General features: G+C 70.2%; 58 protein-coding genes and 1 tRNA gene (2 of these 59 cut by a window edge). 25 read left to right on the plus strand and 34 right to left on the minus strand.

Annotated elements, in window-relative coordinates; all coding sequences use genetic code 11:
* Together FXO23_RS00300 and FXO23_RS00305 are read left to right on the plus strand one after the other, a co-directional pair.
* Positions 1–708: the 3' portion of a globin domain-containing protein gene (locus FXO23_RS00300; protein WP_179956631.1), read on the plus strand. 471 nt of this gene lie to the left of the window's left edge; 708 of the gene's 1,179 nt are visible here — the last part of the coding sequence; the start codon falls outside the window, past its left edge; it ends in the stop codon at positions 706–708.
* Between the two features lie 30 nt (positions 709–738).
* Positions 739–1,437: a dienelactone hydrolase family protein gene (locus FXO23_RS00305; RefSeq protein WP_158879436.1), complete on the plus strand. Its 699-nt coding sequence runs from the start codon at positions 739–741 to the stop codon at positions 1,435–1,437.
* Between the two features lie 338 nt (positions 1,438–1,775).
* On the opposite strand, the gene FXO23_RS00310 is transcribed toward FXO23_RS00305, so the two are convergent.
* On the minus strand, positions 1,776–2,408 hold the full coding sequence (locus FXO23_RS00310) for a TetR/AcrR family transcriptional regulator (protein WP_158879437.1): 633 nt from the start codon (positions 2,406–2,408) through the stop codon (positions 1,776–1,778).
* A gap of 139 nt (positions 2,409–2,547) precedes the next feature.
* Between FXO23_RS00310 and FXO23_RS00315 the strand changes: the two genes are divergently transcribed.
* On the plus strand, positions 2,548–4,164 hold the full coding sequence (locus FXO23_RS00315) for an FAD-dependent oxidoreductase (protein ID WP_158879438.1): 1,617 nt from the start codon (positions 2,548–2,550) through the stop codon (positions 4,162–4,164).
* Here FXO23_RS00315 and FXO23_RS00320 read toward each other — a convergent pair.
* The 7 genes from FXO23_RS00320 to FXO23_RS00350 form a co-directional block, all read right to left on the minus strand.
* Positions 4,161–4,604, minus strand: a complete 444-nt coding sequence (locus tag FXO23_RS00320; RefSeq protein WP_158879439.1) for a heat shock protein transcriptional repressor HspR — start codon at positions 4,602–4,604, stop codon at positions 4,161–4,163. The two genes, FXO23_RS00315 and FXO23_RS00320, sit on opposite strands and share 4 nt — an antisense overlap.
* Positions 4,605–4,606: 2 nt before the next feature.
* A complete protein-coding gene (dnaJ, locus tag FXO23_RS00325) occupies positions 4,607–5,782 on the minus strand; it encodes a molecular chaperone DnaJ (protein WP_158879440.1) in 1,176 nt (391 codons plus the stop codon).
* A 21-nt stretch (positions 5,783–5,803) separates the two neighbouring features.
* A complete protein-coding gene (gene grpE, locus FXO23_RS00330) occupies positions 5,804–6,505 on the minus strand; it encodes a nucleotide exchange factor GrpE (protein ID WP_158879441.1) in 702 nt (233 codons plus the stop codon).
* On the minus strand, positions 6,502–8,379 hold the full coding sequence (gene dnaK, locus FXO23_RS00335; RefSeq protein WP_158879442.1) for a molecular chaperone DnaK: 1,878 nt from the start codon (positions 8,377–8,379) through the stop codon (positions 6,502–6,504). Before dnaK ends, grpE begins: the two co-directional genes overlap by 4 nt.
* A gap of 137 nt (positions 8,380–8,516) precedes the next feature.
* Complete coding sequence (locus FXO23_RS00340; protein ID WP_158879443.1) at positions 8,517–9,968, minus strand: alpha/beta fold hydrolase; 1,452 nt, start codon at positions 9,966–9,968, stop codon at positions 8,517–8,519.
* Complete coding sequence (locus FXO23_RS00345; protein ID WP_158879444.1) at positions 9,965–10,645, minus strand: DUF4097 family beta strand repeat-containing protein; 681 nt, start codon at positions 10,643–10,645, stop codon at positions 9,965–9,967. Before FXO23_RS00345 ends, FXO23_RS00340 begins: the two co-directional genes overlap by 4 nt.
* Before the next feature lie 28 nt (positions 10,646–10,673).
* On the minus strand, positions 10,674–11,444 hold the full coding sequence (locus tag FXO23_RS00350; RefSeq protein WP_158879445.1) for a DUF4097 family beta strand repeat-containing protein: 771 nt from the start codon (positions 11,442–11,444) through the stop codon (positions 10,674–10,676).
* A gap of 169 nt (positions 11,445–11,613) precedes the next feature.
* Between FXO23_RS00350 and FXO23_RS00355 the strand changes: the two genes are divergently transcribed.
* Together FXO23_RS00355 and FXO23_RS00360 are read left to right on the plus strand one after the other, a co-directional pair.
* Positions 11,614–12,153, plus strand: a complete 540-nt coding sequence (locus tag FXO23_RS00355; RefSeq protein ID WP_158879446.1) for a YbhB/YbcL family Raf kinase inhibitor-like protein — start codon at positions 11,614–11,616, stop codon at positions 12,151–12,153.
* A gap of 9 nt (positions 12,154–12,162) precedes the next feature.
* Positions 12,163–13,524: a purine-cytosine permease family protein gene (locus FXO23_RS00360; RefSeq protein WP_158879447.1), complete on the plus strand. Its 1,362-nt coding sequence runs from the start codon at positions 12,163–12,165 to the stop codon at positions 13,522–13,524.
* Here FXO23_RS00360 and FXO23_RS00365 read toward each other — a convergent pair.
* Positions 13,511–14,071, minus strand: a complete 561-nt coding sequence (locus FXO23_RS00365) for a TetR/AcrR family transcriptional regulator (protein ID WP_158879448.1) — start codon at positions 14,069–14,071, stop codon at positions 13,511–13,513. The genes FXO23_RS00360 and FXO23_RS00365 overlap by 14 nt on opposite strands.
* Complete coding sequence (locus tag FXO23_RS00370; protein ID WP_179956632.1) at positions 14,068–14,394, minus strand: DMT family transporter; 327 nt, start codon at positions 14,392–14,394, stop codon at positions 14,068–14,070. The genes FXO23_RS00365 and FXO23_RS00370 overlap by 4 nt, the downstream gene beginning before the upstream one ends.
* A 146-nt stretch (positions 14,395–14,540) precedes the next feature.
* Here FXO23_RS00370 and FXO23_RS00375 point away from each other — a divergent pair, with 146 nt between their 5' ends.
* Positions 14,541–16,787, plus strand: a complete 2,247-nt coding sequence (locus FXO23_RS00375) for a (Fe-S)-binding protein (RefSeq protein ID WP_158879449.1) — start codon at positions 14,541–14,543, stop codon at positions 16,785–16,787.
* Positions 16,788–16,838: 51 nt separating this feature from the next.
* On the opposite strand, the gene FXO23_RS00380 is transcribed toward FXO23_RS00375, so the two are convergent.
* The 3 genes from FXO23_RS00380 to FXO23_RS00390 are packed head-to-tail and all read right to left on the minus strand — an operon-like array spanning position 16,839 to position 19,526.
* Positions 16,839–17,219, minus strand: a complete 381-nt coding sequence (locus FXO23_RS00380) for an SgcJ/EcaC family oxidoreductase (protein WP_246256789.1) — start codon at positions 17,217–17,219, stop codon at positions 16,839–16,841.
* Positions 17,216–18,160, minus strand: coding sequence for an isopenicillin N synthase family dioxygenase (locus FXO23_RS00385; RefSeq protein WP_158879451.1), 945 nt, complete (start codon positions 18,158–18,160; stop codon positions 17,216–17,218). The genes FXO23_RS00380 and FXO23_RS00385 overlap by 4 nt, the downstream gene beginning before the upstream one ends.
* 13 nt (positions 18,161–18,173) lie before the next feature.
* Positions 18,174–19,526, minus strand: coding sequence for an MFS transporter (locus tag FXO23_RS00390; protein ID WP_158879452.1), 1,353 nt, complete (start codon positions 19,524–19,526; stop codon positions 18,174–18,176).
* Positions 19,527–19,669: 143 nt separating this feature from the next.
* On the opposite strand from FXO23_RS00390, the gene FXO23_RS00395 reads away from it, so the two are divergent.
* Complete coding sequence (locus FXO23_RS00395) at positions 19,670–20,329, plus strand: TetR/AcrR family transcriptional regulator C-terminal domain-containing protein (RefSeq protein WP_246256791.1); 660 nt, start codon at positions 19,670–19,672, stop codon at positions 20,327–20,329.
* Positions 20,330–20,347: 18 nt separating this feature from the next.
* Here FXO23_RS00395 and FXO23_RS00400 read toward each other — a convergent pair whose 3' ends face one another.
* Together FXO23_RS00400 and FXO23_RS00405 are read right to left on the minus strand one after the other, a co-directional pair.
* Positions 20,348–20,881, minus strand: a complete 534-nt coding sequence (locus tag FXO23_RS00400; protein ID WP_158879454.1) for a flavoprotein — start codon at positions 20,879–20,881, stop codon at positions 20,348–20,350.
* Positions 20,878–22,140, minus strand: a complete 1,263-nt coding sequence (locus FXO23_RS00405; RefSeq protein ID WP_158879455.1) for a helix-turn-helix domain-containing protein — start codon at positions 22,138–22,140, stop codon at positions 20,878–20,880. The genes FXO23_RS00400 and FXO23_RS00405 overlap by 4 nt, the downstream gene beginning before the upstream one ends.
* Before the next feature lie 116 nt (positions 22,141–22,256).
* Between FXO23_RS00405 and FXO23_RS00410 the strand changes: the two genes are divergently transcribed.
* The 5 genes from FXO23_RS00410 to FXO23_RS00430 all read left to right on the plus strand — a co-directional run bounded on the left by FXO23_RS00410 (position 22,257) and on the right by FXO23_RS00430 (position 26,686).
* Positions 22,257–22,445 carry a hypothetical protein gene (locus FXO23_RS00410; protein ID WP_158879456.1) on the plus strand — a complete coding sequence of 63 codons (189 nt, stop codon included), beginning with the start codon at positions 22,257–22,259 and terminating at the stop codon, positions 22,443–22,445.
* A gap of 148 nt (positions 22,446–22,593) precedes the next feature.
* On the plus strand, positions 22,594–22,974 hold the full coding sequence (locus FXO23_RS00415; RefSeq protein WP_158879457.1) for a helix-turn-helix domain-containing protein: 381 nt from the start codon (positions 22,594–22,596) through the stop codon (positions 22,972–22,974).
* Between the two features lie 55 nt (positions 22,975–23,029).
* Positions 23,030–24,700 carry an NPCBM/NEW2 domain-containing protein gene (locus FXO23_RS00420; RefSeq protein ID WP_158879458.1) on the plus strand — a complete coding sequence of 557 codons (1,671 nt, stop codon included), beginning with the start codon at positions 23,030–23,032 and terminating at the stop codon, positions 24,698–24,700.
* 250 nt (positions 24,701–24,950) lie between these two features.
* Positions 24,951–25,658: a DUF742 domain-containing protein gene (locus tag FXO23_RS00425; RefSeq protein WP_158879459.1), complete on the plus strand. Its 708-nt coding sequence runs from the start codon at positions 24,951–24,953 to the stop codon at positions 25,656–25,658.
* Between the two features lie 17 nt (positions 25,659–25,675).
* Positions 25,676–26,686, plus strand: a complete 1,011-nt coding sequence (locus FXO23_RS00430) for a cation diffusion facilitator family transporter (RefSeq protein WP_158879460.1) — start codon at positions 25,676–25,678, stop codon at positions 26,684–26,686.
* A gap of 74 nt (positions 26,687–26,760) precedes the next feature.
* Here FXO23_RS00430 and FXO23_RS00435 read toward each other — a convergent pair whose 3' ends face one another.
* A complete protein-coding gene (locus tag FXO23_RS00435; RefSeq protein ID WP_158879461.1) occupies positions 26,761–27,144 on the minus strand; it encodes a nitroreductase family deazaflavin-dependent oxidoreductase in 384 nt (127 codons plus the stop codon).
* Between the two features lie 63 nt (positions 27,145–27,207).
* On the opposite strand from FXO23_RS00435, the gene FXO23_RS00440 reads away from it, so the two are divergent.
* Genes FXO23_RS00440 through FXO23_RS00455 form a run of 4 tightly spaced genes read left to right on the plus strand, consistent with a single transcriptional unit; the run spans position 27,208 to position 31,043 of the window.
* Complete coding sequence (locus FXO23_RS00440; RefSeq protein ID WP_158879462.1) at positions 27,208–27,813, plus strand: TetR/AcrR family transcriptional regulator; 606 nt, start codon at positions 27,208–27,210, stop codon at positions 27,811–27,813.
* Positions 27,797–29,428: an acyl-CoA dehydrogenase family protein gene (locus tag FXO23_RS00445; protein ID WP_158879463.1), complete on the plus strand. Its 1,632-nt coding sequence runs from the start codon at positions 27,797–27,799 to the stop codon at positions 29,426–29,428. Before FXO23_RS00440 ends, FXO23_RS00445 begins: the two co-directional genes overlap by 17 nt.
* On the plus strand, positions 29,425–30,276 hold the full coding sequence (locus tag FXO23_RS00450; RefSeq protein ID WP_158879464.1) for a crotonase/enoyl-CoA hydratase family protein: 852 nt from the start codon (positions 29,425–29,427) through the stop codon (positions 30,274–30,276). The genes FXO23_RS00445 and FXO23_RS00450 overlap by 4 nt, the downstream gene beginning before the upstream one ends.
* Complete coding sequence (locus tag FXO23_RS00455; protein ID WP_158879465.1) at positions 30,276–31,043, plus strand: crotonase/enoyl-CoA hydratase family protein; 768 nt, start codon at positions 30,276–30,278, stop codon at positions 31,041–31,043. The genes FXO23_RS00450 and FXO23_RS00455 overlap by 1 nt, the downstream gene beginning before the upstream one ends.
* Here FXO23_RS00455 and FXO23_RS00460 read toward each other — a convergent pair.
* Positions 31,040–31,750, minus strand: a complete 711-nt coding sequence (locus FXO23_RS00460) for a CAP domain-containing protein (protein WP_246256792.1) — start codon at positions 31,748–31,750, stop codon at positions 31,040–31,042. The genes FXO23_RS00455 and FXO23_RS00460 overlap by 4 nt on opposite strands.
* 55 nt (positions 31,751–31,805) lie before the next feature.
* Positions 31,806–32,300, minus strand: a complete 495-nt coding sequence (locus tag FXO23_RS00465; RefSeq protein ID WP_158879466.1) for a MarR family winged helix-turn-helix transcriptional regulator — start codon at positions 32,298–32,300, stop codon at positions 31,806–31,808.
* A 72-nt stretch (positions 32,301–32,372) separates the two neighbouring features.
* Between FXO23_RS00465 and FXO23_RS00470 the strand changes: the two genes are divergently transcribed.
* Complete coding sequence (locus tag FXO23_RS00470; protein ID WP_158879467.1) at positions 32,373–33,566, plus strand: FAD-dependent oxidoreductase; 1,194 nt, start codon at positions 32,373–32,375, stop codon at positions 33,564–33,566.
* Here FXO23_RS00470 and FXO23_RS00475 read toward each other — a convergent pair.
* Positions 33,563–34,303 carry an AraC family transcriptional regulator gene (locus tag FXO23_RS00475; protein WP_158879468.1) on the minus strand — a complete coding sequence of 247 codons (741 nt, stop codon included), beginning with the start codon at positions 34,301–34,303 and terminating at the stop codon, positions 33,563–33,565. The two genes, FXO23_RS00470 and FXO23_RS00475, sit on opposite strands and share 4 nt — an antisense overlap.
* Positions 34,304–34,357: 54 nt before the next feature.
* Here FXO23_RS00475 and FXO23_RS00480 point away from each other — a divergent pair, with 54 nt between their 5' ends.
* Positions 34,358–35,569 carry an MFS transporter gene (locus FXO23_RS00480; RefSeq protein ID WP_158879469.1) on the plus strand — a complete coding sequence of 404 codons (1,212 nt, stop codon included), beginning with the start codon at positions 34,358–34,360 and terminating at the stop codon, positions 35,567–35,569.
* Here the strand turns inward: FXO23_RS00480 and dcd are convergent.
* Entirely contained in the window at positions 35,478–36,059 is a 582-nt protein-coding gene (gene dcd / locus FXO23_RS00485; RefSeq protein ID WP_158879470.1) for a dCTP deaminase, read from the minus strand. The genes FXO23_RS00480 and dcd overlap by 92 nt on opposite strands.
* 18 nt (positions 36,060–36,077) lie before the next feature.
* Positions 36,078–37,301 carry an oxygenase MpaB family protein gene (locus FXO23_RS00490; RefSeq protein ID WP_158879471.1) on the minus strand — a complete coding sequence of 408 codons (1,224 nt, stop codon included), beginning with the start codon at positions 37,299–37,301 and terminating at the stop codon, positions 36,078–36,080.
* Positions 37,302–37,427: 126 nt separating this feature from the next.
* On the opposite strand from FXO23_RS00490, the gene FXO23_RS00495 reads away from it, so the two are divergent.
* A tRNA-Gly gene (locus FXO23_RS00495) sits at positions 37,428–37,498 on the plus strand.
* A gap of 162 nt (positions 37,499–37,660) precedes the next feature.
* Here the strand turns inward: FXO23_RS00495 and FXO23_RS00500 are convergent.
* The 4 genes from FXO23_RS00500 to FXO23_RS00515 form a co-directional block, all read right to left on the minus strand.
* Positions 37,661–38,002 carry an MmcQ/YjbR family DNA-binding protein gene (locus FXO23_RS00500; RefSeq protein ID WP_158879472.1) on the minus strand — a complete coding sequence of 114 codons (342 nt, stop codon included), beginning with the start codon at positions 38,000–38,002 and terminating at the stop codon, positions 37,661–37,663.
* A gap of 42 nt (positions 38,003–38,044) precedes the next feature.
* Positions 38,045–39,733, minus strand: coding sequence for a bifunctional metallophosphatase/5'-nucleotidase (locus tag FXO23_RS00505; protein ID WP_158879473.1), 1,689 nt, complete (start codon positions 39,731–39,733; stop codon positions 38,045–38,047).
* Between the two features lie 64 nt (positions 39,734–39,797).
* The gene (locus tag FXO23_RS00510; protein ID WP_158879474.1) at positions 39,798–40,601 is read right to left on the minus strand and encodes an alpha/beta fold hydrolase; all 804 of its coding nucleotides are present in this window, start codon (positions 40,599–40,601) and stop codon (positions 39,798–39,800) included.
* A gap of 23 nt (positions 40,602–40,624) precedes the next feature.
* A complete protein-coding gene (locus FXO23_RS00515; protein ID WP_158879475.1) occupies positions 40,625–41,116 on the minus strand; it encodes a GNAT family N-acetyltransferase in 492 nt (163 codons plus the stop codon).
* 152 nt (positions 41,117–41,268) lie between these two features.
* Here FXO23_RS00515 and FXO23_RS00520 point away from each other — a divergent pair, with 152 nt between their 5' ends.
* The gene (locus tag FXO23_RS00520) at positions 41,269–41,919 is read left to right on the plus strand and encodes a VanZ family protein (RefSeq protein ID WP_158879476.1); all 651 of its coding nucleotides are present in this window, start codon (positions 41,269–41,271) and stop codon (positions 41,917–41,919) included.
* Between the two features lie 216 nt (positions 41,920–42,135).
* Here FXO23_RS00520 and FXO23_RS00525 read toward each other — a convergent pair whose 3' ends face one another.
* Complete coding sequence (locus tag FXO23_RS00525; protein ID WP_158879477.1) at positions 42,136–42,495, minus strand: VOC family protein; 360 nt, start codon at positions 42,493–42,495, stop codon at positions 42,136–42,138.
* Positions 42,496–42,538: 43 nt separating this feature from the next.
* Between FXO23_RS00525 and mug the strand changes: the two genes are divergently transcribed.
* The 3 genes from mug (at position 42,539) to FXO23_RS00540 (ending at position 46,144) form a co-directional block, all read left to right on the plus strand.
* Entirely contained in the window at positions 42,539–43,084 is a 546-nt protein-coding gene (gene mug, locus FXO23_RS00530) for a G/U mismatch-specific DNA glycosylase (RefSeq protein WP_246256793.1), read from the plus strand.
* A 279-nt stretch (positions 43,085–43,363) separates the two neighbouring features.
* The gene (locus FXO23_RS00535; protein ID WP_158879479.1) at positions 43,364–44,140 is read left to right on the plus strand and encodes a response regulator transcription factor; all 777 of its coding nucleotides are present in this window, start codon (positions 43,364–43,366) and stop codon (positions 44,138–44,140) included.
* 159 nt (positions 44,141–44,299) lie between these two features.
* Positions 44,300–46,144: an acyl-CoA dehydrogenase gene (locus tag FXO23_RS00540; RefSeq protein ID WP_158879480.1), complete on the plus strand. Its 1,845-nt coding sequence runs from the start codon at positions 44,300–44,302 to the stop codon at positions 46,142–46,144.
* Positions 46,145–46,219: 75 nt separating this feature from the next.
* Here the strand turns inward: FXO23_RS00540 and FXO23_RS00545 are convergent, their stop codons facing one another.
* Positions 46,220–46,513 (minus strand): ArsR/SmtB family transcription factor, encoded by a 294-nt coding sequence (locus FXO23_RS00545; protein WP_158879481.1) that lies wholly within the window; start codon positions 46,511–46,513, stop codon positions 46,220–46,222.
* A gap of 129 nt (positions 46,514–46,642) precedes the next feature.
* Between FXO23_RS00545 and FXO23_RS00550 the strand changes: the two genes are divergently transcribed.
* Positions 46,643–46,924, plus strand: coding sequence for a GlsB/YeaQ/YmgE family stress response membrane protein (locus FXO23_RS00550; RefSeq protein ID WP_158879482.1), 282 nt, complete (start codon positions 46,643–46,645; stop codon positions 46,922–46,924).
* A 65-nt stretch (positions 46,925–46,989) separates the two neighbouring features.
* On the opposite strand, the gene FXO23_RS00555 is transcribed toward FXO23_RS00550, so the two are convergent.
* The gene (locus tag FXO23_RS00555; protein ID WP_246256794.1) at positions 46,990–47,379 is read right to left on the minus strand and encodes a hypothetical protein; all 390 of its coding nucleotides are present in this window, start codon (positions 47,377–47,379) and stop codon (positions 46,990–46,992) included.
* An 89-nt stretch (positions 47,380–47,468) separates the two neighbouring features.
* Here FXO23_RS00555 and FXO23_RS00560 point away from each other — a divergent pair, with 89 nt between their 5' ends.
* Positions 47,469–48,254, plus strand: a complete 786-nt coding sequence (locus FXO23_RS00560) for a leucine-rich repeat domain-containing protein (RefSeq protein ID WP_158879483.1) — start codon at positions 47,469–47,471, stop codon at positions 48,252–48,254.
* On the opposite strand, the gene FXO23_RS00565 is transcribed toward FXO23_RS00560, so the two are convergent.
* The 6 genes from FXO23_RS00565 to FXO23_RS00590 form a co-directional block, all read right to left on the minus strand.
* Entirely contained in the window at positions 48,251–50,140 is a 1,890-nt protein-coding gene (locus FXO23_RS00565) for a VanW family protein (RefSeq protein WP_158879484.1), read from the minus strand. The two genes, FXO23_RS00560 and FXO23_RS00565, sit on opposite strands and share 4 nt — an antisense overlap.
* A 27-nt stretch (positions 50,141–50,167) precedes the next feature.
* On the minus strand, positions 50,168–50,461 hold the full coding sequence (locus FXO23_RS00570; protein ID WP_425484827.1) for a GroES family chaperonin: 294 nt from the start codon (positions 50,459–50,461) through the stop codon (positions 50,168–50,170).
* A gap of 127 nt (positions 50,462–50,588) precedes the next feature.
* Positions 50,589–52,427: an NHL domain-containing thioredoxin family protein gene (locus tag FXO23_RS00575; protein ID WP_158879486.1), complete on the minus strand. Its 1,839-nt coding sequence runs from the start codon at positions 52,425–52,427 to the stop codon at positions 50,589–50,591.
* Between the two features lie 73 nt (positions 52,428–52,500).
* Positions 52,501–52,713 (minus strand): hypothetical protein, encoded by a 213-nt coding sequence (locus tag FXO23_RS00580; protein WP_158879487.1) that lies wholly within the window; start codon positions 52,711–52,713, stop codon positions 52,501–52,503.
* A gap of 82 nt (positions 52,714–52,795) precedes the next feature.
* Positions 52,796–53,272 (minus strand): SRPBCC family protein, encoded by a 477-nt coding sequence (locus FXO23_RS00585; protein WP_158879488.1) that lies wholly within the window; start codon positions 53,270–53,272, stop codon positions 52,796–52,798.
* 62 nt (positions 53,273–53,334) lie between these two features.
* Positions 53,335–54,872 carry the 3' portion of a bactofilin family protein gene (locus FXO23_RS00590; RefSeq protein WP_158879489.1) on the minus strand. The gene runs 775 nt beyond the window's last position, so 1,538 of the gene's 2,313 nt are visible here — the last part of the coding sequence; the start codon falls outside the window, past its right edge; its stop codon occupies positions 53,335–53,337.

Below are 54,872 nucleotides of genomic sequence, written 5' to 3' on the forward strand. Positions count from 1 at the left end.
ACCAACCCGCCGTCGTGGACCGCGACCGTCGCCGAGCACCGGCGCCTGAGCTGGGACCTCGCGCTGGTCCGCCTGGAGCCCGAGCAGGCGATCCCCTTCCGCGCCGGGCAGTACCTCAGCGTGGAGGTCCCGCAGCGGCCGCGGCTGTGGCGGTACCTGTCCCCGGCGAACGCCCCGCGCGAGGACGGCTCGATGGAGTTCCACGTCCGCGCGGTCGAGGGCGGCTGGGTGTCCCGGGCGATCGTGAGCCATACCCAGGACGGGGACGTGTGGCGGTTCGGGCCGCCGCTGGGGCGGATGAGCGTGGACCGGGAGTCCGGCCGCGAGGTGCTGATGATCGCCGGGGGCACCGGGGTCGCGCCGCTGCAGTCGCTGCTGGACGAGCTGTCGCAGTGGGGGGAGAACCCCAAGGTGCGCCTGTTCTACGGCGGGCACACCCGCGAGGAGCTGTACAACCTGGAGAGCCTGCGCGCGCTCGCCTCGACGAATCCGTGGCTGACCGTGACCCCGGTGGTGGAACGCGGGCCCGGGCTGGCCGGATGCGAGCACGGCACGCTGGCCGAGGCGGTCACCCGGCACGGCGCCTGGCCCGGCCACGACGTGCTGGTCTCCGGTTCCCCGGCGATGATCCGGGCCACCGTCTCCCGGATGCTGGTCGCGGGGACCGCGCTGGACCAGATCAAGTACGACCCGTTCACCATCGACTAATCACGCTACCCGCGAGTAGTCTCCGCTGACATGGAGCTTCAGATCCCCGCACCCGCCGGTCCGGTCAAGGGGTACCTCGCCCAGCCCCAGCGCCAGGGGGACGGCCCGTGGCCGGGCGTCGTCGTGATCCACGACCTGGCCGGGATGAGCGCGGACACCCGCCGCATCACCGACCGGTTCGCCGAGTCGGGGTACCTGGCCGTCGCGCCGAACCTGTACTCCCGCGGGGGCTTCACCCGCTGCGTCAAGACCGTCTTCCGCGACCTGACCGCCGCCCGCGGCCGGTCGTTCGAGGACATCGACGCCACCCGCACCCTGCTCGCCGACCGGGACGACTGCACCGGCAAGGTCGGCGTGGTGGGCTTCTGCATGGGCGGCGGCTTCGCCCTGGTCGCCGCCACCCGCGATTTCGACGCCTCGGCCCCCTACTACGGCGAACTCCCCAAGGATCTGTCCATTTTGGATGGAGCCTGCCCGATCGTCGCCAGCTTCGGCCGCCGCGACCCGATCCTCAAGGGCGCCGCCGCCAAACTGGAATCGGAGCTGACCGCCCGCGACATCCCGCACGACGTGAAGGAGTACCCGGACGCCGGGCACAGCTTCGCCAACAAGTTCCCGCTGGGCCCGTTCAACGTGCTGCTCAAGGTCGTCGGTTTCCACTACCACCACGAATCCAGCGAAGACTCCTGGCGCCGAGTGCTCGGCTTCTTCCAAGACCACCTCCGCTGAGCCCGCTGCCCGGTCGGCGAGCGGCGGGACGGGTGGTTCCGAGTGTGTACTTCGCGTGCCTGGACGTGTAGTTCGCGTGCTCGATGCGGCGTGGGGAACCTTGCCTTCCCGCGTGCACCGAAGGCCGCATTGATGCTCGCCTACTCCCGGAACGGGGAACTCGCGGCAGACGGACCCCACCTGCCGCGAGTCCCTCGTTTCGGACGTGCGAGTTCCCCGTTTCGGCACACCGAGTTCCCCATCTCGGTAGGCGAGCCCGACATCCGGGCACCCCACGAGCACGGCACCACGCCACACACCGAGAAAACCCGCTGTGCGACTCAAGATCCTGGCGTTCGTCAGGTGGGGTCGAGGCCGAGGAGGCGGGTGAGCAGGGCGACCTGGTCGGCGTAGTGGCGGAGGAACTCGGGGGAGCCGGGATCGACCCGGCAGACGCCTTCGATGACGTGCGGGAGCGTGGTGGTCGCCATCGCGGCGGCCATCAGCATGATGGTCAGGCAGGCCGGGTCCACCTCGTCCGGCAGCCGGCCGGCCACCTGCAGGGCGCGGATCTCGTCGATGCTGTCCTGCATCCGGTCCGCGCGGGGCGCGTGGTCGGGATCGGTTTCCGGCCCGGAGTACTCCAGGCCGCCCCACGCCAGCATCCGGACGCCTTCCGGATTGTGCAGCGCCTCCAACGCGTACCGGCGGATCTGCTCGGGCAGCGGCGTGCCCGGCGTCACCAGTTCGCTCTGGCGTTCCCGCCAGCCTTCCGAGATGGCCCGGTAGAGGCCTTCCTTGCTGTCGAAGTAGTACGAGATCAGCTGCTGGTTGACGCCCGCCCGGGCGGCGATCGCGCTGACCCGGGCGCCCGCGAACCCGTGCGCGGCGAATTCGGCGGCCGCCGCGTCCAGGATGAGTTTGCGGGTGCGCTCCGGATCGCGTTGCCGCTCCTGCGGCCTGGGGGATCGGCGGGGTTTCGACGGGGACACCGCACGATCATACACACATCTGACAGTCCCATCTGCCTGGTGCACTTAATCAAACAAACAGTTGACACAGTAATGAGTGCAGTTGATTATGAGGGTGCCGAGGTGACCGCCCGGCAGTGGAACAGCGACAGAGGCAACGATGACCGAACCGAACGACCGCAGCACCGCCGTCCTCGTCGTGGGAGGCGGCACCACCGGCCTGTCCACGGCGCTTTTCCTTGCGCGCCTTGGGGTTCGCCCGATCCTGGTGGAACGGCACCCGTCCACGGCGATCATGCCCCAGGCGCGGGCGTTCAACCCGCGCACGATGGAGATCTACCGCGCCCTCGGCCTGGAAGGGGAAATCCGGGCCCGCACATCGATCCTGGCCGAGCTGCCGGAGATGATCGGCGCGGACACGTTGGCCGGTGCGGAACGCTTCCGCGTCGACGTGCTCTCCCACCTCCGGCCACCGTCGACCATGAGCCCCGCCGACTGGGCGATGATCGACCAGGACGAACTGGAGAACATCCTGCGCGCCGAGGCCGAACGCGGCGGGGTCGACGTGCGGTTCGACACCGAGCTGGTCTCCTTCGACTCCGGCGCCGACGGGGTGCGGGCCGTGGTGCGCGAGGGCGGCAGCGGCGCCGAACACCGCATCCTCGCCGACTACCTGGTCGCCGCGGACGGCCACCGCGCGGGCATCCGCGACCGGCTCGGCATCGGCGCGGACCAGCCCGTCGCTCCGCACCCGGGCGTGTACTTCGTCTTCGACGCCGACCTCACCGCCGCGCTGCGCGGACGCCGGTTCCTGCTCGCCTACCTCGATCGGCCGACGCGAGGCACGGTCCTGGTGCCGCTGCGGAAGTTCGGCCGGTGGATGTTCGGGGCGCCCTACCACCCGGAGCTGGGCGAGCGCCCCGAGGACTTCTCCGAGGAACGCTGCGCCGAACTGGCCCGCATCGCGGTCGGGGATCCGGACCTGGAGCTCACCCTCGTGCCTCCGGTCCCCGGATGGCCGCAGAAGGTCTCGCACAGCACGATCGGCGGATGGGTCGCGCACCGGTACCGGAGCGGCCGGGTGTTCTTCGCCGGTGACGCGGCCCACGTCTTCCCGCCCTCGGGTTCCTACGGCGCCAGCACCGGCATCGCCGACGCGCACAACCTGGCGTGGAAACTGGCCGCCGTGGTCCACGGCCAAGCGGGACCGGCGCTCCTGGACACCTACCAGGAAGAGCGCCGACCGGTCGCGCGGAAAACGCTGGAAACCGCGATGCGGCTCCTCCACGACCGCCAGGCCGGAACCGGCGAGGAGGCCACGAAGGTCGACGACCTGAGCATGATCTTCGGCTACCGGTACGACTCCGCGGCGATCCTGTCCGAGGCGCCCGCCCCGGACGCGCCGCTCGAAGACCCGCGCGAGCCGAGCGGCCGCCCGGGCGTGCGCGCACCGCACGTCTGGCTGGAGCGGGCGGGCGTACGACTGTCCACAACGGACTTGTGCACCGGCGCCTTCGCCCTGCTGATCGGCCCGGACGGCGCGGACTGGGTCGCGGCGGCCAAAACGGCGGCGGCAGCGGCCGGCATCGACCTGAACGTCCACCACATCGGCGCCGAACTCCACGACCCGGAAAACCGGTTCGCCGGCACCTACGGCATCACCGGAACCGGCGCGACCCTGGTCCGGCCGGACGGATTCGTCGCCTGGCGCGCCCGCACCCTGCCCCCGCGGCCGGAACACGAACTACGGCGCGCGCTGACCCGCATCCTCGGCTAGCGGCGCTTGGGTTTCCAGACGACCAGGGCGGTCTGGTGCTGCACCGGGACCAGATCCTTGCGGTACGAGGCGTGCACGGCGGCCGCGGCCTGTTCGGCGGCGGCGTAGGCGGCGGCCAGTTCCTCGGTCAGTTCGGCGACCCGGGACCGCAGGGCGTCGACCTGGTTCTCCAGCTCGATGATCCGTTTGACCCCGGCGAGGTTCACACCGTCCTCCTGGGACAGTCGTTGCACCTCGCGCAGCAGGGCGATGTCGCGCATCGAGTAGCGCCGCCCGCCGCCCGAGGTGCGGCCCGGGGAGACCAGGCCGAGCCGGTCGTAGGAACGCAGGGTTTGCGCGTGCAGGCCGGACAGCTGGGCGGCCACGGAGATCACGAAGACCGGGGTGTCCTCGTCCGCGCCGCCCGGCAGGCCGCCGGGCAATCCGCCACCGAATACCATGATCAGCTCCGATCCTTGAGCATCTGAGTGATCTCCGGCCGCGGATCGTGGTCGGCGGCCGCCTTGGCGAAGGTTTCCAGGGCCGACTTCTCCTCGTCGTCCAACCGGGACGGCACGGCGACCTGGAGGGTCACCAGCAGATCGCCCTGGGTCCCGTCCCGTTTGGTGATGCCCTTGCCCCGCACCCGCAGCACCCGCCCGCTCGCGGTGCCCGCGGGCACCTTGAGGGAGACCTTCGATTCGAGCGTCGGCACGGTGATGGTGCCGCCGATGGCGAGTTCCGGGAAGGAAACCGGAACGGTGATGGTCAGATCGTTGCCGGACCGGCCGAAGACCGGATGCGGCGAGACGTGCACGCGGACGTACAGATCGCCCGCGGGCGCGCCGCCGCGGCCCGGTTCGCCCTGACCGGCCAGGCGGATGCGCTGGTTGTCGTCGACCCCGGCCGGGATCCGCACGGTCAGCGTGCGGGTGCGGGTGCTGATGCCCTCGCCGCCGCATTCCGGGCACGGGTCGTCGATGATCTGGCCGCGGCCGCGGCAGTCCCGGCACGGTTCGGAGAACGCGAACGCCCCCTGGCTCCGGCTCACCAGCCCGGCGCCGCTGCAGGTCGGGCAGGTGCGCGGGGTGGTGCCGGGCTTCGCGCCGTTGCCACCGCACGTCCCGCAGGTGGCCGGGCTGGACAGGCGCAGCGGCAGCGTGGCGCCCTTCACCGCCTCGGTGAAGTCGATCCGGACGTCGGTTTCCACGTCCGAGCCGCGCTGGGCGCGGTTCGCCGCGGCGCCACCGCCCCGCCGGCCGAACAGGCCGCCGAGGATGTCGCCCAGTCCACCGAAACCGCCCTGCTGACCGGCTCCGGCCTGCTGGCCGAACAGGTCGCCCAGGTCGAAACCGCCCGCGCCGCCGCCACCGGGGAAGCCGAAGCCCCCGGCGCCGCCGGAGCCGAACAGCCGCCGGGCCTCGTCGTACTCCTTGCGCTTGCCCGCGTCCGACAGCACGCCGTAGGCCTCGGAGACCGCCTTGAACTTCTTCTCGGCCTCGTCGTTGCCGGGGTTGGCGTCCGGGTGGTTCTCCCGGGCCAGCTTGCGGTACGCCTTCTTGATCTCGTCCGCGGTGGCGTCGGAGGAGACGCCCAGTTCACGGTAGAAGTCCTTGCCGATCCACTCCCGAGCGCTCATCGGGCGTCTCCTCCTTTCGCGTCAGTGTTGTTGGGTGTTCTCATCGGCCAGCTCGCCGTCGATCGGCAGCTCGCCGCCGACCGGCGGGTCCACCGGCTCCCCGGCCGGTTCCGCCGCGGCCGGTTCGTGGTCGGTGACCCCGACCAGCGCCGCCCGCAGGACCCGATCGCCGAACCGGTACCCGCGCCGCAGCACGGTGGTCACCGTCGGTCCGTCCACTTCGGACGAAGTGGAGTGCTGGACGGCCTCGTGCACGCTCGGGTCGAAGGCTTCGCCCTCGGCGCCGAACGGCTCGAGCCCGGCCCGCTGCAGCCCGGCGACCAGCTTGTCCGCCACCGCCTTGAAGGCGCCGGTGAGGTCGCCGTGCTGCTCGGCCCGCTCCAGGTCGTCGAGCAGCGGCAGCAGATCGCCCACCACCGAGGCCTTGGCCGTGGCGACCACGGCCTCGCGGTCGCGTTCCACCCGCTTGCGGTAGTTGGCGTACTCCGCCTGGAGCCGCTGCAGATCGGCGGTGCGCTCGGCCAGCTGCTTCTCCACGTCGGACTGCGCCGAAACGGCCTCGTCCACAGTGGACTCGCCAAGGCCGGGGCCGGGGGCGCCCTCGGGCGCCTCCGGCTGCTGCTCGCGCAGCTCCCCGGTCTCCGGGTCGATCTTGCGACGATCTCGTACCACTACGGGCTCCTGCGGCTCCCGGCGTTCGTTGTCGTCGTAGTGTTCGGTCACTTCTTCGGGTCCTCGTCGACGATCTCGGCGTCCACCACGTCATCGGCCTTGGCCGAACCACCGGCGGCACCGGTGCTCCCGGCCGCACCGGCGGCGCCCGCGTCATTCGGGGCCGAGGCGCCCTCGGCGCCCTGCGCGTTCGCGTAGAGCGCGGTGCCCAGTTCCTGCGAGGCGGCGTTCAGCTTCTCGATCGACTCGCGGATCTTGGCGGTGTCGGTGCCCTTGAGCGCCTCGTTGGCCTCGTCGATCGCGGTCTTGACCTTGCCCTTGAGCTCGTCGGGCAGCTTGTCGTCGTTGTCCTTGACGAACTTCTCGGTCTGGTAGACCAGCGTCTCGGCCTGGTTGCGGGTCTCCGCCTCCTCGCGGCGCTTCTTGTCCTCTTCCGCGTGCGCCTCGGCGTCCTTGACCATCCGGTCGATGTCCTCCTTCGGCAGCGCGGAGCCACCGGTGATGGTCATCGACTGTTCCTTGTTGGTGCCCAGGTCCTTCGCGGTGACGTGCACGATGCCGTTCGCGTCGATGTCGAAGGTGACCTCGATCTGCGGCACGCCGCGCGGCGCCGGGGGCAGCCCGGTCAGCTCGAACATGCCGAGCTTCTTGTTGTGCGCGGCGATCTCGCGCTCACCCTGGAACACCTGGATCTGCACCGACGGCTGGTTGTCGTCCGCGGTGGAGAAGATCTCCGAACGCTTGGTCGGGATCGTGGTGTTGCGCTCGATGAGCTTGGTGAACACGCCGCCCTTGGTCTCGATGCCCAGCGACAGGGGGGTGACGTCCAGCAGCAGGACGTCCTTGACCTCGCCCTTGAGCACACCGGCCTGCAGCGCCGCGCCGACCGCGACGACCTCGTCCGGGTTCACGCCCTTGTTCGGCTCGCGACCGCCGGTCAGCTCCTTGACCAGGTCGGCCACCGCCGGCATCCGGGTGGAACCACCGACGAGCACCACGTGGTCGATGTCGCCGACCGAGATGCCCGCGTCGCGGATGACGTTGTTGAACGGGGCCTTGGTGCGGTCCAGCAGGTCGGAGGTGATCCGCTGGAACTCGGCGCGGGACAGGTTCTCGTCCAGGAACAGCGGGTTCTTGTCCGCGTCGACCGTGATGTAGGGCAGGTTGATGTTGGCGCTGTTCGAGCTGGACAGCTCGATCTTCGCCTTCTCCGCCGCCTCACGGATGCGCTGCAGCGCCATCTTGTCCTTGGTCAGGTCGATGCCGTTGGACGCCTTGAACTTGTCCACCAGCCAGCTGACGATCCGCTCGTCCCAGTCGTCGCCACCGAGGTGGTTGTCACCGCTGGTGGCGCGGACCTCGACCACGCCCTCACCGATCTCCAGCAGCGAGACGTCGAAGGTGCCGCCACCGAGGTCGAAGACCAGGATGGTCTGCTCCTTCTCGCCCTTGTCCAGGCCGTAGGCCAGGGCCGCGGCGGTGGGCTCGTTGACGATGCGCAGCACGTTCAGGCCGGCGATCTGCCCGGCCTCCTTGGTGGCCTGCCGCTGGGCGTCCTCGAAGTACGCCGGAACGGTGATCACCGCGTCGGTGATCTCCTCGCCGAGGTAGGACTCCGCGTCGCGCTTGAGCTTCATCAGCACGCGCGCGCTGATCTCCTGGGCCGTGTACGACTTGCCGTCGATCTCGGTCTTCCAGTCGGTGCCGATGTGCCGCTTCACCGAACGGATGGTCCGGTCGACGTTCGTGACGGCCTGGTTCTTCGCCGGCTGGCCGGTGAGGACCTCGCCGTTCTTGGCGAAGGCCACGATGGACGGGGTGGTGCGGGAACCTTCCGAGTTGGCGATGACCGTCGGCTCGCCGCCCTCCAGGACGGCCACGACCGAGTTCGTCGTGCCGAGGTCGATGCCGACCGCTCGCGCCATTGTGCGTTCCTCCTGTGTACCGTGTTTGAGCTGCAGGTATGCGCCCGCCTTGAGCGGGTACTACTCAAGTTGTATCCGGAGCGCGCCGACCTAGTCAAACCAGACTTGAGCCTGCCGCACTCAACCTTTCTGCCAGTCTAACGAGCGGGTTCGCGTCCTTGTTCCCGGCTGGGCGCGCAGATCGCGCCGGGGGCCGGGGTGACACCGCTCACCAGGTAGTCCGCCGCCCGGGCCCGGCCGCACGGCGAGTTGAGCAGGGCGCTGTGCCCGTCCCGCTCGTCGATCAGCAGCGCGCTGCCCGCGATGCGCCGGGACAGCCCGCGCGCCCACGGCAGCGGGGTCGCCGGATCGTGCGTCCCGCCGATGACGAGCACCGGCGGGACCCCGGTGACCAGGCGCGGCGCGGGCGGGTTCGCGGGCGGCACCGGCCAGCCCGCGCAGCCGCTCGCGAAGTCCCAGAACTCGGCGTACCGCCACATCCTCGGCGCGGCCGCGCGCATCGCGTGCTCCTGCCGCGCCACGTCCCGCGGCCCGAGCGGGGCCGCGAAGTCCTGGCAGCCGACCGCCCGGTAGGCCGGGTAGTCCGGACCCGTGAACCGGGCGGCCTTCAGCAGGGCGGACGCGTCCGGCTGGGGCGCGGTCGCCGCGGCCAGCGCGGTGCCGAGCATCGGCCAGGTCGCCCACAGGTTCAGGTAACCGTAGATCCCGTTCGACAACTCCTCGGCGGTCGCGTCCCGGCCCAGTTCGCGGGCCGGGACGGGTGCGGCGAACAGCCCGTCGACGAGCCGGGGAACGTCCGAACCGGACACCGCGCACTCCGGGTTCCCGCGGCACCACGCGGCGAAACGGGTGAACGCGTCCTCGGTGGCGGCGGCCTCGTCGACCGCCGCGCGCGTGCTCGGCAGCGCGTGGTCGACCGGCGCGTCCAGCACCATCGACCGCAGGTGCGCGCCGAACAGGTCCGCGTAGATCTCGCCGATCTCGGTGCCGTACGAGGTGCCGTAGAAGGAGACCTCGGCCTCGCCCAGCGCGGCGCGGATCGCGTCCATGTCCCGCGCCACGCTGATCGTGTCGACGTGCCCGAGCAGCGGGCCGGTGCCCTCGAGGCAGGCGCGCCCGGCCGCCCGGTTGAACGCGACCAGCGCGTCGAAACCCGCCCGGTCGCGGGGAAACGCGGAGACACCGGGATCGTGCAGTTTCGCGGTGCCGCAGCGGACCGGCGCGCTGCCGCCGACCCCGCGCGGATCGAAACCGATGATGTCGAACCGGTCGGCCAGCGCCTGGGTTTCCGGGTATCCGGCGATCATCCCGTTGTAGGCCACCACATCGGTGGTCGCCCCGCCCGGCCCGCCGGGGTTCACGAAGATCGGCCCGATCCGCTCGGCGGGTTTGCGCGCGGGCAGCCGGTTGAGCTTCAGGGTGAGTTTCGCGCCGTCGGGACGCGCCCAGTCGACCGGCACCTCCAGGCTCGCGCATTCCAGGCGCGGCGCGGTCTGCGGAGTCGCGCAGGGCGTCCAGTGCAGACCGCCGTCCGCGGCGGCCGGGGTCACCGGGGCGAGCAGGGCGGCGAGGGCGAGCTCGCGGATCATGCGGCCTTCACCGTGATGTCGCCCGCGCTGCTGCGCAGGTCGAGCACGTTCGCCGCGCCGGGATCCGTCGGCACGCCGACCGAGGTCCTGCCCGCCATCGCCTGCGAGTCGACGCGGTACGGCCCGCCCGGTACGGAGACCACGATCGAACCGGCCGCGGCCTTCACCTTCACCGCGGCCGGGGTGCTCAACGTCAGGTCCACGTCACCCGCGGCGGAGTCGACCTTCGCCTCGCCCGCCACGTCCCGCAGGGTCACCTTCCCCGCGGCGGCCCGCACGTCGGCGGTCCGGGCGCCGGTCACCTCGACCGCCCCGGCCGCCGCGGTGCCGGAGATCGGCAGCCGCGCGGGCACCACCAGGTCGTAGTCCACCGCGCAGTTGTTCCCGCAGCTCGCCAGGACCAGCGTGCCGCCCTCGACGCGGTGCGAGGCGCCGGGCTTGTTCCCGTGGTACTCCAGGTGCCGCCGGAACGACACCGGCGCGCCCGGCTCGACCCGGATCCGCACGTCCCCGGCGGGCACGTCGAACCGCACGGCGGTGATCTGCTCGGGCACCGGCTGACCGTCGTCGGCGGTGCTCGCCGGGCCGATCCGCCCGTCGCCGCACGCGCCGAGCGCGAAGACGGTGACCGCGCCCAGCAAAATCGCGCCCAGCACCCGCTTTTCCGCTTTACCCATGGTTTTTCGTCAGTCTCCTCGGAAGTTCTCAAGCGGCCTTGACGGTGACGTCGCCGCTGTCGGTGCTCAGGTCGAGCACATGGGCCGCGGACGGTTCCTCGGGCACGCCGATGGTCCGGCTGCCGCTGTCGGTGTCGCCCTTGACCAGGTAGCGATCGTTCGGAACGTTCAGCTCGATCGAGCCGCTGTCGGCCTGTGCGCGCACGTTCTGCGCGACCAGGAGGCTCAGCACGATGTCACCGGAATCCACCTCCGCGTCGACCTTCCCGCGCAGCCGGTCGCCGCGGACGGTCCCCGAACTGGCCTGGACCGTGACGTCCTGCCCGACCCCGCTCAGTTCGATATCGCCCGAATCCGCCTTCGCCTTGACCTCGCCGGCGATCTCGCGCACCTTGATCGCCCCGGAGTCGGCCCGCACGTCGACCGAATCCGCGCCCTCGATCGAGATGTCACCGGAATCGGCCTTCCCCAGCACCCGGACCCCGCGCGGCACCACGACGTCGTAGTCGACCGAGCAGTTCCAGCCGCAGTCGGCGAGGACGAGCTGATCGCCCTCGATGCGGTAGGAGTCGCCCGGTTTGGTCCAGCGGTAGTCGAAGGTCTGCTTCACCGTCGCGGAACGCACGTCGGCGACCCGGATCGCCACGTTCCCCGAGTCGCTCTCCAGCCGGACCGCCCGGATCTGCTGGTCCACCTGCCCCTCCGCGGTCGCCGACGAGGGCCACCACCAGCCGAGCGCCATCACGACGCCGACGCCGATCAACGCGATACCGCCGATCGCCAGAGCCGGGCGTGCCATGCGTCCTCCCCGTTCAAGTTTCTCGCCAGAAGAAAGCTAAGGGGCGCCGGGCGTACGTGGCATCCGGGTGAACCCCCGAATCGCCCCTGAGGCTTCCCCTACCCCCACTCGGTCCCCACCGGCGCTAGCCTGGCGGCGCGAGCCGTCCCCTGACAGTTACGGAGGAAGCATGCCCCAGCCACCCAACCCGTACGACTTCCTGCCCGCGGTGCCCTCGTTCACCGTGCGCAGCAACGACGTGGCCGACGGCGAAACCCTCGCCACGCCGCATCTGAGCGGCATCTTCGGCGCGGGTGGGGAGGACCGGTCGCCGCATCTGGCCTGGGCGGGTTTCCCGGCGGAGACCAAGAGCTTCGCGGTGACCTGCTTCGACCCGGACGCGCCCACCGCGAGCGGATTCTGGCACTGGGCGGTGTTCAACATCCCGGTGTCGGTCACCGAACTGACCTCCGGCGCGGGGGACGCCAGCGGTTCCGGGCTGCCCGAGGGCGCGATCACGTTGAAGAACGACGGCGGGGTCAAGCAGTTCCTCGGCGCCGCGCCGCCGCCCGGCCACGGCCCGCACCGGTACTTCTTCGCGGTGCACGCGGTGGACGTGGAGCGGCTCGAGGTGGATGAGAACGCCACGCCCGCGTTCCTCGGCTTCAACCTCTTCGGCCACTCCCTGGGCCGCGCGATCCTCACCCCGGTCTACGAGAACAAGGGCTGATCCGGCGCCTTGGGGGCAACGGCGGCGATCGAGCGGCGGTCCATCGACCCGGTTCCCGAGGCCGAACGGCACGGGCATCCCCGGAGCCTGTTCGCGCTCTGGTTCGCCGCCAACATGCAGATCACCTCGGCGGTCACCGGCGCGCTGACCGTGCTGGTCGGCCTGCACCCGCTGTGGGCGCTGGTAGCGATCGTCGCGGGCAACGCGCTGGGCGGCGTGCCGATGGCATTGCACGCCGCCCAGGGCCCGAAGCTCGGGATCCCGCAGATGATCCAATCGCGGGCCCAGTTCGGGGTGTACGGCGCGGTGCTGCCGCTGGTGCTCGTGGTGCTGATGTACCTGGGCTACTTCGCCAGCGGGAACGTGCTCGGCGGGCAGGCGGTCGCCCAGATCACCGGGCTGCCGGTGGACGTGAGCATCCCGGTGTACGCGCTGGCGACCGCGCTGATCGCGATCGTCGGGTACCGGCTGATCCACCGGTTCGGGCGGCTCGCGTCGGCGCTGTCGGTGATCGTGTTCGTGTACCTGTCGATCCGGCTGGTGTCCGGCCACGATCTCGGCGCGCTGCTGCGCGATCCGGCGCTGGACTTCCCCGCCTTCCTGCTGGCGCTGTCGCTCACCGCGTCCTGGCAGCTGACCTTCGGGCCGTATGTCGCGGACACCTCGCGCTACCTGCCGACGGCGACCTCGGTGCGGTCGACGTTCTGGTGGACCTACGGCGGGACCGTGCTCGGCGCCGTGTGGGCGATGTCGTTCGGCGCGCTCGCCTACGCCCTGGCCGGGAAGGCGTTCAAGGGGCACGAGGTCGCGTACGTGGTGGGGCTCGGCGGCGAGGCGCTGGTGGTGCCGCTGCTGTGCGCGATCGCGCTGGGCAAGTTCACCGTGAACGTGCTCAACATCTACGGCGGCTACATGACCGTGGCGACCACGCTGACCGCGTTCAGCCGCCGCGTCGCGCTGTCGGCGACCGCGCGGATCGTCTACATCGGGCTGTTCGGCGTGCTCGGCGGGGTGGTCGCCGTGCTCGGGCGAGGGGAGTTCCTCGCCAACTTCGTGCTGTTCCTGCACTTCCTGCTGTACTTCCTGACCCCGTGGAGCGCCATCAACCTGGTCGACTTCTACTTGGTGCGCAAGGAGAACTACGACCTCGAGGCGATCTACGACCCGGACGGCCGGTACGGCCGCTGGTCGGCGCCCGCGCTGCTCGCCTATGTCGCCGGGATCGTCGTGCAGATCCCGTTCGCCAATGTCGAGGGCCTGTTCACCGGCGTCGCCGTGCCGCTGCTCGGCGGCGCCGACGTCGCCTGGCTGCTGGGCCTGGCGGTCCCGGGTCTGCTCTACTGGCGAGCCATGCGGCTCAATGCGGCTTGAGCAGGTAGTCCACCACCGGGCGGAGTTCTTCGGCGGTCGGCGGTTCGTCGTCGATGAGCCCCTGGATGAGCAGCCCGTCGATGCCCGCGAGGAAGACCCGGAACGCGACCTCGTCGTCGTGCCGGACCATCGAGGTGAGCACGTCCAGCCAGCGCCGGGCGGCCGGGCGCAGCGCGGGCCGGCGGGCGGCGAGCAGGTACAGCTCGTACTCGGCCATGGTCCGCCCGCGCCGGGGACCGAGCGCCTCCGCGAGCAGCGCGGCGACCTCCTCGGCGCCCCGGCTGCCGCGCGAGCGGGCCCGGTCGATCATCCAGTAGACCTCGGTCGCCATGTCCCGCGCGCACGAGATCAGGGTGGCCACCAGCAGGTCGTCCAGGCTGGCGAAGTGGTACGTGGTGGACGTGGTCGGCACGCCCGCCTCGGCGGCGACCGTGCGGTGGGTGACCCCGGCGACGCCGTCGCGCTCGATCACCCGCAAGGTCGCGTCGATGATCTCGGCGCGCCGCTTCTCGCCGCGCGCCTTGCGTCCGTCCGGTTGCGCCTTCACTGCGAGGTTCCGATCTCCAGCAACACCACCCCGGCGATCACCAGCACGAGCCCGGCGATCGCGAGCGGGCCCAGCGGTTCGGCCAGGAACAGCGCGCCGATCAGGGCGACCAGCGCGACCCCGGCCGCCGCCCAGACCGCGTAGACCACGCCGATCGGCAGCCCGGCCTTGAGCACCCGGGACAGCGCGAAGAACGCGAAGGCGTAGCCGAGCACCACCAGGGTCGAGGGGACCACCTTCGTGAAGCCCTCGGAGAGTTTCAGCGAAACCGTAGCGGTGACTTCGGCGAGGATGGCACCGATCAGCCAAAGGTATCCGATCACCTCTCCAAACTATCTGAACGATCGTCCCGAAAGCACGCGAGGCGTACACCACATCGGTGGGACTTGGGCCTCGCCAATGGGTTACTCATCAGTAAGGAGCGTTACGCTCCCCGGACCCACCACATTCGGACGAAGGGCACCCACCGATGGGCGCTGTACAACTCACGCTCGGGCTGATCGCCGTCGCGGTCAGCGTCGTCCCGTGGGCCATGTTCGTGGCCACGATCGCGCGGTTCGTCCGCGTGATCCGCCTCGGGCAGCCCGACGGCACGCGCAACGGCCCGTTCGTGCCCCGGCTGACCACCATGATCAAGGAGTTCGCCGCGCACACGCGGATGAACAAGTTCCGCCACGTCGGCCCGTGGCACTGGCTGGTCATGTGGGGCTTCCTGCTCGGTTCGCTGGCCCTGTTCGAGGCCTACGGCGAGGTGTTCGTCCCGACCTGGGGCTGGCCGATCCTGGACGACTGGTCGCTGTGGCACCTGCTGATGGAGATCCTCGGCGTGGGCACGGTGGTGGGCGGCGTCGCGCTGGCGATCATCCGCCAGCTCAACCACCCGCGCCGCGCCGACCGCCAGTCGCGGTTCGCCGGATCGAACTTCAGGGCGGCCTACTTCGTCGAGGCCGTGGTGGTCATCGAGGGCCTGGGCATCCTCGGTGTCCGCGCGGGCAAGGCCGCGCTGGGCGTGCACGAGACGCCGACCTGGGCCGCGTTCGTGTCCAACCCGGTCGGGCACCTGCTCCCGGCGAGCACGACGTTCGTGTCGATCATGGCGTTCATCAAGCTGATGAGCGCGATGGTCTGGGTGTACGTCGTCTCCCGGAACATGACCATGGGGGTCGCCTGGCACCGGTTCTCCGCCTTCTTCAACATCTACTTCAAGCGCGAGGCCGACGGCGGCGTGGCGCTGGGCAAGCTCAAGCCGATGATGAGCGAGGGCAAGCCGCTCGACTTCGAGGAAGCCGATCCGGAGTCCGACGTCTTCGGCGCGGGCAAGATCGAGGACTTCAGCTGGAAGGGCTGGCTGGACTTCACCACCTGCACCGAATGCGGCCGCTGCCAGTCGCAGTGCCCGGCCTGGAACACCGGTAAGCCGCTGTCGCCGAAGCTGGTCATCACGCAGCTGCGCGACCACGCCTACGCGAAGGCGCCCTACCTGCTCGCGGGCGGCAAGAAGGACATGGCCGGCGAGGAGATCGGCCTGACCGGCGACGATCCCCATGCCGGAATCGACGTGCTCGCACTGGCCGAAGCCGAGCGCCCGCTGATCGGCGGCGCGGACGAGCTGGGCGTCATCGACCCCGAGGTGCTGTGGTCGTGCACCACCTGCGGCGCCTGCGTCGAGCAGTGCCCGGTGGACATCGAGCACGTGGACCACATCGTCGACATGCGCCGCTACCAGGTGATGATCGAATCGAACTTCCCGAGCGAGCTGAACGGGATGTTCAAGAACCTGGAGAACAAGGGCAACCCCTGGGGCCAGAACGCCAAGGACCGCCTGCAGTGGACCGAGGACCTGGACTTCGAGGTCCCGGTGTTCGACGGCGAGCTGGGCGACGCCGAGTACCTGTTCTGGGTCGGCTGCGCGGGCGCGTTCGAGGACCGCGCGAAGAAGACCACCCGCGCGGTGGCCGAGCTGCTGCACATCGCGGACGTGCGGTACAAGGTGCTCGGCCCGGAGGAGACCTGCACCGGCGACCCGGCCCGCCGCGCCGGGAACGAGTTCCTGTTCCAGATGCTCGCGCAGCAGAACGTCGAGGTGCTGAACTCGGTGTTCGAGGACCGGGATCCGTTGCAGCGCAAGATCGTGGTGACCTGCGCGCACTGCTTCAACTCGCTGGCCAACGAGTACCCGGAGATCGGCGGGCAGTACGAGGTCGTGCACCACACCCAGCTGCTCAACCGCCTGGTGCGGGAGAAGCGCCTGGTGCCGGTGGCGCCGGTCGCGGACGACGTGACCTACCACGACCCGTGCTACCTGGGGCGGCACAACAAGGTCTACGACGCGCCGCGGGAACTGGTCGGCGCGGCGGGCGCCTCGCTGCGGGAGATGCCGCGGCACGGCGACCGGTCGATGTGCTGCGGCGCCGGCGGCGCGCGGATGTGGATGGAAGAGAAGATCGGCAAGCGGATCAACATCGACCGGGTCGACGAGGCGCTGGGCACCGCGCCGTCGAAGATCGCCACCGGTTGCCCGTTCTGCCGGGTCATGCTCACCGACGGCGTGACCGCCCGCCAGAACGACGGCAAGGCGAGCGAGAACGTCGAGGTGATCGATGTGGCGCAACTGCTGCTGTCCGCGGTGAAGCGCGGCGAGCGGCCCGCCGAGGCCGAGGACGTCCCGACCGACAAGGTCGCCTCCGGCACCCCGTTGCCGGACCAGGACAAGTAGCCCGACGCGAGAGGCCCCGCCGCCGGTGTCCGGTGGCGGGGCCTTTCGCTTTCAGCGCTGGCCGCTGAACTCGGCGAAGTCGCCCTGGATGGTGTTGTGGAACGCCACGATCTTCCCGTTCCGGTGGACGATCGTCTGCGTGCTGTGGATGTCCCCGGCCAGGTTTCCTTCCGGCACACGCAGAACCGATTCCGTGTGCGACAGGACGAAGCCGTCGGCGAGTGCCCGGTCATCCAGGTGCCGGAACTCGATCCGGCTGCCCCGGTAGATGGTCCGGAGGATCTCCCCGACCTTTTCGACGATCACGTCCCGGCCGCGCTGCACCCGCCCCAGGACGTCCACCAGATCCGCGTCCTCGGTGAAGATCTCCGCCCACGCGACCTCGTCACCGGTGTTCCACGCGTTCTCCAGCGCGGTGATGATCTCTTTCATTCGAAGGTCCTCCGCATCTTGTTCGCGATCCATTCCCCGGCCGTCACGCGGCCGGTTCGCAGGGGTTCGATCGAAGCGTCGTGGTTGGGCTGGTAGAAGAACGGGATCGAGATCCGGGACGAGGTGTTGCCGCGTTCCGGATTGACCACCCGGTGCAGGGTCGACACCCACCGGCCGCCGGTCCAGAAAGCCATCAGGTCGCCGATGTTGACCACGAAACTGCCCGGGATGGCGGGGACGTCGCACCACTCGCCCGTTTTCCGGAGCACCTGCAGACCGCCGAGATCGTCCTGCTGGTAGAGGACGGTCAGGCTGCCCCAGTCGGTGTGCGCGCCCCGCCGGAGCTGACCGGGCAGCGGCGGCTCGAGCTGGGGGTAGTAGTAGTTGGCGACCAGTGACGACACGTGGCGGTCGAACTTGTCCGCGAAGAAGTCTTCGTCCAGTTCCAGTGCGAGCGCGAACAAGCGCAGGAGATCCGCGGACAGCCGCGTCATGGCGTCCAGGTACTCCCACCAGGTCGCCCGGAAATCGGCGGGCTCGCCCGGCCAGAGGTTGGCCAGCTGCCACGGGGCCCAGTAGTCGCCGAGCTTCGCGCGTTCGGCGTCGCTCAGCTCCCCCGTCACGTGCACGCCGAACGCCTCGCAGAGATCGGGGGGCGTCTCCTGGCCGGAACCGCGGGCGGTGGTTCCGCCGGAACGGCGAAACCCGGACACCCCGGGTCGGTTCGCGATCAGCTCCTTCTCCGCGTCGGGCAAGGTGAAGAAGGCGTTCGTCGTGGTGTACATGCGGTCGACGAGTGACCGCGGCACTCCGTGACCCACGATGGTGAAGAATCCCGAACTCTCGCAAGACCTGCCGATTTCCTCGGCCAGGGCTGCCCGGCCGCGCTCGGTGTTCCTGGCGGACAGGTCGATGACCGGCACGAAATCGTCGGTACCCATGGTTGTTTCCTTTCTACGGCGCGGTCGCGACCGCGCGGGTCTTGATCAGCGGTGCGGTGAGGCAGGCGGCGGCGAGCAGGATCACGACGGCGACGGTGAGCTCGGCGGTGTTGAGCAACGCGGTGCCCAGCGCCGCTCCGAGTTGCTGGGCGGCGTTGTAGGCCGCCGACGCGGCGCCGATGTCGTCCCCGCGCAGGTCCGCGGTGGCCAGGCTGGCGGTCGGGGACATGACGCAGCCGAGACCGAGCCCGGTGAGGACCAGTGCGGGCGCCAGGTAACCCGGCAGCACCCCGGTGCTCTGCGGGGTCAGCCAGGTCAGAACGAACATCCCGGCGGCCGCCGCGATCAGCCCGGACACGATCAGCACCGCGGGCGCGACGCGGCCGTGCAGCCGCCCGGCGATCAGCATCGATCCACAAAGGACGGACAGGGCGTTGATGATCAGCGTCAGGCCCGCCTGGACCGGCGAATAGCCGAGGACGGTCTGCGTGTAGTAGCTCACGAACAGGTAGAAGCCGAACATCGCGACGAACATCAAGGTGATCGCGAGGAACGCACCGGCGCGGGCGCGGTGCCCGAGCACCCGCATCGGCAGCAACGGCCGCGGCGCCCGGACCTCGACCGCGACGAATGCGGCCAGCAGCAGGACACCGGCGGTCAGCAGGGCCACCACGATCGGCGAACCCCAGCCGAGCGATTCGGCCCGGCTGAACGCGTACACCACCGCGGCGAACCCCGCGGCGGACAGCAGGGCGCCCTTGAGGTCGAGGCGCCCACCGCCGCGAACGGGGTGGTCCCGGGGCACGAACGAGGTGCCGAGCACGGCGAGCACCGCGACCGGGACGTTGATGTAGAGGCACCACCGCCAGCTCGTGTACTCGGTCAGCAGCCCGCCCGCGACCAGGCCGACGGCCGAACCCGCGGCGCCGACCGCGGCGAAGACCCCGAACGCCCGGCCGCGTTCCCGGGGTTCGGTGAACGTGGTCGTCAGCAACGACAACCCGGCGGGCGCGAGCGCGGCGGCGAACACGCCCTGCAGGGCCCGCGCCCCGAACAGCATGCCGGGGTCGGCCGCGGCCCCGCCCAGCGCGGACGCGGCGGCGAACCCCGCCAGGCCGACGGCGAACGTGCGCCGGTGGCCGAAGGTGCTGCTGATCCGGCCGCCGATCAGCAGCAGGCCGCCGAAGGCCAGCGCATACGCGGTGATCACCCACTGCCTGCCGGTGACCGACATGCCGAGATCGTGCTGCGCCGAGGGCAGCGCGATGTTCACGATCGTGCCGTCCAGGACCACCAGGAGCTGGGCCGCGCTCACCACCGGCAACGTCCACCAGCGCCGCCCGGCGACTTTCGTGCCGTCCCCCATTCGACCACCTACCTAACTATGTACGGGGTTCCCTAACAATGTTAGCCACTGTGAACACCGTACTACACTGGCCCGACCGGTCCGGACGACCAGCTCAGCGAGACGAGGCGGAAACAGTGGTTGACCAGCGCAAAGAGGGCGGGGTGCGGAGTGTCTGGCTGCGGCCCCGGCGCACCGCCAAGGAGGAGCCGCCGCTGACGCTCGCGCGCATCGTGGAGGCGGCCGTCGCCCTGCTCGACGAGGAGGGGATCGACCGGCTCACCATGCGGCGGCTCGCCGACCGGCTCGGGATCGTCGCCCCATCGCTTTACTGGCATGTCGACACCAAGGACGACGTGATCGACCTCGCCGTCGACGCGATCTTCGGCGAGGCGCCGCCCGGGACTCCGAAAGCGTCCGGCTGGCGCGCGAACGTCACCGAGGTGCTGACCGCGTGGCGGGCCGCGCTGCTGGCCCACCCCTGGGCGGCCGCCGTCCCGGCCCGGCGACGACCGACCATCGGCCCGAACTTCCTGGCCTGGATGGAAATCCTGCAGTCCACTTTGGCCAGTGCCGGATTCACCGGCGACCGGCTCGCCGCGGCGACCTGGGCGCTGTACAACCACGTCTTCGGCGCGGCGGCCTCCCAGACGGCCCTGCACGTCACCGACGAGGAACGCCGCGCGGGCCAGGAACTGCTCCGAGCCGACGGCCGCTACCCGACCCTGGCCGCGAACGGCTACTTCTACGACGACGACTGGGACGGCAGCTACGCCACCGGCCTGCGCTACCTCCTCGACGGCCTCGAGGCCCAGCTCGACTGATTCGTCTCAAAGGACTAACTACTTCGCCGTGGCGGCGGCCAATGCGAGCTTCCACGGATAGGTATCGAGCACGCGATCTCCGGTACGCGGCGGATGCGGTTCGAACTCGCCGGGCCCGAAGAGCACCCGGACCCCTTCCGCCCGCAATGCCTCGACGCTGCGGACGAAGACCCGGTTGGCCGCCAGCGCCCGGTTCACGAACGGCAACACCACGATCCGCACCCCGAGCCCGGTCAACTCGGCGAGCTGGTTGAGCGCGTAGGTGTCGGCGATCCCGGCCGCCCATTTGTTGATCGTGTTGTAGGTCGCCGGAACCACGATCACTGCGTCGGCTGGCGGCAAGGACCGGTCACCCGCTTTGCGGTAGGTGGTGCGCACCGGATTCCCGGTCAACTCGGCGAGCGCGGCCAGATCCAGGAAATGCTCGGCGGCAGCCGGGGTCGCGATGCAATGCACGACCCACCCTTCCTCCTGCGCGAGCCGCACCATCACGTCGATCCGCTTCGCGGGACCCGCCCCGCAGACCACCAGGTACAACACCTGCCCGGTCACGTGGCTGCCGCTCTTGTCAGGTCTTCGTATGCCTCGCGCAGATCGCGCGCCTCGGGAACCCGCCGTGCCTCGACGGCGGCCACGACCTCGGCGGCGCGCCAGTGGTTCGACGGCACCACGCGACCAGAGAGGATCGCCCGCTGCGCGGCATCGCAAGCCTCGTCGAGCCGCTCACCGGCTACCAGGGTCAAGGCGAGATCAAGGTTCGCCGTGGCCACCCGGCGCGGCCACTTGGCGACATCATCGCCCGGATTCAGCCGCGCAAGCACTTCCCGGGCATAGTCCTCGGCCGCCGGGTCGCCAGTCCAGGCGAGTGTGGTGGCGGTGTAGGCCAAGGATTTCGCGGGATCGTAGCGGTAGTGGTGTTCCGGGCAGTCCGGCCGTTCAAGCGGACCGACCAGTTTGTGCACGCGGTTGATCGCCGCGTAGGTCTCGCGCGATTCCCCGAGCCGGGCCCGAACCCGACCTTCCTGGGCCGCGGACTGGATGGCGACCGAAGTTCCGGCGGGTGCCAGGTCCTGCGCGGCCTGGGACAGCGCGAGCGCTTGACCGTAGGCCCCTTCCGAGAGGGCGCGCCAAGCTTCGGTTTCGTAGCACCACGCGCGGATCTCGTTCTCCTCGGCGTGCCGCGCGAGGCTCGATGCCGTGCGCAGGCGCGCCCGCGCGGCGGCGGTCTGCTTGAGATCAATGTGGACGGTTGCGGTGAGCAGCGACAGCCACGCGCCGACAATCAGCAGGCGGCGATGCTCGGCGAGTGTCTTCCGTGCGTCGAGGAGTTCAGTGACGTACACGAGTTGCTCACGCAGCCGGGCCAGGAGCAGCGTGGGTGGGGTGACCGGATAGGCCACGGCCAGTTCGTCGAACATCCCTTCCAGCCGGGACAACGTCTCCGCGCCGACATCGCTTGCGGACACCCGCCGCGCGAGTTCGAGTGCGGCCATCTCGTCGCCGCCTGACTTGGCCCGGGCCACGGCGAGCCGGGAAGCACGCTCTCTCTGCTCGCCCTCCTGCTTCGCCGCTGCCAGTTGATGGAAGGAGTTCAGCAGCGCACCGCCCGCGCTCAGCGCCTGATCAACCGTTCGCCAGAAGTGTTCGTCAGCGCGAGCCCGGCCTTTCTCGATATGCGCGATTCTCGTGCGGTCGCAGAACGCGGCCTTCGCCAGTTGCGACTGCGTCAGATCGGCCGCCGTGCGGAGGGCGGCCAGGCGCTCACCGAGGGCTCGCCTCAGCTCGGCGACTGCTTCGGGTTCACGCGCCATGACCGGACGCCTCCACACTCGGCTGCTGCTCCCAGCCTAGCCATAGGTGACGGACTGTGTGAAAACGATCTACACATGGTGACGCACAGGCGGACTCGAGAGCCAGGATCACCAGCATGAACCTTCAGACGCGGGCGTTGGTGAGTGCACTCGAGGCGGTCAACGGGCAGGTGCCGGGGGTGGTACGCGCACTGCTCGACGGGAAGCTGAGCGCCGAGCGGCAGCACACGTTCGCGACGCTGTTGGTGGATCTCGGTGAGCTGCTGCACGAGGACGCCGATTATCGCGGGTCCGAGCAGTCGTGAACTGGCTTGCCGCGTACGCCTTGATCGTCGGTCTCGGGCCGATGTTCTGCGTGCTCGCGTTCCTCGGCCACGGGCCCCGGCGGGCTCCCCACCACCCCTCGGTCGCCGAGTTGATCATCCGCGTACGACGAGAACGGAACGAAGAACGTTGACCTATCTTCCCGCCGACCGCGATCTCGCCGTAGCGGTCGGCACCGAGTTGGCCCGTGCCCGCCAGGAAAGCGAGCTCTCGCTGCGACAGGTGTGCGGGCGCATGGGCCACGAGATTTCCACGTCGACGCTGTGCCGAGTCGAGAACGGCAAGCAGGGCCTCGGCCTGGAAGCGTTCGTCCACCTCTGCGTCGCCCTCCGGGTCTCGCCCGTGCTACTCCTCCAGGACGCCTGCGCGAAGGCCTACCACCACACGCATCGCGTTCCGGTCGGCTACGTCCGCCTCCAGCCCGGCGGGGAGATCCAGGTTTACGACTGGGGACGCGGTTTCGGTCCTGCGGGAGCGGCACACCACCCGACAGGCGGTACAGACATCTGATGTATTTCCGTACATTGGTCCAGTCCAACTGGGTCAACGTACGCGGAGGACGACGATGTCCGCCAAGAGATGCGATGTATTCCGCAAACTCCTGACCGCCGCCGCGGCCGCCCTGCTGACCGCGGGCGGCCTGGTCACCTTCGGCTCCGCGCCGCCCGCGCTGGCGCTGGAGAACGGCCTGGCCCGCACCCCGCCGATGGGCTTCAACAACTGGAACACCACGCACTGCCGCGCGGAATTCAACGAGAAAATGGTGCTCGACACCGCCGATCTGTTCGTGACCAGGGACCTGCGGGACGCGGGCTACACCTACGTGAACCTCGACGACTGCTGGGCCAAGACGCAGCGCAACGCGCAGGGTGATCTGGAACCGGATCCGGTGCGCTTCCCGCGCGGCATCAAATACCTCGCGGACTACGTGCACGCGAAGGGCCTGAAGTTCGGCATCTACACCAGCGCCGGGACGAAGACCTGCAACAGCGCGGGTTTTCCGGGCGGCCTGGACCACGAGCAGCAGGACGCGAACCTGTTCGCCTCCTGGGGCGTGGACTACCTGAAATACGACAACTGCAACAACCAGGGCGTGGACGCGAAACAGCGTTACCCGAAAATGCGCGACGCGCTGAAGAACACCGGCCGCCCCATTGTCTTCTCGATCTGCGAATGGGGCGAGAACAAACCGTGGAACTGGGCGGAAAACGTCGGCAACCTGTGGCGCACCACCGGGGACATCTCGGACAACTGGTCGAGCATGGTTTCGATCTTCAAGAAGAACCTGCCGCTGGCGCCTTACGCGAAACCCGGCGCGTGGAACGACCCGGACATGCTCGAAGTCGGCAACGGCGGAATGACCCCGGCCGAATACCGCAGCCATTTCAGCCTGTGGTCGATCATGGCCGCGCCGCTGCTCATCGGCGCCGATCTGCGCAAGGTCTCCGACGAGAACTTCCGGACCCTGCTGAACAAGGACGTGATCGCGGTCGACCAGGATCCGCGCGGTCTGCAGGGCCGCCAGGTCAAGGCCTCCGGCGGGCACTACGTGATCGCGAAACCGCTGGCCGACGGCGATGTCGCGGTCGCGCTGTTCAACGAGAACACCTCGGCCGCCACGATCAGCACGTCCACCGCGGAGATCGGGATCGGCGGCGCGCCTTCCTTCCAGCTCAAGGATTTGTGGACCAAGGCGACGAAGATCACCGGCGGGCCGATCAGCGCCTCGGTTCCGGGCCACGGCACGGTTCTCTACCGGGTACACAAGCAGGGCGCCGCGACCGTGCCGCCCGCCGGAACCACGCACCTGTCCGACCTCGGCGCGGAAACCGCGGCGAACTCCTGGGGCCCGGTGGAAAAAGACCGCAGCAACGGCGAACAGGCCGCCGGTGACGGCCGAACCCTGACCATCAACGGCGTCACCTACGCGAAGGGTTTCGGCACGCACGCACGCAGCGATCTCTCCTTCTACCTGGGCCGCCGCTGCACCCGGTTCGCCGCGAGCGCCGGCGTGGACGACGAAACGGCGGCGGACCGCGGATCGGTGGTGTTCGAGGTGTACGCCGACGGCGCCAAGGTCGCCGACAGCGGCCTGCTCACCGGCGCCACCGCCGGGAAACAGCTCACCGCCGACCTCACCGGGGCGGAACGGCTCCGGCTGGTCGTGGCGACCGCCGGTGACGGCATCGACTACGACCACGCCGACTGGGCGAACCCCATCATCACGTGTACCTGAAAAATAACGGAAGATTTCCGGATTGTTAACACGTGAAACAATTCCACAATAGACGGAGGGAAAACGGCGGAAAGTATTGGTCCGAATGGCTGACCTTCGCTGCTCTGGGCCAACTAGTGACGGTAAGGACTTCCGGAGGCACCCGTATTCGGGCGTATCGTGTGCCGACGCTCGCTGTCGGTGTTGCCCGCGGGCGATCACTGTTCTCATCAGGGACTGAACCCGCCTGCGAGCAGATGAAGGTACGAGCATGCGCGAATCTCCCGGCGAACCGGGGAAGGGCCGCGCCGGAAAGCGGCACCGGACCGGTGCGAAGCGGACGTCCGAGGTAGGCCGTTCGGGGGCGCGGTTTCCCTCGGCCAAGGTCCTCGAACACTACGAAGATCACTACGAGGATCCAGAAGAGGACGCGGAGGACTGCGAAACCGAGCCGGAACCGGAACGACCCGACGTAGGCCGCTCGGGGGCGAGGTTCCCGTCGGCCAAGGTCCTCGAACGGTACGCGGAGCCCGAGGAAGAACCCGAGCCCGAACCGCCCGCCCCGCGACCGTCGCCCGAACCGCGGACCTTCGCCCCGGACTTCGTCCTCGTCGACGACGGCCCGGACCACGGCGAGGAGCCGCGCACCCGGGTACGCCCGTACGTGCTGACCCGGGGCCGCACCCGGGGCGCGCGCGAGCTGGCGATCGAGACGCTGGTGTCGGTGCGCCCGGGCGCGCGCTGGGAGGGCGCGGCGCGGCACACCGAGTACCAGCCGGTGCGGGTGATCTGCGCGCATCCGCGTTCGGTGGCCGAGGTCGCGGCGGGCCTGTGCGTGCCGCTGGGCGTGGCGCGGGTCCTGCTCAGCGACCTGGCCGAGCTGGAGCTGGTGCACATCCACGAAAGCGCGACCGCCGCGGACGGGCGTCCCCCGATGGTCCTCATGCAGCGTGTTCTGGACGGGCTGCGGCGGCTGTAGCGGCTTACGATCGGCCGGTGGCAGACGAACCGGAGCCCGGTGGCGAGAGCACCCTGACCGTGCTGCTCGCGGGCGGGGTGAACCTCGCGATCGCGATCATGAAGGCGATCGCCGGCATGATCACCGGCTCCGGCGCGATGCTGTCCGAGGCCGCGCATTCGGTCGCCGACACCATCACCGAACTGCTGCTGCTCACCGCGCTGCGCCGCTCGGAACGTCCGGCCGACCGCAAGCATCCGTTCGGCTACGGCAAGGAACGCTATTTCTGGGCCCTGCTGGCCGCCGTGTCGATCTTCGCCTCGGGCGCGATGTTCTCCTTCTACGAGGGCTTCAGCACGGTGTTCGGCGAACCGGTGGAGCAGTCCAGCCCGATCGTCGGCTACCTCGTGCTAGCGCTGGCGTTCGCGATGGAATCGGTGTCCTGGCTGCAAGCGATCCGGCAGGTCCGCCGGGAAGCCAAGCAGGAGAACCGGTCCATGGCCGAGTACCTGCGGCTGATCGACGATCCGGCGCCGAAGACCGTGCTGTTCGAGGATTCCGCCGCACTGGTCGGCATCCTGCTCGCGTTCGCCGGGATCGGGCTGCACCAGCTGACCGGCTCCGCGTTCTGGGACGGTCTCGCGTCGATCCTGATCGGCGTGCTGCTCGCGATGGTCGCCTACCTGCTCGGCCGCACCAACCGGGGCCTGCTGATCGGCCGCCAGGCGGACCCGGCCCTGGTGCGGCGCATCCGCAACGCGCTCGCCGCCGCACCGGAAATCGAGGTGGTCGTCGACCTGCAGACCATGCTCATGGGCACCGATCAGGTCCTGGTCTGCACCCGCGCCGACTTCGACGATTCGCTCAGCGCGGCCGATCTCGAACGGGTGTGCGTGCGGCTCGCGAGCGAGCTGCGCGAACGGTTCCACGACGTGACCGAGGTGTTCGTCGAACCGGTGCCGCGCACCGATCCGGAACTGCGGGCCGCGGTGCTCGAACGCTACGGGGACATCGCGCAGCGCTGGAACTCCGAGCGCGCCGACTCCTAGGCTGTGTTTCATAGTGCGCGCCTGGTCGTCTCGAGCGTGAACACGCGGCTTTGAAACGCGCCGACTCCTAGCCGTCAGGACGGGGCGCGCACCCGCAGCACGTGGCTGAGGCCGAGGCGGCGCAGCAACGCGGACGGCCGCGGCGGCAGGAACTCCAGCGCCTCCTCGGCGGTCACCACCACCGGGTCGGTGATCTCCAGGGTGCGCCCGCGGTGCACCAGCCCGCCCCCGCCCGCGGCCTTGAGGTTGCGCACCCAGTCCCGGTCCGGGCCGTAGGTGAGGAAGATCGCGAACCCGTCCGCCACGCGGAAGACGTTGATCGGCGTGCGGTACCGCTTCCCGGATTTGCGGCCGGTGTGCTCGATGATCCCGAACCCCGGCAGTTGCCCCGCCCACAGGCGCTGGATCGGGTTGGTCACGTGCCGATTGAACCGGGCCAAGCGGTCGGGCAGGCGCATATTTCGAAGGTACCGGCGGCCGCAACCTTGTGTGAAGCAGTGAATCAGTGGTTCACTCCTTAGGTGCCCTACCGCCGTACCCCGCGGATCCAGGAGCGCATGGACACCCAGCGCGCCGCGATCCTGGACGCCGCCATCGAACTGCTCGCCGACCACGGGTATGCCGGTTGTTCGGTGGCCGCCGTCGCCGCGCGGGCCGGGATCGCGACCGGCAGCGTCTACCGGCATTTCCCCGGAAAGGGGGAACTGGTCGCCGAACTCTTCCGGGTGGTGGTCACCCGGGAGGTCGCGGCGGTGCAGGCCGCGTCGATGCGGCCCGGCGACGCCACCGAACGGGTCGTCGCGGTGATCGAGACGTTCGCCAACCGCGCGCTCAAATCGCCTCGGCTGGCCTACGCCCTGCTCGCCGAACCGGTGGACGCCCCGGTCGAGGAGGAACGCCTGGTGTTCCGGCGCACCTTCCGCGACCTGGCCGCGAGGCACATCGCCGAGGGCGTGCGCACCGGCGTGCTCCCGCCCCAGGACGCCGAACTCACCGCGGCCGCGATCGTCGGCGCGGCGGCCGAGGTGCTGATCGGCCCGCTCACCTCCGGGAACGCCGCGGCGATCCCCGAACTCAACACCTTCATCCTTCGTGCCCTAGGAGGCGAACATGCCCGCGACGCATGAGGTCACCAACCAGGTACCGCCACTCGTCGACTACGACGTGGCACAGGATCCGGCCCTGCTGGACGGTTTGCGCCGGGAAGGCGCGGAGTGGGCCGAGCCGGAGATCCGCGAACTCGGCGCGCTCGCGGGCAGCGAGCGGGTGCAGACCTGGGGCCGCCAGGCCAACGACAACCCGCCGGTGCTGCACACGCACGACCGGTACGGCCACCGCGTCGACGAGGTCGAGTTCCACCCGGCCTGGCACGAGCTGATGACCCTCGGCCTCAGGCACGGCCTGCACGCCGCGCCCTGGCGGCAGGACCGCGCGGGCGCGCACGTCGCCCGCGCGGCGAAGATGTACCTGTGGGGCCAGGCCGAACCCGGCCACCTGTGCCCGATCTCGATGACCTACGCGGCGGTGCCCGCGCTGCGGCACGCCCCCGAACTCGCCGCGAAGTACGAACCGCTGCTGGCCTCCGAGCACTACGACTTCGGCCTGCGCGAGCCCGGCACGAAACGCGGCGTGCTCGCCGGGATGTCGATGACCGAGAAGCAGGGCGGTTCGGACGTCCGCGCGAACACCACCCGCGCGGTCCCGGCGCCCGACGGCACGTACCGGATCACCGGGCACAAGTGGTTCACCTCGGCGCCGATGTGCGACATGTTCCTCACCCTGGCCCAGGCGCCCGGCGGGCTGTCCTGCTTCCTGCTGCCCCGCGTGCTGCCCGACGGCACCCGCAACCGCCTGCACCTGCAGCGGCTGAAGGACAAGCTGGGCAACAAGTCCAACGCCTCCTCCGAGATCGAGTACGACGAGGCGGTCGGCTGGCTGGTCGGCGCGGAGGGCCGCGGCGTGCCGACCATCATCGAGATGGTCAACATGACCCGGCTGGACTGCGCGATCGGCTCGGCGACCTCGATGCGGTTCGGCGTCGTGCAGGCCGCCCACCACGCCCGGCACCGCCAGGCGTTCGGCGCGCACCTGGCCGACCAGCCGCTGATGGCCAACGTGCTCGCCGACCTCGCCGTGGAGGCCGAGGCCGCGACCACGGTGGCGATGCGGCTGGCCGGGGCCACCGACCGGGCCGTGAACGGCGACGAGAACGAGGCCGCGTTCCGGCGCCTCGGGCTCGCGGTGACCAAGTACTGGGTGTGCAAGCGCGCCCCGGTGCACGCCGCCGAGGCGCTGGAATGCCTGGGCGGCAACGGTTACGTCGAGGAATCCGGGATGCCGCGGCTGTACCGGGAGGCGCCGCTCATGTCGATCTGGGAGGGCTCGGGCAACGTGGCCGCACTGGACGCGTTGCGCGCCATGGCGAAGCAACCGGAGTCGGTGGAGGCGTTCTTCACCGAGGTCGGCCAGGCGCACGGGGCCGACCAGCGGCTCGACGACGCGATCGCGCACCTGGGCAAGGAACTGTCCAATCTGGACGACATCCAGTACCGGGCGCGGCGCCTGGTCGAGACCATGGCCCTGGTGCTGCAGGGTTCCCTGCTCGTCCGGCACGGGCATCCGGCGGTGGCCGACGCGTTCTGCGCGTCCCGCTTCGGCGGCGACTGGGGCATCGCGTTCGGCACCCTTCCATCCGGTGTGGACACCGCGGCGATCGTCGAGCGCACCCGGGTGGCCGCGTGAACGCACCGATCCGGACCGAGACCGAAGCGGGCGTCCGGTCGATCATCCTGGCCCGCCCGGAGGCGTACAACACGATCACGCCGGAGCTGCGGGACGCGCTGGCCCGCGCGATCGACGAGGCGGACGCGGATCCCGAGGTGCGGGTGATGCTGCTGCGCGCCGACGGCCCCGCGTTCTGCGCGGGCTACGGGCTGGACTGGTCGACCGAGTACCAGGCGAAGGCGGAAAGCGCCGAGCGCGTCTGGGATTCCGCGCTGGACTACCGGATGATGTCGAGTTTCGTCGATGTGTACCTGAAGCTCTGGTACGCGGCGAAACCGACCATCGCCGCGGTGCACGGCTGGTGCATCGCCGGCGGCACGGACCTGGTGCTGTGCGCGGACATCGTGGTGGCCGCGGAGAACGCGAGCTTCGGGTACCCGCCGTCGCGGGTGTGGGGCACGCCGACCACCGCGATGTGGGTGTACCGCATGGGTTTCGAGAAGGCCAAGCGGTACCTGCTGACCGGGGACGAGATCCCGGCGAAGACCGCGGCCGAGATCGGGCTGATCCTGGAGACCGTCCCGGACGGCGAACTGCTCGGCCACGCGACCGCGCTGGCCCGGCGGATGGCGATGCTGCCGGGCAACCAGACCGAGATGCTCAAACTGCTGTGCAACCAGACCGTGGAGAACATGGGGTTCACCTCGTCGCGCACGCTCGGCACGCTGCTGGACGGGGTCGCCCGGCACACCCAGGAGGGCCAGGACTTCGTGGCCCGCGCCGGGCGGGTCGGTTTCCGGCAGGCCGTGCGGGAACGCGACGACCCGTTCGGCGACTACGGTTCCCGGCCACGAAAGGACACCTGATGTCGGTACGAGTGGAACGCGAAGGCGCGGTCACCACGGTCATCCTGGCTCAGCCGGAGAAGCGCAACGCGGTGGACGGGCCGACGGCCGCCGCCCTGGCGAAGGCCTTCCGCGAGTTCGACGCGGATCCGGACGCCTCGGTCGCCGTGCTGTGGGGCGAAGGCGGCGCCTTCTGCGCCGGGGCGGACCTCAAATCCGTCGGCACCGACCGGGGCAACTCGCTCACCGAGGGCGGCGACGGCCCGATGGGGCCGACCCGGATGCGGCTGGGCAAACCGGTGATCGCGGCGATCGCCGGGCACGCCGTGGCGGGCGGGCTGGAACTCGCGCTGTGGTGCGATCTCCGGGTCGCCGAGGAGGACGCGGTGCTCGGCGTCTACTGCCGCCGCTGGGGCGTCCCGCTGATCGACGGCGGCACCGTGCGGCTGCCCCGGCTGATCGGGGTGAGCCGGGCGATGGACCTGGTGCTCACCGGCCGCGGGGTGGACGCGGCGGAGGCGTTGTCGATGGGCCTGGTCAACCGGGTGGTGCCGGTCGGCGAATCCCGCGCGGCGGCGGAAGCGCTGGCCGCGGACATCGCCCGGTTCCCGCAGACGTGTATGCGCCAGGACCGGTTGTCCCTGCTCGAATCCGAGGGGCTGTCCGAGGCGGAGGCGATCGCCGGGGAGTTCCGGCACGGCCTGGTCTCGCTCGGCGCCGACGCCCTGGCCGGGGCACAGCGGTTCGCGAGCGGCGCGGGCCGCCACGGCGACTTCGGGTCCATCTAGTAGCCGAAGTTCTGGGTCCAGTACCAGCCGTCCTTGGTGACGCCGACGCCCAGCTTCTTGAACGAGCAGTTGAGGATGTTCCGGCGGTGGCCGTCGGAGTTCATCCACATGCGCATGGTCTGCTCGGCGGTGGCCGAACCCTTCGCGATGTTCTCGGCGGCGGGGCTCGGGTAACCGGCCTTCTTGATGCGCTGGTCGAAGGTGACGCCGTCGGGTGTGGTGTGCGAGAAGTAGTTCCGCTCGGCCATGTCGTCGCTGTGGCCCTGCGCGGCGGCGGTCAGCCGGTCGTCGGCGGACAGCGCGCCGCAACCCGCCTTCGCGCGTTCGGTGTTGACCAGGGCGAGGACCTGCCCGCCGAACGAGCCGTCCGCGGGTTTCGGCGGGTTCGGTTTCGTGCTGGGCGGCGGTTCCGGGGCCTTCGAGGACGACGGCGGCGGGGTGGTCGTCGTGGTGGGCGGCGTAGTCGTGGTGGCCGGAGCCGGGGCGGCCGGGGCCGACGAACTCGGCGTACCCGGGACTCCTTGCGCCGCACCCGCCAGGAAAGGCGCGGCGTCGCGTTTGTACTGCGTGTCGGGCACGGTGATCCGCAGTCCGGGGTCGTCCGCGGGGCCGCGCAGGAACAGGAAACCGCCCGCCGCCAACACCACCCCGAGCACCACGCTGAGCGCGACGAGCAGCGGTCGATGACGTTGGTTCAGGGCGGACACGGGCGAAGAAATTATCACCGAACGATAACGGCGATAACCGACATTCAGCCCAACATCATACGTCCGTTCGCCGCACCTGCCGCTCGGATTCGTTCCCGGTGAGCCGTGCGGTGGCCCGGTGCGTGATGGCCGCCGCCTCGGTGACGAACTCGGTGATCGTCCGCAGTTGTTCCGCGCTGTACCGCGCGCAGAGCTCGGCGACCGAGGACACCAGGTAGTCCCACCGCGGCGCGGCGGCCGCGGACTTCCGCTCGTCCAGTTCCACCAGGACCTTGCGGCGGTCCGCCGGATGCGGTTTGCGGCTGACGACGCCCTTGCGCTCCAGCCGGTCGATCAGGGCGGTCACCGAGGCGGGCGCGAGGCCGGAATGCTCGGCGAGCTCCTTGGGGGTGAGCGGGCCGAGGCGCGCGAGGAAGTCGGCGGCCTTGGACTCGGTCGCCGAAAGCCCGCTGGCGGCGGCGATCGCGGTGTGGAACATGACCGTCTCGGTGGACAGCACCCGGGCGGCGTCCAGCAGTTTCTCGATGGCTTCCGGCTTCGCGCTTGACACATCTCTCACCATACCCGAATATTTAGCTCAATCGAATAACTCTGCAACTAAGAGACTCGACTGGAGAGGGACATGGCACGGGCATTGATCATCGGGGGCGGCGTCGCGGGGACGGTGACCGCGATCGCGCTGAAGAAGGCCGGGCTCGAACCGGTGGTGTACGAGGCCTACGACCGGACCGCGGACGGCGTCGGCGCCTTCCTCACCGTGGCGGTGAACGGCCTGGACGCGCTGGACGCGATCGGGCTCAAGGACAGGCTGGTGGACAAGGGGCTGGACACCCCGCGGATGGCGATGCACCTCGGGGCGAGCGGGAAGAAGCTGGGCGAGTTCCCGTTCGGCTCGGCCGAGGACGGCACGGTCTACCAGACGTTCCTGCGCGCGGATCTGTACACCGCGCTGCGCGAGGAGGCCGAGCGCGAGGGCGTCGAGGTGCGCTACGACCGGCGGCTGGTGGACGCCGAACGGACCGGCGGCGGCGTGCGCGCGAAGTTCGCGGACGGCAGCCACGCCGAGGGCGACCTGCTGATCGGCGCGGACGGGCTGCACTCGCGGGTCCGCACGCTGCTCGACCCGGACGCGCCGCGGGCCCGGTACCTGGGCCTGCTCAACACCGGCGGATTCGCCTCGGGCGTGCGGATCGGCGCCGAACCGGGCGTGGCGAACATGATCTTCGGGCGGCGGTGCTTCTTCGGCTACTTCACGCATCCGGACGGCCGGGTGTGGTGGTTCGCGAACCCGGCCCGCGCGGTGGCGCCGACCGCCGCCGAACTGGCGGCGATCACCGACGAGCAGTGGCGGGCGGAGCTGATCCGGCTGTTCCGGGCCGACCGGACCCCAGCGGTTCGGATCATCGAGGCGACGCCGGAGATCTTCCGGCCGTGGGCGACCTACGACTTCCCGAACGTGCCGATCTGGCACCGCGACCGGATGGTGATCATCGGCGACGCGGCGCACGCCGTTTCGCCCGCCTCCGGCCAGGGCGCGTCGATGGCGCTCGAGGACGCGGTGACCCTGGCTCGGTGCCTGCGGGACGTCGACGGGATCGACGCGGCGTTCGCCGCCTACGAGCGGCTGCGGCGCGACCGGGTGGAGGCGATCGTGGTGGAGGGCAAGCGCAACGGCGACGCGAAGGCCGTCGGCCCGATCGGCCGGCTGGTGCGGGACTTCTTCATCGCCCGGGCGTTCCGCAAGAGCGGGGACATGCCGGACACCTCGTGGACGTGGAACCACCACATCGAATGGGCGGAACGCGTGGCCGCCTAGCGGTTGTGGGCGCCCGGGGTGTGCCCGAACGCGGTGCGGAAGACGTCGATGAACGCGCTCGTGGACGCCCAGCCGCAGCGGTGCGCGACCGCGGTCACCGGAACGTCCTCGGCCAGCAGGAAAAGCGCCCGCTGCAGGCGCAGCTGGGTGCGCCACTGCGGGAAGGTCATGCCGAGTTCCGCCCGGCACAGCCTGCTCAACGTCCGGTCGCTGGCCCCGGTCGCGGCGCCCAGTTCGGCCAGCGTCCGGTTGTCCGCGGGATCTTCCCGCAGGAGCGCGCAGATCGCGGCCAGCCGGGGGTCGCGGGCTTCGGGCAGGTGCAGGGGCTGCTGGGGCGAGTGCCGGAGCTGGTCCAGCAGCACCGCGCGCATCCGGCGGCGCTCGGCGTTCTGGGTGTCCGCGGCCCGGGTGTAGGCGAGGATCAGTTCGCGCAGGAGCGGGCTGACCGCGAGGACCGCGGGCGCTTCGAGGCGCAGCGGGTTGTCGGTGACCGGCAGGCCCACGATGTGCAGATCGGTGGTGCCGTGCGCGCGGTGCTCGTGCACCGTCCTGGCCGGAACCCAGATCGCCCGGGTGGCCGGGGCGACCCAGCTCCCCGCATCGGTCCGGACCGACAGCACACCCCGCCCGGCGTAGACGATCTGGTGGTCGTCGTGCCAGTGCGCGTCGATCCCGGCCCCGGCCGCCAGCGGGCGGATCCCGGTCGGGGCCCGCGGATCATGGCGGGGAATCGACATAGAACGGCATTTTATCGGAAGTCGGCCAGCCCCGCGGCGCTCGAAGATCAGTTCATGCGGAGTGAACGCGGGGCCGTGACCCTGCTGTCGATCGGGCACGCGAGCGTCGACTTCTACCAGGGAGCCGTGCCCGCGGTGGTGCCGGTACTGGTGGCGCAGCGGCATTACGGGTACCTGGCGGTGTCCGGGATCATGCTGGCGGCGACGCTGCTTTCCTCGGTGGTGCAACCACTTTTCGGGGTGTTGACCGATCGCCGCGCGATGCCGTGGCTGCTCCCGGTGAGCATGAGCACCGCCGGGCTCGGGCTCGCGGCGAGCGGGCTGAGCGACTCGTACCTCGTGACCTGGCTGGCCATCGCGTTGAGCGGCGTCGGCGTCGCGGCCTACCACCCCGAGGCCGCCCGGCTGGCGCGCGTGGTCAGCCGGGGCGGCCACGGCGCGATGAGCTGGTTCTCCCTCGGCGGCAACATCGGTTTCGCGCTGGCGCCCTTGGTTGTCACCCCGATCCTGGCCGCGGGCGGGCTGGCCGCGACCCCGCTGCTGCTGGGCTCGGCGGCCCTCGGTGTGCTGCTGACGCTCACCGTGCTGCGCTCGCTGAGCCGCGGGGACGCCGCGGACCGGGCGCAGGGCGCGCGGTCCGGCCGGGACGACTGGCCCGCCTTCCTCCGGCTGTCGGCGGTGGTCGTCTGCCGGTCGATCATCTACGTGGGCCTGAGCGCGTTCGTCGCCCTCTACGCGGGGGAGCACGGCGTTTCCGGCGCCGTCGCGCTGTTCGTGCTGTTCGCCGGGGGCGCGGTCGGCACCGTGCTGGGCGGGCGGCTCGCGGTCCGGTGGGGCCGGATCCGGACGGTGCGGATCGCCTACGCGGCCGTGATCCCGATGCTCGCCGGGGTGGTGTTCGTCCCGGGTTACGGGTTGTACCCGTTCGTCGCGGCCACCGGGATCGCGCTGTACGTGCCGTTCTCGCTGCACATCACGCTCGGGCAGGACTACCTGCCGAACCGGGTCGGCACGGCGAGCGGGGTCACCCTCGGCCTCGCGGTCAGCATCGGCGGGGTCGCCACCCCGGCCGTCGGCGCGCTCGCCGACGCCACCTCGCTCCAGGTCGCGCTGGGTTCCCTGCTGGCTTTGGCCGCGCTGGCCTGGTTCCTCGCGCGGGGTTTGCGGGAACCGGTCAGCGCCGGGTGTTCGTCCGGTGGAAGTTCTTGTACGCCCGGCTCGGGGTCGGACCGCGTTGCCCCTGGTAGCGCGACCCGGCCTGGGTAGAGCCGTACGGGTGCTCGGCCGGGCTGTTCAGCATGAACAGGCAGAGCTGGCCGATCTTCATCCCGGGCCACAGGGTGATCGGCAGGTTCGCGACGTTCGACAGTTCGAGCGTGATGTGCCCGCTGAACCCCGGGTCGATGAACCCGGCCGTCGAGTGGGTCAGCAGCCCGAGCCGCCCGAGCGAGGACTTGCCCTCGAGCCGCCCCGCGAGGTCGTCGGGCAGCGTGACCAGTTCGTAGGTGGAGCCCAGCACGAACTCACCCGGGTGGAGGACGAACGGGTCCTCGCCGTCCTTCTCCACCAGCGACGTCAGCTCGTCCTGCTGGAGCTGCGGATCGATGTGGGTGTACTTCGTGTTGTTGAAGACCCGGAAGAAGCGGTCCAGCCGCACGTCGATGCTGGACGGTTGCAGCATCGCGGGGTCGAACGGGTCCACCCCGAGCCGTCCGTCTTCGAGCTGTTTGCGGAGGTCGCGGTCACTGAGCAGCACGCGCCCACCATACGGGGTTCAGGCGGCTCGCCGAGGTTCGGTCCGCATGTGGGAGCCGTACGTGGTGTCCGGATTGAACAGCTTCCCGAGCCGCTCGACGTAGGTTTTCCGCCCCGCGTGGCCGATGCGTTCCTGCAACGCGGTCGCCCCGGGAACCCGGCGGCGGACGGTCTCCGCGGCGAAGTTCACCGCGGCCGCGGCCAGCACCGCCGCCTGCGCGACCGGATCGTTGGGCAGCTCGAGGAAGTCGGCGTTGACCTTGCCGAGGACCAGGCGGCTGATCGACGAATGCACCCGCACCGAGACGTGCGCGAGCACCTTCCCGATCGCGCCGCGCCCGTTGCCGATCTCCGCGTGGGACTTGAGCAGTGCCCGCGCGAGCCGTTTGGAGTCCTCGTCGGGGATGAACTCGGTCGCCGCGAGCAGCCAGAGCAGCCGCCAGGCGTCGCCCTCGTTCGCGGGCAGGAGTTCCTCGTCGATGCCCATCAGCCAGCCGACATACCGCCAGAGGTGCAGGATGTCCGCGCGTTCCCGCTCGGTGAACCGGATGCCCAGCAGCTGCACCCCGAACACGAACACCAGCGAGAACAGCAGCAGCGTCCCGGTGGTCTGAACCTGGTTGATCGGCCGATCCCAAGCCGAGTAGTCCCAGTCCTCGCGCCGGTTCATCGCCGCGCGAACGTGCGCGTGGACCAGCCGGACCCGGAGCGCGGAGGCGTACCCGCTCTCGCCGCGGCGCAGGTTGCCGGGCGTGGTCACGTCGATCCACCAGGTCGCCGTCTCGACCAGGCGGCGGGATGCCATGTATTCGATCTCGCCGGTGCCGACCAGTGCTTTCGTCGCCCGCGAGGCGAGGTACCCGCCCATCAACGACATGTCGCCGAGCGGGAAGAGCCCGAGCAGCCCGGTCCGCGTGATCGCCCGGGCGCCGCGCTCGATCCGGGCGAAGTCGACCCAGTACGGGGTCCGCTCGACGCTCGCGAAGAAGTCGACCAGTTCCCCGGGCGGCTCGTCGAGCGCCTCGATGCCGTGTTTGAGCGCCCGCTCGAACAGTTGCCGCCCCTCCCCGGCCTTCCGGCCGCGGATCATCGCCACCACCGCGTCGGCGAGCGGATCCTCCGCCTGCGCGAACTCCCGCAAGCGCCGAACCTGCCGCTCGTCCCCGCGGATGTCCCCCTCGATGAACAACCTCGACGCCAGCCGGAACCCGCCCTGCCGGAACAACTCAGGCTCGTCAACCACGGCACTCACCTCGCAGAACGACATCGACAACAAGTGTTGTCACTTGCCCGCGCGGTAGTCAAGCCTCGAGTTACGGGGAAGCCCTTCGCAAGCGATCGGAGCGGCATAGTATGCTCACGACACACTGCGGATGTAGTTCAATGGTAGAACATCAGCTTCCCAAGCTGAGAACGCGGGTTCGATTCCCGTCATCCGCTCTCCGTCGAAAGCCCCAGGTCAACAGCCGTCCACTGTAGACCCGGGGCTTTCGTCTTGAGAGGCCGCGTGCTCCCCGTTCCGGTAGCCGAACTACACGCTCAGGCAAGCGAACTCCACACTCCGGCAAGCGAGTCGCACACTCAGAACCGGGAGCACGGGGTTCAGCTCGCGTCGAAGGTCTTCCGCAGTTTGGCCGGGGCTTTGCGGCGCCAGGCGTCTTCGAGGAGTTCGGTCAGCTGCTCGGGGTCGACGCGCTCGAGGTCGACCAGGATCGCGCCGTAGCCGTCGTAGTGCGGGGTCGTGTAGAACGCCGGGTCGCCGGACGCCAGCAGGGCCTCCTTCTCGTCCAGGTCGCACATCAGCACCAGGCCACCTTCGGCTTCGGTCCGCAGGCGGGCGAAGCTCTTCCCGGCGACCTTGAGCGACGGCGTCCGGTACGAGGTCGACTCCTCGACCTCCGGCAGCCGCTTCGCCAGCGCCACCACCTCGTCCCAGGTCGTCATCCCGCCTCCTTCCGGTTGCCCCACTGTTCCGGACACGAGCGGCTACGGCAACGCGGTGATCCGATCGGCGGGCGGGGGCGCGAGGTTCGGGTGCGCGCCCAGGTAGGCGAGCAGCGCGTCCAGGTCGACCGGGCCGCCGGTGAGGTTGGTGCCCTTGGTGAACTCGGTGAACCCGTCCCCGCCCGCGGCGAGGAAGTTGTTCACCGAAACCCGGTACGAACCCTCCGGATCGACCGGTTTCCCGGCGATGGCCAGGTTCGAGACCTTCGAGCCGATCGGCGCCGCCGCGGAGTACGCGTAGCGCAGGCTCGACGAGACCTGCAGGATGCGGGTCCCGTTCGGCTGCCATTGCTGCTCCAGCACGGCTTTCAGGTTCGCCCCGGTCAGCGTGATCGTCTGCATGATGTTCCCGAACGGCTGCACGGTGAACGCCTCGCCGTAGGTCACCACGCCGTCGCCCTCCCCGCCCGGCGACGACTTGTGGACCAGATCGGCCCGGATGCCGCCCGGGTTGGTGAGCGCGACCTGGGCGCTGTTCGACGCGGTCGCCGCGAGCTGGGCGTCCGCGATCACGTCGCCGAGCGCCGATTCACCCGAGGGGCCGCCGGTTTTGAGCAGGTCGGCGGTGATCGTGCCGACCGGGCGGTTCGCGATCGGCGCGGCCTTGGTCTTCGCCTCGTCGATCAGCTTGGTCACGCCGGCGTCCGGCGCCACGTCGCGGGTGACGATCTCGTTGTGCGCCTTGGTTTCCGCGCGCACCACGTCCCGGGTCCGCCGGTCGACGCGGAGGTCCACAACGGACAGCAACCGGCCGAACGAGGCGCCCTGGATCACCGGTCGCGGGTTGCCCGCCGGATCGTTGATCGCGCAGTTGTACTGCTGGTGGCTGTGCCCGGTGAAGATGGCGTCCACTTTGGACGAAGCTCGCGCCGCGATCGCCGCCGCGGGCCCGGGTGCCAGGCGGCAGTCGTCCGGGCCGCCGCCCTCGGTGTTGTCGCCTTGGTGCATCAGCACGACCTGGGCCCGGACGCCGAGCCTGTCCAGCAGGTCGGCGGTCCGGTCGATCGCGGCCACCTCGTCGCCGAACTTCAGCCCCTTGATCGCCTCCGGCGTCACCACCGCGGGCAGGTCCTTCAGCGTGACCCCGATGATCCCGATCGGCACGCCGCCGGAGAACTTCACCGTGAACGGCAGCAGCGCGGGAAACCCGTTGTCGAACGCCACGTTCGCGCCGAGGAACGGGAACTCGGCGCCGCCGAAGGAACTCCGGAACTGGCAGCCGTCTTCCGGATGGCAGCCGCCGAACCGCATCCGCCGCAGTTCCCGGTATCCCTCGTCGAATTCGTGGTTCCCGACCACCGAAGCCCCGACGCCCAGCTGGTTCAGGAAGTCGACGGTCGGCTCGTCGTGGAACAGCGCGGAGATCACCGGCGACGCGCCGATGTTGTCGCCGGCGGACAGCACCAGCGAGTTCGGGGCCTCCCCGCGCAGCCGCTGGACGTGCGTGGCCAGGTACGCCGCGCCACCGGCGTCCACGGTCTTCCCGTCCGGCAGGGTGACCCGCCCGGAGGAGCCCGCGGGCGGTTCGAGGTTGCCGTGCAGATCGTTGAAGGCGATGAGCCGGACGTCCGTGACCGGGTCCGGGGCCTGGGCGGAGGCGGGGGTGGCCGCCGCCGCGGTGGCGGCCAGGGCGGTCACCGCGACCGCGGCTGCTCGTCGGATCGAGATCATCGCCGCATCCTGCCTGGTGGAACCGGCGATCACCAGGGTCGAAAGGCGGCGGCTCGGGCACGAATCAGGCGGGGACCTCGGCGCGCAGCGCCGCGGCGCTGCCCTCCAGCAGCACCCGGGCGACCAGTTCCGGCGCGTCGATCATCGGGGTGTGCCCGCAGCCGGGCAGGCGCACGAGTTCGGCCCGCGGGCTGATCCGCCGCAGGTCGGCGGCCTTGGGACGGCGCAGGATCAGGTCGCGATCGCCCCAGGCGATGGTCACCGGGATGTCCGGCACGCGCCCGGCGAACCGGAAACCCCTGCCCTCGGCGATCGTCGGCGCGAATCCGGGCGCCGAGCCGAACGCCCGCGCGTCCCCGACGATCGCCTCCGGGGTGAACCGCCACGGTTTCGCGAAGATCATGCCGCCCATCAGGGTCCGGCCCGCCGCGGTGGCGGCCAGTCGCCGCGCGCCGCGCTCGCCGAGCCGCTCCGCGATCATCCGGTGGGCACGCAGGATCGCGAGGACATAGCGGCCCTCGCGGGGTGTCCACAGGCCCGCCGGGGACAACGCCGTCACGCTGCGCACCAGTCCCGCCTCGCCGAGGGCCAGGGACAGCAGCCCGCCGAGTGAATTGCCCGCGACATGCGGCCGGTCCAAGCCCAGCCGGACGAAGAACTCGCCGAGGACCTCGATCGACGCCGCCAGCGAGTAGGAACCGCCGTGCGGCGGCGACTCGCCGAATCCCGGCAGGTCGATCGCGATCACCTCGCGCCGCGGGGCGAGCAGCGGCACCACCGGCGCCCAGGCCTGCCGCCGGTGCCCGACCCCGTGGATCAGGACCAGCGGCTCCCCGTCGCCGGTGCGCTCATAGACGACCTTGTCCATTACCGCAGAGTAACCCGGAAATGCTACCCATGGGTAGATACTGCCGCGACCGGCAACCGCATCCGCTCGCGCCGGTAGGCATCGGCCCGGGGCAGCGTTTCCCATTCCCCGGTGGCCACGAACCCGAACCGTTCGTAGACCCGCCGCGCGGCCGCGTTGTGCTCGTTGACCCGCAGGGCGACCGCCTCCGCCCGGTCCGCGGCAGCCGCGTCGACGACCGCGCCGATCAACCGGGCGGCCACCCCGCTGCCCCGGCCCTCCGGGGCGACCCACATCGAGATCAGGAACCACTCGGCCGGGTCAGGAATGCCACCCACCAGCCCGATCGGCCGCCCGGCGTCCCGCGCGACGAACCACGCGGCCTTGCCCAGCCAGCCCCGCCATTCGGCCTCGATGAGCCCGGCCTCGCGTTCGTGCGAGGACGCGAACGACGCGGGCGCGTCGGCCAGGGCGCGCAGGCGGACCTCGCGCAGCAGGGCCCACTCCTCGACGGTCAGCCGCTCCACGTGCACCATGGCCGCAGAATCACACGCGCACCCGCCCGGCAGCCACGGATTTTCCGGCGCCGATCGGCTCGCGCCGCATCGGCCGAACGGCCGATCCCCGCCCCGGGCGCCGGGCCCTTCGACCGAAGTGGCCGGACCCCACGATCCATAACGTCGATGGCATGACAAACGCGCAGGTCATCGCCCTCGAATACGGGTTGCTCGGGTTCGTCGCGATCTGGGCGACGGTCCTCGTCCCGCAGTTGCTCGTGCACCACTCCCGGTTCGGCCGGGTCGACTTCCGGCGGGTGACCGCGACCGGCGCGCTCATCCTCTACGGCTGCCTCGCCGTCGCGGTCGTGCTGCTGCCGCTGCCGGGCCCGCACACGCGGCGGCTGGAGCAGACCGTGCAGCTCGTCCCGTTCCAGTGGATCACCGATGTCGGCACCGAACTGCACAGGCACGATCTGGCCGCCGGCTTCGAGAACGCCTTCCGCACGCTGGCGTTCGAGCAGGCCGCGATGAACGTGCTGCTGTTCGTGCCGCTCGGCATCTTCGCCCGGCTGCTCTGGCGCCGCGGTTTCACCGGCGCCACGGCGATCGGGTTCGCGGCCTCGCTGGCCATCGAGATCACCCAGCTCACCGCGAACTTCGGCACCGCGCCGTTCGTCTACCGGATCTTCGACGTGGACGACATGATCACCAACACCACCGGCGCCGCGCTGGGCTGGACCGCGGCCGCGCTGTTCCTCGCGCTGCGCCGCACCAAGGTTTCAGCGGTCGACACGCAGCCGCTGCGGCGCGAGGGGGTCGACTTCGCCCAGACGCGCTAGCCGGGCCTGCCTGCGGACGGCCTCCCGCCGCGCGGTTCGCCGATCCTGGAAGGCGACCGTCGCGGCGGCCGCCGTGAAGATCAGCACCACGAGGCCGATGACGATAGCCAGTTCCACGCCCGCCCCCTTTGCCGGTCGCCTTGTAAGGCAGATCACACAGGGTACGCACCGGGTACCGGCTTGGCCACCCCCGCCATGCCCGAATCGCCGGGTTGATCAACTCCGCGGGAGCACGCAGAACTCGTTGCCTTCCGGGTCGGCGAGCACGATCCACGGGAACTCCGGCTCGTCGGACACCACGCGGGCGCCCAGCCCGACCAGCCGCTCCACCTCCTCCCGCTGACCGCCCGTGCGCGGTTCGAGGTCGAGGTGCATCCGGTTCTTCACCACCTTGTCCTCGCCCACCGGCTGGAGCAGGAGCATCGGCTCGCCGTCCGCGGCCAGCTCCAGGTATTCGACCCCGTGGGCGTCGGTCCAGCGTTTGACCACCGCGTAGCCCAGCGCCGCGCACCAGAAGCGGGCGAGCGGTTCGGGGTCGTGGCAGTCGAGGGCGATCGCGAGTACCCGGCTCGTCATGGCGCCCGGTTACCACCGGCGCCGGCCGGGCACACTTGCGGACGTGATCCGGCCGACCAGGGAACAACTCGCCGCCGCGCACGGCACCACGATCGACGACGTCATCGCGCCGGACCTGCGGGTGCTGTTCTGCGGCATCAATCCCGGCCTGTACTCCGGAGCGACCGGCTACCACTTCGCCCGGCCGGGCAACCGGTTCTGGCCCGCGCTGCACGGCGGCGGCTTCACCCCGCGGCGACTCGACCCCAGTGAGCAGGGCGAGCTGCTGCGGCTCGGGCTCGGCATCACGAACGTCGTCGCGCGCGCGACCGCCCGGGCCGACGAGCTGACCGCCGGGGAACTGCGCGCGGGCGGCGCCGAACTGGCCCGCAAGGTCGGCCGGTACCGGCCGCGGTGGCTGGCCGTCGTCGGGATCACCGCGTACCGGACGGCGTTCGACCGTCCGAAGGCGACCGTCGGCCCGCAACCGGAACGGTTCGGCGACACGCGGGTGTGGCTGCTGCCCAACCCGAGTGGCCTGAACGCGCACTGGACCGCCACCACATTGGCCGAGGAGTTCGGCCGGTTGCGCGAGGCCAGTCAACTCTGAGTAGCACGCGCGCCCGGTCAGGCAACGGTTCGGCCACAAAATCGGGCCGATGTGCCTCGACCTGCTACCGAGAGAGGTCCTGGTGGGCCGTCTCACCCCCGTGAGGGGGATATCGCGTCACGAACTCCGACCTCGCGAATCAGACGATCAAGAGGTGTCGGACCCGGACCGGTCCCAGCAGGGGGGAGCGGTCGACGGTGCCAGGCGCGTCGCGGGGCCGTGGGGAACGGCCGCCGCAAGGCGTCGGAAACGGGCCCGACATGCGGAGACGGAGTGCCCATGACGCGCAGCATCGAGCCGGGAAGGCCCCAACCCGGGGGCCGGAGCCTCGGCGTGGCCGCAATCGACCCGATCCCGATCTTCCGCGACGGCCTGTCGGCCCTCGTGCATCGCACGCAGGGGCTGCACTGGGTGGGGCACGCCGCCAACCACCACAGCGCGCTGCAACTGGGGGAGCAGTTGCGGCCGGACGTGGTGCTCATCGACTCCGGCCTCGATCCGAACTGCCACCTGACGAAACTGCTGGCCACCGGCGATCCCGCGCTGCTCATCGTGGTGCTGGTGCGCGAGGCGTCCCGCAATCCGCGCTTCCTGGCCACGGCCATCGCCGCCGGGGCGCACGCCGCGGTGCCGCGTTCGACCGAACCGCGCCGGCTCGCCGAAGCGATCCGGCGGGCCTATGTGGACCGCCGCTACCTGGACCCGGCGCTGGCCGCGCTGACCGCCCGCCCGAAGCGTCAGCCCGCGCGGCCTCCCGGGGAGCCGGAGCCGCAGCCGTCGACGCGGCCGCAGATGCCGCTGTCCCGGCGCGAGTACCAGGTGCTGCAGCTGGTCGCCGAAGGGCTGGAGAACTCGGCGATCGCGAAGGTCCTGTACCTGTCGGTGGAAACCGTGCGCACCCACGTGAAGAGCATCCTGCGCAAACTGTCCGCACGCGACCGCACCCACGCGGTGACGACCGCGTTCCGGAGCGGGATTCTCATCACGCAGCCGAACGACACCCTCGGGACGCTGCCTGACATCCCCTCTGGCCGGGCACACGGCCACCACGGCTAGTAATCCCTGTGGTCCAAACCACACAACTCTAGGGATCCCTTTGTCACAAGGGTGTGGATTTACTTGCCGCCAGTTACCCGCAGGTAATATCCTGATGTTACCGGCCAGTAGGGGAACGTTGTGCCCAGCCGGAAACCCGAGTACAGACGGAGCGACGACATGGGCCACTACAAGAGCAACGTCCGGGACCTGGAGTTCAATCTCTTCGAGGTCCTCGGCGTCCAGGACCGCCTCGGCAAGGGCGTGCTGGAGGATTCCGACGAGGAGACCGCCCGTGGCGCGCTCTCCGAGCTGAACAACCTCGCCGTCGGCCCGCTGGCCGATTCCTTCGCCGACGCCGACCGCAACCCGCCGGTGTACGACCCCAAGACCTTCTCGGCCACGCTGCCCGAGTCCTTCAAGAAGAGCTACCAGCAGCTCTGGGACGGCGAGTGGTGGCGGCTGGGCCTGCCGAACCACCTCGGCGGCCTCGGCCTGCCCCCGACCGTGCAGTGGGCGGCCTCCGAGCTGATCCTCGGCGCGAACCCGCCGCTGTTCATGTACATGGCGGGCCCGAACTTCGCGATGATCATCGACAAGAACGGGACCGACGAGCAGAAGCGCTGGGCCCAGCTCATGATCGACCGGGCCTGGGGCGCCACCATGGTGCTCACCGAGCCGGACGCCGGTTCGGACGTGGGCGCCGGGCGCACCAAGGCCGTGCTGCAGGAGGACGGCTCCTGGCACCTGGACGGCGTGAAGCGGTTCATCACTTCGGGTGATCAGGATCTGACCGAGAACATCATGCACCTGGTGCTGGCCCGCCCCGAGGGCCCGGGCATCGAGACCAAGCCCGGCACCAAGGGCCTGTCCCTGTACCTGGTGCCGAAGTTCCACTTCGACACGAACACCGGCGAACTCGGCGAGCGCAACGGCGCCTTCGTGACCAACGTCGAGCACAAGATGGGCATCAAGGCCTCGACGACCTGCGAGCTGACCTTCGGCCAGCACGGCGTCCCGGCCCAGGGCTGGCTGCTCGGCGAGGTGCACGACGGCATCGCGCAGATGTTCCAGGTCATCGAGTACGCGCGGATGATGGTCGGCACCAAGGCGATCGCCACGCTGTCGACCGGTTACCTGAACGCGCTGGAGTACGCCAAGGAGCGCGTGCAGGGCGCCGACCTGCCGAACATGCTCAACAAGACCGCGCCGCGCGTGACGATCACCCACCACCCGGATGTCCGCCGCTCGCTCATGCTGCAGAAGGCGTACGCCGAGGGTCTCCGCGCGGTCTACCTCTACACGGCGTCCTTCCAGGACCAGCTGTGGACGCGGGACGGCGACGAGGAAGCGCTGAAGCTCGCCGAGCGCGTCAACGACCTGCTGCTGCCGATCGTCAAGGGCGTCGGCTCCGAGCGCGCGACCGAGCAGCTCGTGCAGTCGCTGCAGACCCTGGGTGGCTCCGGCTTCCTGCAGGACTACCCGATCGAGCAGTACATCCGCGACGCGAAGATCGACTCGCTGTACGAGGGCACCACGGCGATCCAGTCGCTGGACTTCTTCTTCCGGAAGATCGTCCGCGACAAGGGCCAGGCGCTCGCTTACGTGGCCGGTGAGATCACCAAGTTCATCGAGTCCGAGGCGGGCAACGGCCGCCTGAAGGGCGAGCGCGAGCTGCTCAAGCAGGCCCTGGAGGACACCCAGGGCATGCTCGGCTCGCTGATCGGCAACCTGACCGCCTCGCAGGAGGACCCGCAGAACATCAACAAGGTCGGCCAGCACACCGTGCGGCTGCTGATGTCCGCGGGCGACCTGCTGGTCGGCTGGCAGTTGCTCAAGCAGGCCGAGATCGCGCTGACCAAACTGGACGGTGCGGCCTCCGCCAAGGACAAGCCGTTCTACGAGGGCAAGGTGGCCGTGGCCTCCTTCTTCGCGAAGACCGTGCTGCCGGAGCTGACCGCCCGCCGGGCGATCGTCGAGGCCGCCGACAACGACCTGATGGACGTCCCCGAAGCCGCCTTCTGATCCGGGCTTCACCTTCCATGAGGGGACCCCTCCGGACGAATTTCGTCTGGAGGGGTCCCCTCATGAAATCGGGGGTCAGTCGGACCAGGCGGGCGCGTCGCGGTGGCGCGGCCAGTGGCGCCGGTACCGGGCGATCCAGTTGTCGATCGCGATCAGCCCGGCGGCCCGCAGCGCGTAGATGCGCCGCTGCCCGTCCGGGCGAACCTCGACCAGCCCGGCCTCGCGCAGGATGCGCAGGTGCCGGGACACCGCGGGCTGGGTGAGGCCGGGCAGGCTCGCCACCAGCTCGCCCGCGGCCCGGTCGCCCTCGGCCAGCAGGTCCAGCAGCACCCGGCGGCTCGGTTCGGCCACCGCCTCGAAGACGTCCATACCGGAAATATCACATAAGGCGTATATACGCTTCAACAGATATTTCGCTCACCCGGTTGCGTGCTTGCTCTAGCGGGTAGTCCGCAGCGGTGCGAGGCTGCGAGGTATTCGCACGGGAAGGGAGTGGCCATGAGCATCGGCGGCATCATCAGCGCGATCGTGATCGGCTTGGTTCTGGGCGTGCTGGGGCGGCTCTTCGCCCCGGGCAAGCAGAACATCCCGATCTGGCTGACCATCCTGGTCGGCATCGCGGCGGCGTTCATCGGGACGGCCATCGCACGGCTGTTCGGCGTCGCGGACACCAAGGGCATCGACTGGATCGAGTTGATCTTCCAGATCGTCGTGGCCGCGATCGGCGTCACGCTGGTCGCCGGCCTGTGGGGACGGCGGAAGGTCGGCAGCGGGTCTTAGCCGCGAACACGAGCAGGGCCGGTGCGCCACCGCGGTGCACCGGCCCTGCTCGTCTCGAGGGCGCGTCAGCTCCGGAACGCCGAACACGCCACCGAGACGTACGCGGTCTGCGGCGCGCGCCAGACGACCTCGGCCCAGCGGGTGTCGGTGACCTGCTTGCCGTCCGGGCCGACGCAGGTGTACGTCCCGCCGGTCAGGTACGGCCCGCACGGCGGCTGCCCGGCCTCGGCGTGCGCGCAGGTCGTGTAGTTCGCGCAGGTCAGCGTGTGCAACAGGGCCGCGGTCACCGCGGTGCCCGCCCGCACGTTGAGCTTGCAGCCGTTGTTGGGCGAGGCGTGCACCAGCGCGGGTTCCACCGCAGCCGCGCTCGCGATGGCGGGTGTGGCCAGCGCGGTCGCGGACACCGCCGCCCAAGCGGCGAACACCTTGACCGGCAACGACTTTCGAGATAGCACCAGACCTCCTGGGTTGAGCTAGCGGTAGGAGCGGTCACGTAAGGTATCGGATCCGGCGCGGACGGCTACCACCGGTAGTGTCCTCGGTCATGGGCGGGCGATGGTTGGATCTCAGCGGGCGCGGACTCACCGAACTGCCGGACGAGGACTGGGCCGGGATCGAACGGCTCGACCTCGACCGCAACCGGTTCACCCGGTTCCCCGAACTTTTGACACGGGCCACCCGGCTGCGGCACCTGAGCCTGTACGCGAACGAGCTGGACGCGGTACCCGAATCGCTGTGGGAGCTGACCGAGCTGCGCGTGCTCAACCTCGCGGGCAACCGGCTCACCGAGATCTCACCGTCGATCGGACGGCTGTCCTTTGTGCACACCCTGGATCTCGGGCACAACCGGCTGACCGCGCTGCCGGACGAACTCGGCTCGCTGCCGAATCTGACGGAGTACCTGTACCTCAGCGACAACCAGCTCACGACCTTCCCGGAGTCGTTGTGCCGCCTGGGAAAGCTGCGTTACCTCGGTTTCACCGACAACCAGTTGACTTCGTTGCCCGAGTCGATCGGCGGGCTGGCCTCGCTGCGGGAACTTCGCCTGTACCACAACGAACTGGGCTCACTACCCGAATCGATAGGCGATCTCACGGCATTGCGCGAACTTCACCTGCGCGGCAACCGAATCACCAGGTTGCCCCGATCGATCGGCGAGCTGGGCGAACTCCGCCAGCTCGACCTCCGCGACAACGGCCTCACCGAGTTGCCCGGCGAACTCGCCGGACTGTCCAAACTGGACAAGCTGGATCTGCGCTGGAACAAGCACCTCGCCCTCCCGGCCTGGCTCCCCGACCTCGAAGCCCGGGGGTGCCTGGTGCTCCTTTAGCAGATCACCAGGGGGCGCGGGGCGTAGTGGACCGAGCGGGTTTCGCGACGGACTTCGTTGCCGGAAGCCAGGTCGTAGAGGATCCGGGTGTCGGTGGTGTTGAAGCCGGGCTGGCCGGAGGAAGGCTGGCAGCCGGGCGGACCCGGCTGGATCGGCGGCGGGGTCAGCTCCGAACGGCCGCCGCCCACGCTCTCCACCCGGTAGCGCTTGGTGCCCCAGATCTTCACGGTCACCGCGTTCCCGGAAGCCATCGCCTGGATCGCCACCCCGGTCGGCGCGTCGTTGGTGAACCGCAGATCCACAGTGGACCCGTCTTCTCGCAACGACTTCGCGTCCCGCCCCGCCGGGTAACGGTCCATATAGTACGAATGCTCGGTGTGCCCGGCGTCCTTCAACCCGGCCAGGTAGGCCGCGTTGTACAGCGTCGACGTGAACTGCGAGACGCCGCCGCCGATCACCCGCGCCCCGGTGCCGTCCTCGTTCACCGGCGCCACCACGAATCCCTGCGATCCGGTTCGCGGCCCGGTCGTGCCGTCCAGGCTGAACACGTCGCCCGGTTTCACCACGGCCCCGTTCACCTTGCCCGCGATCGCCCGCACGTTCGCGGCCACGTCGCCGGAGAACCCGCCGGTGGTGTACTCGCCGACGACCTCCTTGATCCCCAGCGCGCCCGCCGCCTCGGTGGTCAGGTCCGGCTTCTTCACTTCGTAGGCGACCGGCAGGTCGCGGCCCTCGGGCCGGGCGAGGATCTCCATGAACGGCTTGAACGTGTTGACCCAGCTGATCTTCCGCGCGTCCTCGGACGGCACCACGGTCGGCCCGGCCCCGGCGAAGACGATCTGCGCGTCCTTGCCCTCCTGCTCCGTGTCGGCGAGCTGCGGTTCCAGGCCCTGCTGCAGTTTCAACTGGTCGACCAGCACGTCCAGGCCGCCGTCGTCGCGGGCGCGGAACCCGAACGCGGCGGCGATCGCGTCCGGTTTGAGCGGGACGTCCTTGCCCTGGGCCTTCACGTTCACCGGTTTCGCGACCGCCGGGGCCACGATCCGGTCCAGCGCGGCGTGCACCCCGGGCGAGGTGGCCTTCACCGGCGTCACGTCCACCGGCACCTCGACCCCGCCGGTTTTGAGCCAGCCGTCCTTGACGATCTCCGCCGCCTTGTCGAGGTTGCCGAGCGACTGCCCCTGGCGCGGTTCGATCGGGTAAGGGGTGACCCCGCCGTCGCTGCCCGGGATCGCCATGAACCCGATGCTGCCCTCGGTCGGCACGTGGTTGAGCTGGCTCTCGGCGAGTTCGGTGAGGGCGCGGGCGAGCGCCTTCGGCTCGGTCCGGGTGGCCACGCCGACCTCGCGCTTGGTGAAGAACGACATGACCCGGGTGATCGGGTTGAGCGGCTGGTGCCCGGCCTGCTCCAGGGTGCCCGGCCAGTCCAGGCCGAGGCCGGAGGTGACCGGGTTCAGCCGCGCGTCGACGTCCCCGCCGCGGACCAGCACGGGCTGGGTCAGCCTCGGCTCGAGTTCCTTGCGCAGCTTGGCTTCGGCGTCCCGGTGGTTCATCCCGCCGACGTCCACGCCGACCACGGTCACGCCGCGCGGCACATCGCCCGCGTTGATCATCAGGTCCGCCGCGTAGACGACCACGAGCAGCGCGATCACACCGCCGGTGATCATGAACGCCTTGCCCAGCCCCTTGCGGAACCGGCGCGCGGGCGTCATCGGGGGTTCGACCAGCTCGCCTTCGAGGAGTTCCTCGACGAGTTCTTCGTCGTTCTCGTCCGCGCGGAGCGGGTCGTCGTCGATGACCGAGGTAGGCGGGTCCGCCGCGGGCTGCTCGCCCGTTCTCCCCACGGGATCGGAATCCCAGTCCGGCCAGTAGTGTTCGTCCCGCACTAGCCTTGCCCCTCCGCCTGACGCTCCCTACAAATACAACCCGGTTCCGTGTTCGGTGCGCTCGGTGGCGACGGCGTGAATGTCCCGTTCGCGCATGACGACGTACGCCTCGCCCTGGACCTCCACCTCCAGCTGGTCCTCGGGGTTGAACAGCACCCGGTCGCTCACCTTCACGTTCCGCACATTGTTGCCGACGCCCAGTACATCACCCCACGCCAATCGGCGCGCGACTTGTGCGGTGGCGGGTATCACGATGCCGCCGGAGCTGCGGCGTTCCCCCTCGTCGGCCGAGAGCCGGACCAGGACGCGGTCGTGCAGCATCTGGATCTCGAGTTTGCTTTCGGACACCCGGACCATGTTACGTCCCGCCGGAACGTGTCCCCTGCGGACCAGGGAACCGAATTTGGGGTCGTGAGTGTTCCGGCCGGGTTCTAACCGGCCCGAACACTCACGACCCACCCTGACCGGCGAGGATCAGTCGCAGGCTGCTGTCCGCCCCCTGCCGCAGGCGCACCGGCACGCCCCAGTCCTGCCTGGTGACCCGGCAGGCCGGGTGCTCGGCGCCGTCGTCGCAGCTCGCGGCCTGCGCGACGATCTGCAACACACCGTCGGTGACCCCCTCGGCGAGGCGGATCGTCCGGGTCAGTTCGGTGGTGACCCCCGCGCCCTCGGCGAGCAGTTCGGGCGGGGACGCGCTGATCTCCAGGCGGGTGGACGGGCCGTAGCGGTCGTCGAGCTTCTCGCCGGGCGGCGGGGCGAACACCACGCTGAACTCCAGCTTGCCCGGGGCCAGCACGGTCGGCGGGCGGCGAACCGCGTGGGCGTCCCCGGCGACCTTGCGGGCCGCGGCGTCCGGGAGCGAGCGCAGGCGGTGCGCGGCGGATTCGACCACGAGCAGCACGTCGTCGGTGACCAGCAGGCCCGACGGCTCGGCGAGGCCGTCGGCGAGGGTGGACACCTCGCCGCTGGCCGGGTCGTATCGGCGGATGGCGCCGTTGTAGGTGTCCGCGATGCCGATCGACCCGTCCGGCAGCACGGCGACGCCGAGCGGGTGCTGGAGCAGGGCCTCGGCGGCCTTGCCGTCGCGGTGGCCGAAGGAGAACAGGTCGGTGCCGACGGCGGTGTGCACGGTGAAACCGTCGCCCTCGGGCTGGATCCAGCGCAGCGCCGAGGTTTCCGCGTCGGCGAGCCACAGCTTCCCGCCCTGGACGGCGAGGCCGGAGGTCTGCGCGAAGAACGCCTCGGCCGCGTCGCCGTCGCGCAGGCCCTCGACGGTCGTCCCGGCGAACCGGGAGATCGTGCCGGTGATCGGATCGAACAGGCCGAGCGTGTGGTTCCCGGCCATCGCGACCACGACCCCGCCCGCGGGCGTCCACCAGGTCACGTCCCACGGGCTGGTGAGGTCGACCTCGCGGGCCTTGCCGGAGTCGGCGCCGTCCCGCCACTGCTTGCCGGTACCGGCCACTGTGGACACTTCGCCGGTGCGCAAGTCGATGCCGCGCAACAGGTGTCCGGCGGTGTCCGCGACCACGGCGTGGTAACCGACCTTTTCCGCGACCTCGGCGGGGAGCAGGGTGATCCCGGACGGTTCGGTGAAGCTCGCCCGGTCGAACGCGCCGTCGGCCGAACCGCGCTCGCCGCTGCCGAACCGGCGGATCACGGTCTCGCCGTCCGAGGCGAACTCGACCACGGAGTGGTGCGCGGTGTCCGCGACCAGCACCCGGCCCTCTACTGTGGACACTGCCTTGCTCGGGAACCGCAGTTCCGCTTCGCTTTCCTCGGCCGGAACGTACGGGCTGCCGCCGCGGCGCAGGGTGCCCTTCGCTTCGTGCGCGGCGACCAGCTCGGTGAGCACGCGGCGCAGCGCCTCGCCATGGCCCTCGCCCGCCGCGGTGTGCACGACGTAGCCCTCGGGGTCGATGAGCACCAGGGTCGGCCAGGCCTTGACCGCGTACTGCTGCCAGGTGGTGAGATCCGGATCGTTGAGCACGGGGTGCCCGACGCCGTACCGGCTGACCGCGGCCTCGATCGCCGCGGCCTCACCCTCGTGCTGGAACTTCGGCGAATGCACGCCGATCGTCACCAGGACATCGGCGAACTCGTCCTCCAGCGGCCGCAGTTCGTCCAGCACGTGCAGGCAGTTGACGCAGCCGGAGGTCCAGAAGTCGAGCAGCACGATCCGGCCGCGCAGTTCGGCCAGCGCGATCCGCTCGCCCCCGGTGTTGATCCAGTCACGCCCCGCCAGCTCGGGAGCCCGGACGCGCGCACTTGGCTTGGTAGCACTCACAAACACAAGTCAACGCGGGCACGTTCCCTTGTCTTCCCGGCATCCCACGACCTGGGACACCCAGTCGGGTGGTTCAGCGGCCGACGGGTTCGGTGAGGGTGGCGAGGACGGGCTGCTTGCCCGCGTGCGGGTTGGCCGGGGGCAGGAAAGCCTCGGCCGAGGTCGGCGGGCTCGTCGTCGTGGTGACCGGGGCCGGGCTCGCCGGGGGCGCCGGTTCTTCCGGGCCGCAGGCCGCCAGGGCGAGCACGCAACAGGGCAACAGGGCCGAGGGAAGTCGAAACCGCATGAACCGCACTTTCCGCGTTGCCTGGGGAACACCACCCGAACCGGGCGCTACCTGGGGACAATCGCCGACGCGGCGGCAGCCGTTACTCCGTTTCGGCGCGGGATTTCAGGCGGGCGAGCGTGGTGGCGATGTTGCCGGTGTTGGTCTCCGCGCGGTTCCAGACGCCGGTGGCCAGGGAGGTCGGGTAACGCAGCCAGGCGGGCCGCCGGTCCCAGGTGCTTTCGGTCACCCGGCAGCCGTCACCCGCCGGCTCCAGGTCGTACTGCCAGCGGGCGATCGGGAACCCGAGGAACGTCACCTCGAACGCGAACCGGCTGCCCGCGTCCGCGTCGGTGATCGTGGACAGGGTGCTCCAGCGCCGGAAACCGCGCTGGTTCCGGCCGCGGAACCGCGCGCCCACCCGGGCCGAGGTGGCGCCGTCGAGCCAGCGGTGACCGGCGTACTCCTCGGCGCATCCGGCCATCGTCGGCAGGTCGCTGATCAGCGAATACACCCGGTGCGCCGGAGCCTTGACGTCGATCTGACCGGTCGCGCTCGGCGGGGACTGGACGGCGGTCATGCGCACCTCGCTTCATCGCGGACCCGGGACATACGGACAGTATGTATGTCGGCGCGCACCCGTCAAGTCTCGCGGCGCACCATGCGGCTCGCGCCCGCCGCGACCGTGGTGGCCAGGACCCAGCCCGCGCCGGTCAGCCCCGCGGACACCCAGCGGTCCGCGCCGGTCATGTACCACCGGCCCTTGTTGCCGAAGTCGACGATCGGCACCAGCAGATCCACCGTGTAGAGCACCGGATTCCACTGCAGCCCGGAATCGTCGCGGTTCACCACGCACCGGTCGCCGTTGTGCTGCACGTTCGGATCGTTGACGCACGGATCGTCCCGCACGCCGAACCACACGCTGCCGGTCACCAGCAGCATGAGCAGCCAGCCGACCGCCCGGATCGGCCGGTACCCGTAGCCGACCATGGACCGCTGCAGCCAGCTCCACAACAACACCAGCGGCGCGAAGAACCGGTAGCCGTCGGCGAGCGAGCGGTACCGGAACTGCTGCTTCTTGAACAACACCGTCGAGGCGTGTTCCTCGTTCCCGCTGTTGCGCAACATCGCGGCGAGCTGGTCGTACGGCCCGGGCCGGTAGCCGCCCATCGCCTGCCGCAGCTGCTCGATCCGCCGGTCGACGGCCCGATCGTCCTTGATCCCGATCGGCCGCTTCATCACGTCGTAGCGGAAGTCCTCCAGTTCGATTCCGCCCTGCGCCTCCCACAGTTCGGCGTTGTCGCTCAACGTCCCGCAATGCGCGCGCCGCAGCACGATCCGGCCCGCGGGCGGTTCCGCGGGGGTCAGCAGGAACTCGTCCGCGCCCACGTCACTGGCGTCCAGCGCCGCGGAATCCTGTGCCGAGGCGCCGAGTTTCGCGCCGTCCAGGTCGAGGCGGCGGGCGATGGTCGCACCGTCGAGGATGACCCCGCCCTCGGCGAGGAACGGCCGATCCTGGTTCGCGGCCATCACCAGATCACGGCCGATCCGCGCGGTCCGGATGTCCACCGAGAACCGGGTGTGCCCGCGCAGCGACGGCTGGGTCACCGTGGTGCCGTAGAGGTAAATACTGCCGCCGACCTCGAGGCCCTGCAGCCGCAGGGTGCCCTCCACCTTCGCGTCGGCGAGGTGCAGGTTTCCGGAGATCTTGGTGCGCCGCGCGGAGAACACGTCCCGCTCGCGGTGTTTGAACCGGGCGTTGGACGCCAGCACGTTCCCGCGCACGGTCACGTCCGCCAGCCGGAGCTGCCCGGACGGGACGTTCAGCGCGGTCGCCTCGATGTCGCCGTCGATCTCGCTGCCGTCCAGGTGCAAAGCCCGGTCGTAGTACGGGATTCCCTCGCGCCGCGCGACTTCGATCTTCGCGCGGGCCAGCCGCAGCGAGCCGCCCACCTTGCCGTTGATCATGCGGAGGGTGCCGTTCGCGTCCAGCCCGTCGGACAGTTCGAGGTTGCCGTCCACCCGCACCCGGTCGGCGACCAGCACCGGCCGCGGATCGAGGTAGGGATCCTTCGACGTCCACGCCTCGACCGCGATCCGGCCGTGCTGGTTCATCCGCAGTTTCGCGCCGCGCAGCACGATGTCGCTGTCCACCCGCGCGCTGGGCAGGTACAGGATCC

Source organism: Amycolatopsis anabasis, from assembly GCF_009765355.1.
In the GTDB taxonomy this organism is placed as follows: Bacteria; Actinomycetota; Actinomycetes; order Mycobacteriales; family Pseudonocardiaceae; genus Amycolatopsis; species Amycolatopsis anabasis.

Excerpts from the sequence above, each read along its gene's own strand:
- FXO23_RS00305 (WP_158879436.1), top strand. The coding sequence starts at position 739 with ATGGAGCTTCAGATCCCCGCACCCGCCGGTCCGGTCAAGGGGTACCTC.
- FXO23_RS00315 (WP_158879438.1), top strand. The coding sequence starts at position 2,548 with ATGACCGAACCGAACGACCGCAGCACCGCCGTCCTCGTCGTGGGAGGC.
- FXO23_RS00320 (WP_158879439.1), bottom strand. The coding sequence starts at position 4,604 with ATGGTATTCGGTGGCGGATTGCCCGGCGGCCTGCCGGGCGGCGCGGAC.
- dnaJ (WP_158879440.1), bottom strand. The coding sequence starts at position 5,782 with ATGAGCGCTCGGGAGTGGATCGGCAAGGACTTCTACCGTGAACTGGGC.
- dnaK (WP_158879442.1), bottom strand. The coding sequence starts at position 8,379 with ATGGCGCGAGCGGTCGGCATCGACCTCGGCACGACGAACTCGGTCGTG.
- FXO23_RS00340 (WP_158879443.1), bottom strand. The coding sequence starts at position 9,968 with ATGATCCGCGAGCTCGCCCTCGCCGCCCTGCTCGCCCCGGTGACCCCG.
- FXO23_RS00345 (WP_158879444.1), bottom strand. The coding sequence starts at position 10,645 with ATGGGTAAAGCGGAAAAGCGGGTGCTGGGCGCGATTTTGCTGGGCGCG.
- FXO23_RS00350 (WP_158879445.1), bottom strand. The coding sequence starts at position 11,444 with ATGGCACGCCCGGCTCTGGCGATCGGCGGTATCGCGTTGATCGGCGTC.
- FXO23_RS00355 (WP_158879446.1), top strand. The coding sequence starts at position 11,614 with ATGCCCCAGCCACCCAACCCGTACGACTTCCTGCCCGCGGTGCCCTCG.
- FXO23_RS00375 (WP_158879449.1), top strand. The coding sequence starts at position 14,541 with ATGGGCGCTGTACAACTCACGCTCGGGCTGATCGCCGTCGCGGTCAGC.
- FXO23_RS00380 (WP_246256789.1), bottom strand. The coding sequence starts at position 17,219 with ATGAAAGAGATCATCACCGCGCTGGAGAACGCGTGGAACACCGGTGAC.
- FXO23_RS00385 (WP_158879451.1), bottom strand. The coding sequence starts at position 18,160 with ATGGGTACCGACGATTTCGTGCCGGTCATCGACCTGTCCGCCAGGAAC.
- FXO23_RS00390 (WP_158879452.1), bottom strand. The coding sequence starts at position 19,526 with ATGGGGGACGGCACGAAAGTCGCCGGGCGGCGCTGGTGGACGTTGCCG.
- FXO23_RS00405 (WP_158879455.1), bottom strand. The coding sequence starts at position 22,140 with ATGGCGCGTGAACCCGAAGCAGTCGCCGAGCTGAGGCGAGCCCTCGGT.
- FXO23_RS00410 (WP_158879456.1), top strand. The coding sequence starts at position 22,257 with ATGAACCTTCAGACGCGGGCGTTGGTGAGTGCACTCGAGGCGGTCAAC.
- FXO23_RS00420 (WP_158879458.1), top strand. The coding sequence starts at position 23,030 with ATGTCCGCCAAGAGATGCGATGTATTCCGCAAACTCCTGACCGCCGCC.
- FXO23_RS00425 (WP_158879459.1), top strand. The coding sequence starts at position 24,951 with ATGCGCGAATCTCCCGGCGAACCGGGGAAGGGCCGCGCCGGAAAGCGG.
- FXO23_RS00435 (WP_158879461.1), bottom strand. The coding sequence starts at position 27,144 with ATGCGCCTGCCCGACCGCTTGGCCCGGTTCAATCGGCACGTGACCAAC.
- FXO23_RS00445 (WP_158879463.1), top strand. The coding sequence starts at position 27,797 with ATGCCCGCGACGCATGAGGTCACCAACCAGGTACCGCCACTCGTCGAC.
- FXO23_RS00455 (WP_158879465.1), top strand. The coding sequence starts at position 30,276 with ATGTCGGTACGAGTGGAACGCGAAGGCGCGGTCACCACGGTCATCCTG.
- FXO23_RS00470 (WP_158879467.1), top strand. The coding sequence starts at position 32,373 with ATGGCACGGGCATTGATCATCGGGGGCGGCGTCGCGGGGACGGTGACC.
- FXO23_RS00475 (WP_158879468.1), bottom strand. The coding sequence starts at position 34,303 with ATGTCGATTCCCCGCCATGATCCGCGGGCCCCGACCGGGATCCGCCCG.
- FXO23_RS00480 (WP_158879469.1), top strand. The coding sequence starts at position 34,358 with ATGCGGAGTGAACGCGGGGCCGTGACCCTGCTGTCGATCGGGCACGCG.
- FXO23_RS00500 (WP_158879472.1), bottom strand. The coding sequence starts at position 38,002 with ATGACGACCTGGGACGAGGTGGTGGCGCTGGCGAAGCGGCTGCCGGAG.
- FXO23_RS00505 (WP_158879473.1), bottom strand. The coding sequence starts at position 39,733 with ATGATCTCGATCCGACGAGCAGCCGCGGTCGCGGTGACCGCCCTGGCC.
- FXO23_RS00510 (WP_158879474.1), bottom strand. The coding sequence starts at position 40,601 with ATGGACAAGGTCGTCTATGAGCGCACCGGCGACGGGGAGCCGCTGGTC.
- FXO23_RS00515 (WP_158879475.1), bottom strand. The coding sequence starts at position 41,116 with ATGGTGCACGTGGAGCGGCTGACCGTCGAGGAGTGGGCCCTGCTGCGC.
- FXO23_RS00520 (WP_158879476.1), top strand. The coding sequence starts at position 41,269 with ATGACAAACGCGCAGGTCATCGCCCTCGAATACGGGTTGCTCGGGTTC.
- FXO23_RS00525 (WP_158879477.1), bottom strand. The coding sequence starts at position 42,495 with ATGACGAGCCGGGTACTCGCGATCGCCCTCGACTGCCACGACCCCGAA.
- FXO23_RS00535 (WP_158879479.1), top strand. The coding sequence starts at position 43,364 with ATGACGCGCAGCATCGAGCCGGGAAGGCCCCAACCCGGGGGCCGGAGC.
- FXO23_RS00540 (WP_158879480.1), top strand. The coding sequence starts at position 44,300 with ATGGGCCACTACAAGAGCAACGTCCGGGACCTGGAGTTCAATCTCTTC.
- FXO23_RS00545 (WP_158879481.1), bottom strand. The coding sequence starts at position 46,513 with ATGGACGTCTTCGAGGCGGTGGCCGAACCGAGCCGCCGGGTGCTGCTG.
- FXO23_RS00550 (WP_158879482.1), top strand. The coding sequence starts at position 46,643 with ATGAGCATCGGCGGCATCATCAGCGCGATCGTGATCGGCTTGGTTCTG.
- FXO23_RS00560 (WP_158879483.1), top strand. The coding sequence starts at position 47,469 with ATGGGCGGGCGATGGTTGGATCTCAGCGGGCGCGGACTCACCGAACTG.
- FXO23_RS00570 (WP_425484827.1), bottom strand. The coding sequence starts at position 50,461 with ATGCTGCACGACCGCGTCCTGGTCCGGCTCTCGGCCGACGAGGGGGAA.
- FXO23_RS00580 (WP_158879487.1), bottom strand. The coding sequence starts at position 52,713 with ATGCGGTTTCGACTTCCCTCGGCCCTGTTGCCCTGTTGCGTGCTCGCC.
- FXO23_RS00585 (WP_158879488.1), bottom strand. The coding sequence starts at position 53,272 with ATGACCGCCGTCCAGTCCCCGCCGAGCGCGACCGGTCAGATCGACGTC.